At 64.0% G+C, this 57098-nt stretch carries 50 protein-coding genes (2 of these 50 running past the window's edge); 24 read left to right on the top strand and 26 right to left on the bottom strand.

Annotation, left to right across the window (positions count from 1 at the left end):
* The 3 genes from ACZ9GA_RS15430 to ACZ9GA_RS15420 form a co-directional block, all read right to left on the bottom strand.
* Positions 1–323, bottom strand: the 5' end (the start) of a protein-coding gene (locus tag ACZ9GA_RS15430; RefSeq protein ID WP_457361852.1) for an FAD-dependent oxidoreductase. 1207 nt of this gene lie to the left of the window's left edge; only the first 323 of its 1530 coding nucleotides appear in the window; its start codon is at positions 321–323; its stop codon lies off the left edge, out of view.
* A gap of 91 nt (positions 324–414) precedes the next feature.
* Positions 415–672: a hypothetical protein gene (locus ACZ9GA_RS15425; RefSeq protein WP_457361853.1), complete on the bottom strand. Its 258-nt coding sequence runs from the start codon at positions 670–672 to the stop codon at positions 415–417.
* Positions 673–1219: 547 nt separating this feature from the next.
* Positions 1220–2962: a cytochrome c biogenesis protein DipZ gene (locus tag ACZ9GA_RS15420; protein WP_457361854.1), complete on the bottom strand. Its 1743-nt coding sequence runs from the start codon at positions 2960–2962 to the stop codon at positions 1220–1222.
* Positions 2963–3209: 247 nt separating this feature from the next.
* Here ACZ9GA_RS15420 and ACZ9GA_RS15415 point away from each other — a divergent pair, with 247 nt between their 5' ends.
* Complete coding sequence (locus ACZ9GA_RS15415) at positions 3210–3869, top strand: M24 family metallopeptidase (protein ID WP_457361855.1); 660 nt, start codon at positions 3210–3212, stop codon at positions 3867–3869.
* A gap of 62 nt (positions 3870–3931) precedes the next feature.
* Here the strand turns inward: ACZ9GA_RS15415 and ACZ9GA_RS15410 are convergent, their stop codons facing one another.
* A complete protein-coding gene (locus tag ACZ9GA_RS15410) occupies positions 3932–4849 on the bottom strand; it encodes a bestrophin family protein (protein ID WP_457361856.1) in 918 nt (305 codons plus the stop codon).
* A gap of 122 nt (positions 4850–4971) precedes the next feature.
* Here ACZ9GA_RS15410 and ACZ9GA_RS15405 point away from each other — a divergent pair, with 122 nt between their 5' ends.
* From ACZ9GA_RS15405 to ACZ9GA_RS15385, 5 genes are all read left to right on the top strand, one after another.
* On the top strand, positions 4972–5238 hold the full coding sequence (locus ACZ9GA_RS15405; protein ID WP_457361857.1) for a hypothetical protein: 267 nt from the start codon (positions 4972–4974) through the stop codon (positions 5236–5238).
* A 613-nt stretch (positions 5239–5851) separates the two neighbouring features.
* Positions 5852–6364: a Csu type fimbrial protein gene (locus ACZ9GA_RS15400; protein ID WP_457361858.1), complete on the top strand. Its 513-nt coding sequence runs from the start codon at positions 5852–5854 to the stop codon at positions 6362–6364.
* A gap of 18 nt (positions 6365–6382) precedes the next feature.
* On the top strand, positions 6383–7105 hold the full coding sequence (locus tag ACZ9GA_RS15395) for a fimbrial biogenesis chaperone (RefSeq protein WP_457361859.1): 723 nt from the start codon (positions 6383–6385) through the stop codon (positions 7103–7105).
* Positions 7106–7115: 10 nt separating this feature from the next.
* Complete coding sequence (locus tag ACZ9GA_RS15390) at positions 7116–9419, top strand: fimbria/pilus outer membrane usher protein (protein WP_457361860.1); 2304 nt, start codon at positions 7116–7118, stop codon at positions 9417–9419.
* The gene (locus tag ACZ9GA_RS15385; protein ID WP_457361861.1) at positions 9416–10405 is read left to right on the top strand and encodes a Csu type fimbrial protein; all 990 of its coding nucleotides are present in this window, start codon (positions 9416–9418) and stop codon (positions 10403–10405) included. Before ACZ9GA_RS15390 ends, ACZ9GA_RS15385 begins: the two co-directional genes overlap by 4 nt.
* A gap of 99 nt (positions 10406–10504) precedes the next feature.
* Here ACZ9GA_RS15385 and arnT read toward each other — a convergent pair whose 3' ends face one another.
* A complete protein-coding gene (gene arnT, locus ACZ9GA_RS15380) occupies positions 10505–12211 on the bottom strand; it encodes a lipid IV(A) 4-amino-4-deoxy-L-arabinosyltransferase (protein WP_457361862.1) in 1707 nt (568 codons plus the stop codon).
* Between the two features lie 118 nt (positions 12212–12329).
* Positions 12330–12929 carry a lipopolysaccharide core heptose(II)-phosphate phosphatase PmrG gene (gene pmrG, locus ACZ9GA_RS15375; RefSeq protein ID WP_457361863.1) on the bottom strand — a complete coding sequence of 200 codons (600 nt, stop codon included), beginning with the start codon at positions 12927–12929 and terminating at the stop codon, positions 12330–12332.
* A 487-nt stretch (positions 12930–13416) separates the two neighbouring features.
* Here pmrG and ACZ9GA_RS15370 point away from each other — a divergent pair, with 487 nt between their 5' ends.
* From ACZ9GA_RS15370 to ACZ9GA_RS15360, 3 genes are all read left to right on the top strand, one after another.
* A complete protein-coding gene (locus ACZ9GA_RS15370) occupies positions 13417–14172 on the top strand; it encodes a class II aldolase/adducin family protein (protein ID WP_457361864.1) in 756 nt (251 codons plus the stop codon).
* A 996-nt stretch (positions 14173–15168) separates the two neighbouring features.
* A complete protein-coding gene (locus tag ACZ9GA_RS15365; protein ID WP_457363717.1) occupies positions 15169–16314 on the top strand; it encodes a glycoside hydrolase family 5 protein in 1146 nt (381 codons plus the stop codon).
* Between the two features lie 115 nt (positions 16315–16429).
* Entirely contained in the window at positions 16430–17449 is a 1020-nt protein-coding gene (locus ACZ9GA_RS15360; RefSeq protein ID WP_457361865.1) for a branched-chain amino acid aminotransferase, read from the top strand.
* Between the two features lie 122 nt (positions 17450–17571).
* On the opposite strand, the gene ACZ9GA_RS15355 is transcribed toward ACZ9GA_RS15360, so the two are convergent.
* Together ACZ9GA_RS15355 and ACZ9GA_RS15350 are read right to left on the bottom strand one after the other, a co-directional pair.
* Positions 17572–18576: an aldo/keto reductase gene (locus tag ACZ9GA_RS15355; RefSeq protein ID WP_457361866.1), complete on the bottom strand. Its 1005-nt coding sequence runs from the start codon at positions 18574–18576 to the stop codon at positions 17572–17574.
* A 101-nt stretch (positions 18577–18677) separates the two neighbouring features.
* Positions 18678–19982 (bottom strand): MFS transporter, encoded by a 1305-nt coding sequence (locus ACZ9GA_RS15350; protein WP_457361867.1) that lies wholly within the window; start codon positions 19980–19982, stop codon positions 18678–18680.
* A gap of 169 nt (positions 19983–20151) precedes the next feature.
* On the opposite strand from ACZ9GA_RS15350, the gene ACZ9GA_RS15345 reads away from it, so the two are divergent.
* Entirely contained in the window at positions 20152–21258 is a 1107-nt protein-coding gene (locus ACZ9GA_RS15345) for a sugar diacid recognition domain-containing protein (RefSeq protein ID WP_457361868.1), read from the top strand.
* Positions 21259–21352: 94 nt separating this feature from the next.
* Complete coding sequence (locus ACZ9GA_RS15340) at positions 21353–22489, top strand: glycerate kinase (RefSeq protein ID WP_457361869.1); 1137 nt, start codon at positions 21353–21355, stop codon at positions 22487–22489.
* 264 nt (positions 22490–22753) lie between these two features.
* Here ACZ9GA_RS15340 and ACZ9GA_RS15335 read toward each other — a convergent pair whose 3' ends face one another.
* From ACZ9GA_RS15335 to ACZ9GA_RS15320, 4 genes are all read right to left on the bottom strand, one after another.
* Positions 22754–23950, bottom strand: a complete 1197-nt coding sequence (locus tag ACZ9GA_RS15335; protein ID WP_457361870.1) for a hypothetical protein — start codon at positions 23948–23950, stop codon at positions 22754–22756.
* Between the two features lie 73 nt (positions 23951–24023).
* On the bottom strand, positions 24024–24680 hold the full coding sequence (gene alkB / locus ACZ9GA_RS15330) for a DNA oxidative demethylase AlkB (protein ID WP_457361871.1): 657 nt from the start codon (positions 24678–24680) through the stop codon (positions 24024–24026).
* 14 nt (positions 24681–24694) lie between these two features.
* Positions 24695–24856 carry a hypothetical protein gene (locus ACZ9GA_RS15325; protein WP_457361872.1) on the bottom strand — a complete coding sequence of 54 codons (162 nt, stop codon included), beginning with the start codon at positions 24854–24856 and terminating at the stop codon, positions 24695–24697.
* Between the two features lie 21 nt (positions 24857–24877).
* Positions 24878–25180, bottom strand: a complete 303-nt coding sequence (locus tag ACZ9GA_RS15320) for a DUF1883 domain-containing protein (protein ID WP_027977603.1) — start codon at positions 25178–25180, stop codon at positions 24878–24880.
* A gap of 154 nt (positions 25181–25334) precedes the next feature.
* On the opposite strand from ACZ9GA_RS15320, the gene ACZ9GA_RS15315 reads away from it, so the two are divergent.
* Positions 25335–25691, top strand: coding sequence for a hypothetical protein (locus ACZ9GA_RS15315; RefSeq protein WP_457361873.1), 357 nt, complete (start codon positions 25335–25337; stop codon positions 25689–25691).
* 149 nt (positions 25692–25840) lie between these two features.
* Here the strand turns inward: ACZ9GA_RS15315 and ACZ9GA_RS15310 are convergent, their stop codons facing one another.
* Positions 25841–26122, bottom strand: a complete 282-nt coding sequence (locus tag ACZ9GA_RS15310) for a hypothetical protein (protein ID WP_457361874.1) — start codon at positions 26120–26122, stop codon at positions 25841–25843.
* Between the two features lie 328 nt (positions 26123–26450).
* Between ACZ9GA_RS15310 and galU the strand changes: the two genes are divergently transcribed.
* From galU to ahpF, 8 genes are all read left to right on the top strand, one after another.
* Positions 26451–27290 (top strand): UTP--glucose-1-phosphate uridylyltransferase GalU, encoded by an 840-nt coding sequence (gene galU, locus ACZ9GA_RS15305; protein WP_457361875.1) that lies wholly within the window; start codon positions 26451–26453, stop codon positions 27288–27290.
* Positions 27291–27754: 464 nt separating this feature from the next.
* Entirely contained in the window at positions 27755–29110 is a 1356-nt protein-coding gene (gene gorA / locus ACZ9GA_RS15300) for a glutathione-disulfide reductase (RefSeq protein WP_457361876.1), read from the top strand.
* 305 nt (positions 29111–29415) lie between these two features.
* The gene (locus tag ACZ9GA_RS15295; RefSeq protein WP_457361877.1) at positions 29416–29952 is read left to right on the top strand and encodes a fimbrial protein; all 537 of its coding nucleotides are present in this window, start codon (positions 29416–29418) and stop codon (positions 29950–29952) included.
* A gap of 64 nt (positions 29953–30016) precedes the next feature.
* Positions 30017–30736: a fimbria/pilus periplasmic chaperone gene (locus tag ACZ9GA_RS15290; protein WP_457361878.1), complete on the top strand. Its 720-nt coding sequence runs from the start codon at positions 30017–30019 to the stop codon at positions 30734–30736.
* Entirely contained in the window at positions 30733–33138 is a 2406-nt protein-coding gene (locus ACZ9GA_RS15285; RefSeq protein WP_457361879.1) for a fimbria/pilus outer membrane usher protein, read from the top strand. Before ACZ9GA_RS15290 ends, ACZ9GA_RS15285 begins: the two co-directional genes overlap by 4 nt.
* Positions 33138–34127, top strand: coding sequence for a fimbrial protein (locus ACZ9GA_RS15280; protein ID WP_457361880.1), 990 nt, complete (start codon positions 33138–33140; stop codon positions 34125–34127). The genes ACZ9GA_RS15285 and ACZ9GA_RS15280 overlap by 1 nt, the downstream gene beginning before the upstream one ends.
* A 151-nt stretch (positions 34128–34278) precedes the next feature.
* The gene (ahpC, locus tag ACZ9GA_RS15275; RefSeq protein WP_027977611.1) at positions 34279–34842 is read left to right on the top strand and encodes an alkyl hydroperoxide reductase subunit C; all 564 of its coding nucleotides are present in this window, start codon (positions 34279–34281) and stop codon (positions 34840–34842) included.
* A gap of 223 nt (positions 34843–35065) precedes the next feature.
* Entirely contained in the window at positions 35066–36628 is a 1563-nt protein-coding gene (gene ahpF / locus ACZ9GA_RS15270) for an alkyl hydroperoxide reductase subunit F (RefSeq protein ID WP_457361881.1), read from the top strand.
* Between the two features lie 169 nt (positions 36629–36797).
* Here ahpF and gloA read toward each other — a convergent pair whose 3' ends face one another.
* From gloA to ACZ9GA_RS15205, 13 genes are all read right to left on the bottom strand, one after another.
* A complete protein-coding gene (gene gloA, locus ACZ9GA_RS15265; RefSeq protein ID WP_457361882.1) occupies positions 36798–37316 on the bottom strand; it encodes a lactoylglutathione lyase in 519 nt (172 codons plus the stop codon).
* A 258-nt stretch (positions 37317–37574) separates the two neighbouring features.
* Complete coding sequence (locus ACZ9GA_RS15260) at positions 37575–37940, bottom strand: histone-like nucleoid-structuring protein, MvaT/MvaU family (protein ID WP_457361883.1); 366 nt, start codon at positions 37938–37940, stop codon at positions 37575–37577.
* A 431-nt stretch (positions 37941–38371) separates the two neighbouring features.
* Positions 38372–39310, bottom strand: coding sequence for a carbohydrate kinase family protein (locus tag ACZ9GA_RS15255; RefSeq protein WP_457361884.1), 939 nt, complete (start codon positions 39308–39310; stop codon positions 38372–38374).
* A gap of 9 nt (positions 39311–39319) precedes the next feature.
* Positions 39320–40810, bottom strand: coding sequence for a xylulokinase (gene xylB / locus ACZ9GA_RS15250; RefSeq protein WP_457361885.1), 1491 nt, complete (start codon positions 40808–40810; stop codon positions 39320–39322).
* Positions 40800–42281 (bottom strand): mannitol dehydrogenase family protein, encoded by a 1482-nt coding sequence (locus ACZ9GA_RS15245; RefSeq protein WP_457361886.1) that lies wholly within the window; start codon positions 42279–42281, stop codon positions 40800–40802. Before ACZ9GA_RS15245 ends, xylB begins: the two co-directional genes overlap by 11 nt.
* A gap of 15 nt (positions 42282–42296) precedes the next feature.
* A complete protein-coding gene (locus tag ACZ9GA_RS15240; RefSeq protein ID WP_457361887.1) occupies positions 42297–43400 on the bottom strand; it encodes an ABC transporter ATP-binding protein in 1104 nt (367 codons plus the stop codon).
* A 150-nt stretch (positions 43401–43550) separates the two neighbouring features.
* Complete coding sequence (locus ACZ9GA_RS15235) at positions 43551–44387, bottom strand: carbohydrate ABC transporter permease (RefSeq protein WP_457361888.1); 837 nt, start codon at positions 44385–44387, stop codon at positions 43551–43553.
* Between the two features lie 10 nt (positions 44388–44397).
* A complete protein-coding gene (locus ACZ9GA_RS15230; RefSeq protein WP_457361889.1) occupies positions 44398–45324 on the bottom strand; it encodes a carbohydrate ABC transporter permease in 927 nt (308 codons plus the stop codon).
* A 70-nt stretch (positions 45325–45394) separates the two neighbouring features.
* Complete coding sequence (locus ACZ9GA_RS15225; RefSeq protein WP_457361890.1) at positions 45395–46717, bottom strand: ABC transporter substrate-binding protein; 1323 nt, start codon at positions 46715–46717, stop codon at positions 45395–45397.
* Between the two features lie 427 nt (positions 46718–47144).
* A complete protein-coding gene (locus ACZ9GA_RS15220; protein ID WP_457361891.1) occupies positions 47145–48053 on the bottom strand; it encodes an AraC family transcriptional regulator in 909 nt (302 codons plus the stop codon).
* Positions 48054–48128: 75 nt separating this feature from the next.
* Positions 48129–49067: a MurR/RpiR family transcriptional regulator gene (locus ACZ9GA_RS15215; protein WP_457361892.1), complete on the bottom strand. Its 939-nt coding sequence runs from the start codon at positions 49065–49067 to the stop codon at positions 48129–48131.
* 84 nt (positions 49068–49151) lie between these two features.
* Entirely contained in the window at positions 49152–50444 is a 1293-nt protein-coding gene (locus ACZ9GA_RS15210; RefSeq protein WP_457361893.1) for a glycosyltransferase, read from the bottom strand.
* 63 nt (positions 50445–50507) lie between these two features.
* Positions 50508–50873, bottom strand: a complete 366-nt coding sequence (locus ACZ9GA_RS15205) for a response regulator (RefSeq protein WP_457361894.1) — start codon at positions 50871–50873, stop codon at positions 50508–50510.
* A 608-nt stretch (positions 50874–51481) separates the two neighbouring features.
* Between ACZ9GA_RS15205 and ACZ9GA_RS15200 the strand changes: the two genes are divergently transcribed.
* The 4 genes in view from ACZ9GA_RS15200 to ACZ9GA_RS15185 are tightly spaced (at most 31 nt apart) and all read left to right on the top strand, a layout consistent with a single transcriptional unit that may run on beyond the window.
* On the top strand, positions 51482–54970 hold the full coding sequence (locus tag ACZ9GA_RS15200) for a response regulator (RefSeq protein WP_457361895.1): 3489 nt from the start codon (positions 51482–51484) through the stop codon (positions 54968–54970).
* A gap of 31 nt (positions 54971–55001) precedes the next feature.
* Positions 55002–55823 carry a CheR family methyltransferase gene (locus ACZ9GA_RS15195; protein WP_457361896.1) on the top strand — a complete coding sequence of 274 codons (822 nt, stop codon included), beginning with the start codon at positions 55002–55004 and terminating at the stop codon, positions 55821–55823.
* Positions 55820–56413, top strand: a complete 594-nt coding sequence (locus ACZ9GA_RS15190; protein WP_457361897.1) for a chemotaxis protein CheB — start codon at positions 55820–55822, stop codon at positions 56411–56413. The genes ACZ9GA_RS15195 and ACZ9GA_RS15190 overlap by 4 nt, the downstream gene beginning before the upstream one ends.
* Positions 56398–57098, top strand: partial view of a hybrid sensor histidine kinase/response regulator gene (locus ACZ9GA_RS15185; protein WP_457361898.1) — the 5' portion only. 484 nt of this gene lie beyond the right edge of the window; 701 of the gene's 1185 nt are visible here — the first part of the coding sequence; it begins with the start codon at positions 56398–56400; the stop codon falls past the right edge of the window. The genes ACZ9GA_RS15190 and ACZ9GA_RS15185 overlap by 16 nt, the downstream gene beginning before the upstream one ends.

The following is a 57098-nucleotide window of genomic DNA, read 5'->3' as shown; positions in this document are numbered from 1 at the left end:
TCATCCTGGGGGAATATCTCGAGAAAGCTGTAGCGCGTCAGGCCTTCACCGATATGGGCAAACGGCAGGTGCGCCACCGCATCCCCCTTGACCCACAGATTGATGGCCGCCACGGTATGGCCGCGGTCGAGCACGGCCTGGGCCAGGTCCAGTTGCTGGTACAGCTCCAGCGTACGCGCCTGCACGGCCAGCGCGCGGGAGGTGGTGCCCGGCTCCAGGGCCTGGTCGATGATGCGCACCTGGATGCCCTGGGCGGTCAGCCACAGGGCCAGCACCAGCCCGGTGGGCCCGGCGCCGACGATCAGTACGTCGCAGCGTTGCATGGCGGATACCTCGTGCAGGGGGTATCAGCAGTATGGGCCAGAAATGAAAAAGCCCGGTTCAATGAACCGGGCTTTCGCGGTGGCCTGCATCTTAGTAACGCTGATATTGCGAACCGAATTCCTTGCGCACTTCAGCGACGTAGAGGGGCGCCTGGTGGTCATCGTGCTGGTGGGGCAGCACGTGTTCGCTGCCGTTCTCGGCCATGCGCAGGTTGCGGTCCCGGGCGTGTTCGGCGCCGTCCTGGGCCACGGTGGCCTGGGGGTGGCTGGTGACGGTCTGCGGGGTGGCAAAGACAGTGCCGCTGGCCAGCAGGGATAAGGCGAGGCTGAAAGTCAGTACAGGTTTCATGGTTAAGCTCCAGAGGGGGTAGGGGAGAACATGGAGCCAACTTTACGACTGGCCGGCGCGCAGGAGAAACCAAGCGGGGGCATAGTGACTATTGACGGGGGTGATTGATGGCAGGCGCCAAGGTCTGATGCCTGGTAAACAAGGCGGACGAGGCAATCTCACAGACATAACTGGCCCGAAACAGATGTGGGACCGAGCAAAGCTCGGGAAGCGCCGCGCGGGCGGCGCGCGGTCTCATGAACGCCACATCCCCCAAGACATGCACCTCTTGCAGACGCCACCAGCCCTGTAGCCGCTGCCGCCAGGCTGCGCTGGCCCTGTCCCTCGCTGGAGATCCTGAGGGTTCATGAGGGCCAGCGCAGCCTGCGGCAGCGGCTACGGGATTGCGTTAGGGCCTCCAAGCGCATGTCTTGGGAGGTGTGGCGGTCATGAGATCGAGCGCCGCCCGCGCGGCGCTTCGCGGGTAGAACCCGCTCCCACAGTCTGTTTCGGGCCAGTTATGTCTGTGGGATCACCTGGTCCGCCTTGGTGGCATGGCTTCAGGTCTTCATCCGAAGGTAAACGCGTACGCCGCCACCCCCGAATCCAGAAACTCAATGCTGAAGGTATGTTCAGCAATATCCCCCGACTGCCGCACCAGCTGGTACAAGCGCTGCTCGGTCACCTGGCCGCTGCCGTCCGGCGCCACGTCGGTGCCGTGGGCGTCGCCTGGGGCCTTGCCGTCGATCATCACCTTGAAACGCACTGGCTTGCCGTCGGCGCCAGGGCCTAGCACCAGATGCAGGTCGCGGGCCTGGAAGCGGTAGGCGATGCGGCCGTTGGCCTGGTTCAGGGTGGCCTGCTCAGGGCCGATGTTCCATTGGCCTTCCACGCCCCACTGGTTTAACTGCGGCGTTGACGGCAACTGGTAACGGGCGGCGTGGTCGGGGTTCAGCGCCGGGGTGGAGGCAAAGTTTTCCGAGCGGCGGTAGCCCACGTAGGTTTCCGGCGAGCGCATGTCGCTGTTGTCGGCAGCTTGCTGCACGCCCTGTGCGTTGATGTCGACCAGGTCGTTGCTGACCTGATGCTGCCCGGCCTCGCGCAGCAGTTGCTGAATGACGCGTTCGGACTGTTCGTACTCGCCCTCGCCGAAATGGTGGAAACGGATCTTGCCCTGGGCGTCGACGAAGTAGTGGGCCGGCCAGTATTCGTTGTCGAAGGCGCGCCAGATCGTGTAATTATTGTCGATGGCCACAGGGTAGGTGATGCCCAGCTTTTTCATGGCGGCGGTGACGTTGCCCACGTCGCGTTCAAAAGCAAACTCGGGGGCGTGCACGCCGATCACCACCAGGCCCTGGTCATGGTATTTGGCGGCCCAGGCCTTGAGGTAGGGCTGGGTGCGCAGGCAGTTGATGCACGAGTAGGTCCAGAAATCCACTAGCACGACCTTGCCTTTCAGGGCCTCGGCGGTCAGCGGCGGGGAGTTGAGCCACTGCACGGCGCCGTTCAGGGACGGCAGGTCGCCTTCCACGGGCAGGGGCTGGTTATCGCCTACTTTCATCGCCGAGGCTTGGTTGGGACGATTCTTTTCGCCCAGCACGCGGTCCACCAGGTGCTGCTCCAGGCCGCCCGTGGAGGCCGTGGACAGCTGCGCCAGCACGCCGGTGTCCAGGCCCAGGGCGATGGCGGCCACGCCGGCCAGCATCAAGGCACCCAGGCCCCGGCGAATCCACTCGCCCACGCCCAGCGCACGTTTCATGGCGGCGAATAGCTTGCCGCCCACCAGCAACGCGGCGGCCAGCGAAGTAGCGGCGCCGGCGGCGTAGGCCAGCAGCAACAGTGTGGTGCCCACGCTGGCACCCTGCAGGGCCGCGCCGGTCAGCACCAGGCCCAGGATGGGGCCGGCGCAGGGCGCCCACAGCAGGCCGGTGGCCACGCCGATCAGGAACGAGGCGCCGGGGCGCGGCTGGCTGTCGGTGCCCGCCGCCTCGGACAGGCGGCTGCCCGCGGCCACCAGCGGCCGGGTCAGGCGCTCGGCCAGTTGCGGCAGCAGCAGGGTCAAGCCAAACAAGGCCACGAACACCAGGGCCAGCCAGCGTCCATACTGGTTCAACTGCACCACCCAGGCACCGCCTACCGCGGCCAGCGAGGCCACCAGCGCGAAGGTCACGGCCATGCCGGCCAGCAGCGGCAGGCCGCTTTTGACGAAGGGCTGGCCGGTGCGGGCGAAGACGAAAGGCAGCACGGGCAGGATGCAGGGGCTGACGATGGTCAGCACACCCCCCAGGTAGACGATCAGTAGCAGCAGCATGGATGTGTCCTTTCTTGAATGGCGATGTAGCCGCTGCCGCCAGGCGGCGCTGGCCCTGTGCGCCACTGGGGATCTTCAGGGTTCACCCCGGCCAGCGCAGCCTGGCGGCAGCGGCTACGCAATGGTAGGCAGCCTGCGCTCGTGGAATCCTCACGGACAGTTAAACAATTTGTGATATTCGGGACGAGCTTTCACGCTATATAGTGAGCCATATAGCGACACCGGAACGATAAAGGAAATCACCGTGATGAATGCATTCTCCAAAGAGGCCGTCGGCCCATCCTATAACCTGTCCTCCATGCAATACGCCCAGGCCATGACCTGGCAGGCCATCGAGCGCCTGTCCCAGCGCATTGTGCCCGGCATGCTCGAATCCCAGGCCCGCGAGCTGGGCAAGCAGGTGCTGGCCGAGCTGGACATGCAGCGCATCTGGCACCCGCTGCTGGTGCGCTTCGGCGCCAACACCCTGAAGACTTTCAAGGAGCGCTCCGAGGGCGATCCGCAACTGGGCGAGCACGATATCTACTTCATCGACATGGGCGCTGTGTGGCAGGGCCACGAGGGTGATGCCGGCGCCACCTTCACCACCGGCAACGACCCGCAGCAGGTGGCCTGCGCGGCGGCGGCCAAAACCCTATTCGATCGCGTGGAAGCCTTCTGGCGCAGCGAGAAGGTCAATGGCCTTGCGCTGTACCAATATGCCGAGGCACAAGCCCGTGACATGGGCTGGGTATTGAACCTGAACATCAAGGGCCACCGCGTCAGCGACTTCCCCCACGCCATTTACCGCGGCGGCGACCTGGGCGACTTCGAGCAGGCGCCCGGCGCGGGGCTGTGGATTCTGGAAATCCAGATCGCCCACCCCACGCTGCCGTACGGCGCGTTTTACGAAGACCTGCTGGTGTAGCGCTGGGGGCTGCCACGCCTTTGATCAAGGCCTCGCACATCATCCTGGGCGTGGCCGACTGATCACATCAGCACGCCGTCCACCGGCTCCTCGGGCTGCGCCGCCGGTTCATCCAGCAACTCCTGCACGGCAATCTCGATGCCGCGGCACATGGCATTGAGGGGCAGGTCGTTGGGCTGCAGGTCGAACGGGTCGGCGATCTGGTCACCCAGGGCGTCCAGGCCGAAGAAGGTGTAGGCCAGGATGCACACCGCCACTGGGGTGAACCAGCCGATGCTGTCGATCAGGCAGAACGGCAGCAGGAAGCAATAGATGTGCACGGTGCGGTGCAACAGCAGAATGTACGGGTAGGGGATGGGCGTGTTCTTGATGCGCTCGCAGCCGCCCAGCACGTAGGACAGGCGTGTGAATTGCTGGTCGATGGCCACCTGCACCTGTTCGCCTGCGCCGGCCTGGCGCGCGGCGTCCTGATAGCGCTTGCCCAGCAGGCCCAGCAACGCGCTGGGCGGGTTCTGGTGCCCCAGCACGGTGTGGCGGGCGTGCTCGTCAAGGCGGGCCAGGCTCTCGGGCGCCATGGCCTCGCGGCGCAGGGTGTGCTTGAGCACATAGGCAAAGGCGGTCAAGCCATGCCCCAGCGTGGCACGCTGGGCTGGCGCCAGGTTGGGCAGCAGGCTCAGGGTCTGGCGAGTCAGGTTGCGGCTGACGATCAACAACTCCCCCCACAAGGTGCGCGCTTCCCAGAAGCGCTGGTAGGCCACCGTGTTGCGAAACCCCAGGAAAATCGCCAGCGTCAGGCCCCACAACGTGAAGGGCGTGGCCGTGAGCACCACTTTGAAATGAAACAGCGTGCCGTGGATGGCCACCACGGCCGAACTGATCAGCACCGTGAACAGCACCTTGCGCCAGATGGCCGGGATGATCGAACCCTTGAGGGAAAACAGCAGCGTCAGGGCGGAGGGGTTGTGGGGGCGGATGATCATGCGTGCATCGGGCTCCAGTGGACGGGGAATTTGCGGTGGGCAGGCCAAGCGCTATATCATTTGCTATATAGCGAAGGTTGCTGTGCATCCTACCCGTTCATTCTGGCCCCTGGAACGCTGCAATGCGCGAAAGAATCTATCCCTACACCGCCTGGCTGCTGACCCGCAGCTTCCAGCCCCTGCAAATCGAGCTGATTGGCCCGGGCTATGCGGCCAGTGGTTACGACCGCACCGAGTCGGGGCGCAACTACCATGTGGATGAGTTGTACCCCAGCCTTGCGGCGGCGATTGCCTGTGGGGAGGACAAGTTGGCGGAGTTGGCGGCGGATATTGCCAAGCGCCAGGCGAGCCTGGACAAGCGGCGCGATGCGCTGGCGCGGTTTAAATAGCGCCGCCCACTGGCATCACCTCCCTTTGAAGCCAGGCACACAGGGCTGACAACTGGTTGGCACAGGCCATGGTACGGTGCAACAAACTGTGGGAGCGGGCTTGCGCGTGGGGCGGCGAAGCGCCGCGCGGGCGGCGCGCGATCTCAAGAGCACCAGAAAAACATCGACTAGCACCTAGCGGCTTCACTCTACGGCTGTGGGACCGGGCGAAGCTCGGGAAGGGTACGGCGCGATAGTCAGGCTGACCCTTTCCCGAGCTTCGCCCGGTCCCACAGCAGAAAGGGGCGGGGTGCTTTCGAGGTGCATGGCTTGGGGCCTTGTGGCGATCTTGAGCCCGTGCGCCGCCCGCGCGGCGCTTCGCGGGTAGAACCCGCTCCCACAGTTTGTTGCACCGTACCATGGCCTGACGCACCGAGTTGCAAGCCTAGTGTGCTCGTCAAGCCTCTAGTGTTGCCTGCTTGGTGTTTCTACAGATACCTTTTGCATTGCCCCGTTTCTGAAATCGTGTATCGCCGTACCCCGCCATCCCCTACAAAGTCGAAATACTCCCACGCCCCCCGCAGGCGCATAGTTTTTCCCGTGAAGGGAAGACACACCACGCGCCGGAGGCTCCATGAAAGGATTGGCCGCTGCAATCGGACTGCTGTTGAGCGTCACCGTGCTGCCAGGGCAGGCAGCAACCTATTCCAATGGCACGGCCACCTCGTCGTTCCTGGTGTCATTGACCATCACCGCCAGTTGCACCGTGTCGGCCAATGCCCTGGCCTTTGGCAGCACCGGGCTGCTGAGCACGGCGGTCACCGGCAGTACCACGCTGTCGGTCACGTGCAGCAACAGCACGCCGTACAACATCGGCCTCAACGCCGGCGCCGTTACCAGTTCCACCACCACCACGCGGCTGATGGCCGGTACCGCCACGGGCAACACCACTAGCACGGTGTCGTTCAAGCTGATGCAGGATTCGGCGCTGAGCACCAACTGGGGCAACACCCAAGGCACCGACACCGTGGCCGGCACCGGTACCGGCAGCGCCCAGAGCCTGACCGTCTACGGCCAGGTGCCCACCCAGACCACCCCCACCCCCGACACCTATAACGCCACCGTCACGGCCACCGTCTACTTCTGACCCACGGAGTACCTGGGCATGACCTCGTTCCACCACACGTTGTGGGGCCTGCTGCTGGCCTCGTTGGCGCTGCCGTGCGCGCAGGCGGCAACCCTGCAGGTATCGCCGGTCAAGATCGACTTCGCCCCGGGCCAGAACGCCGCCGGCCTGGCCCTGAACAACCCCGGCGACACGCCGGTGTACGGCCAGGTGCGGGTGTTCCGCTGGGACCAGGACACCCAGGGCGATGTGCTCAGCCCCAGCCCCGAGGTGGTGGCCAGCCCGCCGATCATTCAACTGGCCGGCCGTGGCCAGCAACTGATCCGCCTGGTGCGGGTGCAGCCCGGCAACCCGGCGGTGGAGCAGAGCTACCGCCTGCTGATCGACGAGATCCCGCCGCCGGGCACCGACAAGCACGTGGGCGTGGCGATTCGCATGCGCTACTCGGTGCCGGTGTTCGTTGCCCCGGCCACGTCTGCGGCGACTGCCCTGAGCTGGCAGGTGTTGCGCCAGGACGGCCAGTGGCTGCTGCGCCTGGACAATCACGGCCAGCGCCACACCCAGGTCGGCGCCCTGACCTTGCAGGACGCCGCCGGCAAGACCCTGCAGGTCAGCAAGGGCCTGCTGGGCTATGCCCTGGCCGGGCACATACGGCAATGGCCGTTGCCCGCCAATGGCGCCGCAAGGCTCGAAGGCCCCTTGCTGATCAAGGTCAACCTGGACGGCGAGCCCACCACCTTCAAGGTGGCGGGCGAGGGTTGAGACAGGGTGAGTGAGCCTGGATGATCGGCGCTACCGTGCGCTCGCCCTGCTGGTGTGCCTGATGATGGGCCGGGCAGCGGCCGCCAGCGACCTGTACCTGGAGGTGGACCTCAACGGCGAGCCCACCCAGACGGTGGCGCACTTTCAGGACGACGGCGGGCGCCTGAGCACCGACGGGCAATCCCTTGACGACCTGGGCCTGGACCTGGCCGCGCTGGGGGTAGGGGCCCGCCAGCAAGTGCGCCTGGACGATCTGCCGGGCGTGACCTGGCACTACGACGCCGCCCAGCAGACGGTGGACCTGCGCGTCAGTGACAACCTGCGCAAGGCCCAGCGCCTCAACCAGGCCCGCACCGGGCGCGCCACGCCCAGCGCCGTGGGCCGCGGCCTGGTGCTGAACTACGACGCCTACGCCTCCCACGACGACAGCGGCAACCGCCTGGCTTTCTGGAGCGAAGAGCGGCTGTTCGACCCCCATGGCGTGTTCAGCAACACCGGCACCGCGTATTCGTACCCGACCAGCACCCAACAGCACTATGTGCGCTACGACACCAACTGGAGCCATTCGAACCCCGACACCCTCAACACCTGGGCGCTGGGCGACACCATCAGTGGCTCGCTGGACTGGACCCGTTCCGTGCGCCTGGGCGGCGTGCAGTACAAGAGCGACTTCGCCCTGCGCCCGGACCTGGTGACTTTCCCCTTGCCCGCCTACAGCGGCTCGGCGGTGGTGCCGTCGGCGGTCAGCCTGTACGTCAACGGTATTCAGCAGTACAGCGGTTCGGTCAGCAGCGGGCCGTACATCATCGACCAGATGGTGCCGGGCATCAGCGGCGCTGGCGAGGCCACGGTGGTCAGCCGCGACGCCCTGGGGCGCTCGGTGACCACCTCGGTGCCGCTGTACGTGGACACCCGGTTGATGGCGCCGGGGCTGTCCAGTTACTCGCTGGAACTGGGCTACCTGCGGCATGACTACAGCGTGGCCTCATTCGACTATTCGCCGCGCACGGCGAGTAGTGCGTCGGTGCGCTACGGCCTCAGCGATGCCTTGACCGTGGAGGGGCATGGCGAGGTGACCGGCGGGGTGTACAACGCCGGCGTCGGCGCGTTGTATCGCCTGGGGCAACGCGGTGTGGTCAATGCCTCCCTGGCCAGCAGCGCCGGCATGGCCGGGCAGCAATGGGCGCTGGGGTATCAATACATCACGCCGCGCTTCAGCCTGTCGGCCCAGACCCAGCGTACGCTGGGCAACTACGGCGACCTGGCCGCCCGCGACGGCTCCCCGGTGCCCAGTATCAGCGACCGCGTGACCCTGACCTTGCCCGTGGCCAGCAACCAGAGCCTGTCGCTCAGTTACGTGGGCTACAAGGTGCCGAGCAGTGGCGCCTCCCATCTGGTCAGCGTGGGCCATTCACTGAGCCTGTCCCATCGCCTGTCGATCAACCTGAGCCTGTACCAGGACGTGCGCGCCCCCACCTCGCGTGGCGCTTCGGTAAGCCTGAGCTACGCCTTGGGCGAGCGCACCTCGGTCAGCAGCAGCGTGAGCCTGCAGAACAAGCAGGCCAGCTACACCACCAGCGCCGCCCAGGCACCGGACTACGCCGGTGGCTGGGGCTGGGGGGCGCAGGGCAGTGGCGGCGGGGGCAGCGATTATCAGCTGGCCCAGGTGCAGTACCTGGGCAACCACGCGCAGGTCACCGCCAGCGCCCAACAGGTGGACGGCAGCACCTTGTGGGCGGTGGACACCACCGGCGCGATGGTATGGATGGACGGCACGGTCGCCACCGCGCGGCGCATCGGCGACGGTTTCGCGCTGGTGTCCACCGACGGCGTGGCCGGCATCCCGGTGATCCACGAGAACCGCGAGATCGGCACCACCGACAGCAGTGGTCATTTTCTGGTGCCGGACCTGGATGCCTACCGCAACAACCGGGTGTCCATCGACAGCCTGGGCTTGCCCGCCAATGTGCAGATCGCCGCCACCGACCGGGCCGTGGTGCCACAGTCGCGTTCCGGGGTGCTGGTGAAGTTCGGCATTACGCCGTACCTGGCCGCCTCGATCATCCTCCAGGACGGCAAGGGCGTGCTGCTGCCGGCGGGCCTGCGGGTGCGGCATGTGGAAAGCGGGGCCAGCACGGTGGTGGGCTATGACGGCCTGACATTTGTGGCCGGGCTTGCGCCGCTCAATCATTTGCAGGTCGATGGCGATCACGTGCATTGCCGTGTGACCTTCCCATTCAAACCGCCGACCGGCACCACGCTGCCCACCCTGGGGCCGCTGCAGTGCCTGCCGCTTGCCGAGGGTGTGCCATGAAAACGCTGTTATTGGGGCTGCTGTTGCTGTTGGCCGCACTGAGTACCCAGGCCCAGGCCAGCAGCTGCACCGCCAGCGGCTCGACGATTGCCTTTGGCAGCATCAGCCCGATCGCCAACGTCGCCACCACCGCTACCGGAACCATCACGGTGACCTGCACCTGGGACGCCGCCACGCTGTTGCGCAACGTGCTGGTGTGCGCCAACGTGGGCACCGGCGATGGCTCCAGCACTTCGGCGCCGCGCAGCCTGCTCAACGGCAGCAACCTGCTCAACTACAACCTGTACACCGATTCGGCCTACTCGACCATCTTGGGGGACACGGCCACCAGCAGCGCCAGCACGCCCTTGTCGATGACCCTGAGCAGCAGCTTGGCGCTGGTCAGCGTCAGCGCCTCGAGCAGCGCCACGATTTACGGCAAGGTGCCGGCCGGGCAGACCACGGTGCCCACGGTGAGCAACAGCAGCACGGTGTACACCGAGAACTTCACCGGCGCCTACACCCGGCTGGACTATCAGTTCTATCAACTGATCACCCCCACCTGCGCGTCGATGACCGCGCAGACCGTGCGCTTTCCCTTTGCGATCACCGCCACCGTGGTCAACAACTGCAACATCACCACCACGCCCCTGAGTTTTGGCAGCAACACCTTGCTCAAGACCGCTGTGACCTCCACCGCCACCATCAGCGTGCAATGCACCAACGGCGACGCTTATGAGGTGGCGCTGGACGGCGGGACCACGGCCGGCAGCGTCGGTGCCCGGCAGATGGTGGGGGCCACCAGCGGCGGCAAGGTCAGTTACCAACTGTACACGGACAATGCCTATGCCACGCCCTGGGGGGATGGCACGGCCAGCACCAGCATGGCCACCGGTACCGGCAGCGGGGTGGCGCAGTCGCTGACGGTGTACGGGCGGGTGCCGGTACAGGCCGTGCCGGTGCCTGATACCTACAGCGATACGGTCAAGGCAACGGTGTATTTCTAGCCCCGGACTCGGTAGCCGCTGCCGTCAGGCTGCGCTGGCCAGTGTGAACCCCGCAGAGCTTCAGCGAGGCTCGTGGCCCGCGCAGCCTGACGGCAGCGGCTACGGGGCGGGCGCAGCCGGTTTGGCCGGGTAAAACAGCAAGGTCATCTCGCCCCGGTCGTAGCGCGTGTAGTCGGTAGGCAGTATCGCCAGTTCGCGCTTCTCGGTGTCGGAGCGTACCCGCAGCAGCATCGCCACCGAGCCGTGTTCGCGCTGGCGGGCCAGCCAGGGGTTGATCGTGTCCATGTCCAGTGCGCGGCCCTGGGCATCCGGGTACTCCAGCCCGTATTGCGCCTCGCCGATCACGTTGTACAACACCACGTGAGGGCGCGCGGTGTGCCAGGCCATGCCGGAGGCAGCGCCCAGTTCGTTGCTGACCAGGGTGTCGGCCTTGCGCAGTGCATCCAGGTGCTGGGCGGTGAAGGTGTCGGGCGTTTCGCTGTCGCTGATACTGTTGGGCACGGCGGCGGGCAACGCGGCCACCAGCACCAGCATGGCCAGCGCCGGGGCCAGGTAGCAGCGCAGCGGGCGCGCCGCCGCCACGGCGTTGGCCAGCACGAAGGTACCCAGGGCCAGGGTGATCAGCGTCAGGTGCAGCGGCTCATCGATGTACAGCGGGCGCTTGATCTGCAGGCCCGCCAGCACCACCAGGGCCACGCTGCCCACTATCAGGTTGAACAGCGCATTGGCCCGCAGCCAGCGGCCTGCGCCTTGTTGCACGCAGTCGATCAGCGCATGGCCGATCAACAAGGCCAGGGGCAGCAGGCACGGCATGATGTAGGTCGGCAGCTTGCCGCGGCTCAGGCTGAAGAACACCAGGGGCAAAGTGAACCACAGCAGCAGGAAAGCGATGCCTGGGGTGCCTCGCTGCTTCCAGCCCTGGGCGAACGCTTTGGGCAGCAACACCGCCCAGGGCAGGCTGCTGACCACGATGATCGGCAGGAAGAACCAGAAGGGGCGGGCATGCTGGGCGTTGGCGCCGGCGAAGCGTTGCACGTGCTCGTGCCAGAAGAAGAATCGCCAGAAATCAGGTTCCTGTTGGTGGATGGCCAGCGCCCAGGGCAGGGTCAGCAGGGTAGCCACCACGACCGCGATCAGCCCGTAGCCGATCAATTCGCCCAGGCGACGCTGCCAGGCCATGTACGGCACCGCCACCAATACCGGCAGCAGCAATGCCAGGAAGCCCTTGGTCATCAGGCCCATGGCACAGGCCAGGCCCACCGCCGCCCAGCCTAATGCCCGACCCCGTCTGCCGGTGCAGCCCAGGGCATACCACAGGGCCACCAGGCTCAGGTTCACCCAGAGGGTAAACAGCGGGTCCAGGTTGGCGTAGCCGGCTTGACCTGCAATCAGGCCAAAACTCATGTACACCAGCGCGCAGGCCAGGCTTTTGCCTGGCACCTGCCACAGGCGCCCAGCCATCAGGTAGCCCAGCACGCCGCTCACGCCAAGCGCCAGGGCCGAGGCGATGCGCACACCAAACAGGTTCTGCCCGAACATGGCCTGGCCCAGGGCGATGAACCAGTAGCCACCGGCGGGTTTTTCGAAATAGCGCAGCCCCATGAAGTGGGGGGAAGCCCAGTGCCCGCTCAGCAGCATTTCCTGGCTGATCTGGGCATAGCGGGTTTCATCGGGTATCCACAACCCATGAAAAGGCAGGGGCAGGACGTACGCCAGCACAAACGCCGCGAACATGATCACAAACGCATGGCGCGCAATGGCAGCCTGGGGGTGTGTAACCCGCAGGTGAGGGAGTGATATATCCATCTTCAACGATCCAGGAAAGTATCAGGGGGCATTGGAAGTGCGCGCCCTTGTTGCCGTGTTATTTACGAGTTCAATTGCAGAGTAAGCAGTTTGTAGATCATCATCATGAAATGTTGTATTACAAATTACTCTGGGTTGGGGCTTTGTTCAGCTCTTTCAGTGCATGGGCCCAGCCATTCACGTTCATGACCCCGACAATGCGTGCCTTGCCATGTTCGTCCAGCGCCAGAAACAGCGCGCTGCTGTACTGCGCGCCCGCGGCATGGGGGTAGCCCAACTGCTTCTCGACATGAGCGATGCAACCGCTGTGGGTCACGGCGACCAGATTGCGCTGGGGTACCTTGCGGGCGGTGGCGTCCTGCAACAGTGAAGTGTCGCACTCGCCCAGCCAGGCGGGCGCCGGCACGCTGTGATCCACCATGAATTGCGAGGTCTGGGCGGTGCGAGTGCTGGGGCTGGTGAGCACGTCGGTGTGCTCCATGCCCAAGGATTTCAAGGCCTGCCCCACAGTGACGGCGGTTTCGCTGCCCAGTCGAGTGATGCCGTCGGCGGGGCCCAGGCAGGGGTTGCTGGAGCGATCGCAGCGCTCGGCATGGCGCACCAGCACCACCAGGTCGCCGGCTTGCCAATGTTGCAGCAGCCCGACACTGGTAGCGTTGTTGCCGCTGCCCAGGTCGGCGGGCGAGCGCGGCCACAGGTCGAAGGCGCTTATGATCATGGCGGCAATGCTTGTCACGGCAGCGGCGGCGAACGCGGTCCGTACCCATGCCGGGCGGCGCGAGGAAACGCTTGCCGTGGAAACCTGTCCGCTGAGGCCTTGGCCCATGTTGAAGCTCCTGGTTAGATAAATAAAAATTTATTAAACAAGTTAGTAAGCGAATATTACAATTCGCCCTTGTGTGTCAGGGTGCGGACGTTAAAAGGGTGGCCGTTGGAATGCGATGAAAAAGATGTAAAAAAATCGGAATGAAATGCTTCCGGCATAGGGCTGATTCGAATGCGTTAAGCGTTTGTTTGGGTTGATTGAGTCAGAAGTGTGATAGTGCGAAACTTTTTGTATGAATAAAAAGTGCCTAGTTGTGAGTGTCTCGCCAATGCGTGCATGCTTGCCTGCGCCTATAGCTATCCAATTACGACATCAATGGTTGTGGCGGCAGCCCGAATCAAAGGTAGGCTCTGGGTAAATAACCCAGGAGCAACCGCCCATGAACAAGCCCGCAACCTTCAGCGACGTGGAATGGCAGGCCCGCTGCGACCTGGCTGCGCTGTACCGCCTGATTGCCCATTTGCGCATGACCGACCTGATCGACACCCACCTGACGCTGCGGGTGCCGGGGCCTGAGCATCATTTTTTGATTAATCGCTACGGCGTGCTGTTCGATCACATGCGCGCCAGTGACCTGGTGTTGATCGACCAGTACGGCAAAGCCGTTGACCCGGCCTGTGCCCAGGTGCCGGTGAATGCGGCGGGGTTCGTGATCCATTCGGCCATTCACATGGCGCGGCCGGACCTGGCGTGCGTGATCCATACCCATACGGCGGCGGGCATTGCGGTGTCGGCGCAGGAGCAGGGGCTGCTGCCCATCAGTCAGCATGCGTTGAAGTTCTATGGCAAGTTGGCCTATCACACCTATGAAGGCATTGCCTTGTCGCTGGACGAGCGCGAGCGCCTGATTGCCGACCTTGGGCCGCATCGGGCGATGATTTTGCGTAACCATGGGTTGCTGGTGGGGGGCGGCAACGTGGCGGAGGCGTTTCACGAGATTCATTTTCTGGAGCGGGCTTGTCAGGCGCAGGTTCAGGCGTTGGCGGGGGGGAGCAAGCTGGTGTTTCCGTCGCCGCAGGTGTGTGAGCATACGGCGCGGCAGTTTGAGAGTGATGGGGTGGAGCAGATCATTGACATGGCGTGGGGGGCGGCGTTGACGTTGATTGAAGGGCAGCGGGATTCGTATTGTTCTTGAAGGATGGGGTTACAAGATGGGGGGTGGATAGGGTGGGGGAGTGGGGTAGGCTGGGGGTGTTTTTCCAGGGCTGTTTCACCGCGTGAGGTCGAGGCGCCCAAAGCTTTTGATGTGTCGTTGTAGTTGCCCAGCGCTCAAGTACACCACAAACCGCTTTTGCTTCCGTGAGGCTTTTGATCTTGATTGTATGCCCCGTTAGAGCCCAGGGCCGACCGGAGACGTCGATCAAGCGGCCTTCAGCGTAGCTGAAGGAGACGGAACCGGAGGCGCTTCTATTCCGGGCCGTCGTCCGCTTGATCGACGTCGGAGGGAGGGGACCCGGAGCGGAGCGTAGGGACCGGGCTCGGGGCTGAGAATTTTTGGTTACTTTTTTTTCGACTGAAAAAAGTGACCCGCCGTAAGGGCGGAAAGGTGATTCAGCATCATCCTCGATAATGGATATGTTCACGATCTGCGGATCCCGCTTTTTCGTTCGCGGGCATATCCATTGCTACGGGTGCGACCACCGGCGGTTCCGGCCTTACGCCGGGTCACTTTTTTCAGTCGAAAAAAAAGTAACCAAAAATTCTCGCCCCAGCTCGGCCCCTACGCTGCGCTTCGGGTCCCCTCCTTCCGGCGTCGCCCACGCGGCTAAACGGCACCCGCTATAGAAGCGGGCGGGCTGCCGTTTCCTTCGGCTGCGCCGAAGGGCCCTGCGGGCAGCCGCGTGGGCAACGCCTCCAGTCGGGCCTGAGCTTAACGGGGCCAAGATCAAGATCAAAAGCAACAGCAAAAGCAAAAGCAAAAGCAAAAGCAAAAGCAAGATCAAAAGCAAAAGCAAAAGCAAAAGCAAAATCAAAAGCCTCGGCAAAAGCAGGCGCTACCGCTGCTCTCGCACCTCACGCCCCAAACCAGCCACCCCTTGCCCCTTTTGATCGAGGTCCCCCCGTGAGGCACATCACCCTAACCGCAGCCCTGCTGGCCTGCGTCTCCCTGCCAGCACCCGCCGCCAACCTGATCGACTTCTGGAACACCCCCCGCCACGGCGGCAACAGCTTCAACCGCCTGCCCCCCACCCCCAGCTACTACCAGGCCCTGAACAACTACGGGGCCACCTGGGTGCGCCTGTCCTGGGACAAATGGCAACCCGCCCAACGCGACTTCCTGCTAGGCAACGCCGACCACTACCAGGGCCTGGACGACACCGACCTGCGCACCCTCATCCAAAACCTCGACCACGCCCACGCCGCCGGCCTGAAAGTGGTCATTACGCCCCTGTCCCTGCCCGGCATGCGCTGGTCGCAGAACAACAACGACCAGTTCGACGACCGCCTCTGGCAGGACAAAGCCTGGTGGACCCAGTCGGCCAGTTACTGGCGCGACCTGGCCCGCGCCCTCAAGGACCATCCCGCCGTGGCGGCCTACAACCTGATCAACGAACCCGCCCCGGAAAAACACGGCGGCCTGCCCGAACACGCCGATGCCCAGGCCATGCAGGCCTGGTACGCCAAACACCGCGGCACACCCCGCGACCTGCCAGCCCTGTACGAGCACCTGGTGGCCGCCGTGCGCGAGGTCGACCCGCACACGCCCATCATGCTGGACGCCGGCTGGTACGCCGCAGCCGACAGCTTCAGCTACTGGCCCACCGCGCTGAGCGATTCGCGGCTGCTGTACAGCGTGCACATGTACGAACCCTACGAGGCCACCAGCGCCCCCAACATCAAGCGCGCCAAGCCCCATGGCTATCCAGGCCCGGTGCCGTTCGCCGGGCAGACGCAAACCTGGGGTGCCCAGCGGGTTGCCGATTATTTGCACAAGCCCCTGGCCTGGGCCGAGCGGGCAGGGGTGCCGCCAGCGCGCCTGGTGGTGGGGGAGTTTGGTTGCATGCGGCAACTGCCCGGCTGTCGCCAGTACCTGGAGGATGTGCTGACCGTATTGGACAAGGCGCAGCTGCACTGGGCGTTCTACAGCTTCCGCGAAGACAGCTGGGACGGCATGGACTACGAACTGGGCAGTGCCAAGGTGCCGTGGCGTTACTGGCAGGCCATCGACAAGGGCGAACCTGACCCGCTGCCGCGCCAGCCCACGCCTGAATTCGAACCGATACTGCGACGCCTGGCCGCAGAGCTATTGTCCGGCGCAGAGCCTTCGCGCAGCTAATTGCAGCCCCAGGGGCGCCAACCGGCCAAGACGCGCTTGCCGCAGGCCAGCTGGCGCCGTATCTTTGTCGCCTGATCAACGAATTGCATCCTTGCGATCATCTGTAGAGGGCATCATGAGCGGCGCTGGCATAAATTGGGACAACCTGGGTTTCGATTACATCAAGACAGATTTGCGCTTTCTGTCGGTCTGGCGCGACGGCGCCTGGCAGGAAGGCACGCTGACCGAGGACAATGTCCTGCACATCGCTGAAGGCTCGACAGCGATTCACTACGGCCAGCAATGCTTCGAGGGCCTGAAGGCCTACCGCTGCAAGGACGGTTCGATCAACCTGTTCCGCCCTGACCAGAATGCCGCGCGCATGCAGCGCAGCTGCTCGCGCCTGCTGATGCCGCACGTGCCGACCGAGATGTTCATCGAGGCCTGCAAGCAGGTGGTGCGCGCCAACGAGAAGTTCATTCCGCCCTACGGCACCGGCGGCGCGCTGTACCTGCGTCCGTTCGTGATCGGCGTGGGTGACAACATCGGCGTGCGCACCGCGCCCGAGTTCATCTTCTCGGTATTCGCCGTGCCGGTGGGCGCCTACTTCAAGGGTGGCCTCAAGCCGCACAACTTCTCCATCTCCACCTACGACCGCGCCGCCCCACAAGGCACCGGTGCCGCCAAGGTGGGTGGCAACTACGCTGCCAGCCTGCTGCCGGGCGCCGATGCCAAGAAGCACAACTTCGCCGACTGCATCTACCTGGACCCGCTGACCCACTCCAAGATCGAAGAGGTGGGCTCGGCCAACTTCTTCGCCATCACCGAGAACAACGAGTTCGTCACGCCTAAATCGCCCTCGGTACTGCCAGGCATCACCCGCCTGTCGCTGATGGAATTGGCTGAAACCCGTCTGGGCCTGAAAGTGGTGGAAGGCGACGTGTTCGTCGACCAGCTGGACCAGTTCAAGGAAGCCGGCGCCTGTGGCACCGCTGCCGTGATCTCGCCGATTGGCGGCATCCAGCACAACGACAAGCTGCACGTGTTCCACAGCCTGGAAAGCGTGGGCCCGGTGACTGTCAAGCTCTACAACGAGCTGACCGGCATCCAGTTCGGCGACGTCGAAGCGCCAGCCGGCTGGATCGTCAAGGCCTGATGCCCTGGCAGTAACCCCCTGTGGGACCGGGCGAAGCTCGGGAACCCGGCGACGCGGATAACCTGATCCACCGCGCTGCCGGCTTCCCGAGCTTCGCCCGGTCCCACAACAGAGGGTGGGGTTTACACCACCCGGCCGCTGACGAAATGCCCCGGGTCGTTGTACCCCGGTGTCGACGGATGCCCCGGCGTCACCAGCCCATCGATGAACGCTTCATCCTCCGCTGTGATCTTCACCTCCAGCGCGCCGCTGTAGGTATCCCACTGCGCCTCTGTGCGCGGGCCGACAATGGCCGAACTCACCACCTGATTGTTCAACACCCAGGCGATGGCAAACTCGACGATGCCCACGCCCTTGGCGGCCGTGTACGCCTGAATCTGGCGGGCGATGTGCAGGGACTCGTCGCGCCATTCGGTTTCCAGAATGCGCTTGTCCTGGCGCGCGGCCCGGCTGCCGGCCTCGGGGGCTGCGCCTGGGGTGTACTTGCCGCTGAGCACGCCACGGGCCAGCGGGCTGAAGGGCACCACGCCCAGGCCGTGGTAGGCGGCCGCGGTGAGTTGTTCGGTTTCCACCTGGCGGTTGACGATGTTGTACAGCGGCTGGCTGGCCACCGGTTTGTCCACGCCCAGGCGCTGGGCCACGTTGACGATTTCGGCCAGGCGCCAGCCACGGAAGTTGGACACGCCCCAATGCCGGATCTTGCCTTGGCGCAGCAGGTCGCCGATGGCGCTGACGGTCACTTCCAGCGGGGTGTTGAGGTCATCGCGGTGCAGGTAGTACAGGTCGATGTAATCGGTGCCCAGGCGGGTCAGGCTGGCTTCCACGCCGTTGAAGATATGCTTGCGGCTCAGGCCGCTGCGGTTGGGCACGCCGTCGGCGGGGCCGAAGCCCACCTTGGTGGCCAGAATCCAGTCCTGGCGGTTGCGGGCGATGGCCTCACCGACGATCTCCTCGCTGCGCCCGCCGTTGTACACGTCAGCGGTGTCGATGAAGTTGATGCCCTGGTCCCAGGCCTTGTCGATGATGTGCAAGGCCTCTTCGGTGGGCGTCTGCTCACCGAACATCATGCTGCCCAGGGTCAGGGCGGAGACTTTCAGGCCACTGTGGCCCAGTGCGCGGTAGATCATCGGTGACATCCCTTTGCGGTAGTGTTCAGCAAAGGTACTGCACGCTGCCACATGGCGCACCTAAAACGTGACCTGTAGCCGCTGCTGCCAGGCTGCAGGGGTCAGCGTTTGCTGGCGACTTTGTAGGCCACGGCGCTACCCACCACGATCAGCCCCGCCAGCGCATACAGCGCCGCATCGGTCGACCCGGTCTGGTCCTTGATGAACCCGACAATGTAGGGGCTGAGGAACCCGGCCATCTGCCCCACCGAGTTGATGATCGCCAGCCCACCCGCCGCCACGCCCGCGCTGAGAAACGCCGTAGGCAAGGGCCAGAACATTGGCAGCCCCGTCAGCGCGCCCATGGTGGCGATGCTCAAACCGAGGATGGCGATGGCCGGGGTGGCAGCGAAGTTGACCGCGATCACCAAGCCAATGGCGCCCATCAGCATCGGCACCACCAGGTGCCAGCGACGCTCGTTGCGCAGGTCCGCCGAGCGGCCCACCAGCAGCATGAAGATTCCGGCCAGCAGGTACGGAATCGCGCTCAGCCACCCAATCACCAGCGCATCGCTGAAGCCCAGGTTCTTGATGATCGACGGCAGCCAGAAGTTGATGGCGTACACGCCGCTCTGGATGCAGAAGTAGATGAAGCCCAGCACCCAGATCAGCGGCGTGGCGAATACCGCACCGATCGATTCGTGGGTGTGTGCAGGCTTGTTGCGCGCATCGTCGGCCAGGTCCGCTTCGACCACGGCGCGTTGCTCGGCCGTCAGCCAGGTGGCCTTGGCAAAGCTGTCGCTGAGCAGGAAGTAGGCCAGCGCACCCAGCACCATGGTCGGGATGCCCTGGATCAGGAACATCCACTGCCAGGCAGCCAGGCCCTGCTGGCCTACGGCGAAGTGGTTGAGAATCCAGCCGGAGAACGGGCTGCCCAACAGGCCCGAGACCGGGATGGCGGACATGAACAGCGCCATGATGCGGCCACGGCGGGCATCGGGGAACCACTGCGAGAGGTACAGCACGATACCGGGGAAGAACCCGGCTTCGGCGGCGCCGGTGAACAGGCGCAGCGTGTAGAACTCCATGGGCGTGGTGACGAACAGCAGGCACGTGGACAACCCGCCCCAGGCCAGCATCATCAGCGCGATCCAGCGCCGCGGGCCGAAGCGGGTCAGCGCCAGGTTGCTGGGCAGGCCGCACAGCACGTAGCCGATGAAGAAGATGCCGGCGCCCAGGCCGTACACGGTTTCGCTGAACTTCAGGGCGTCGAGCATCTGCAACTTGGCAAAGCCGACGTTGACGCGGTCCAGGTAGTTGAACAGGTAGCAGATGAAAATGAAGGGGATCAGCCGCAGGGTGATGCGCCGGTACACAGCGTCCCTGACGCCGTGGGTGCCGTGGTCAAGGGCGGTGGTTGTAGACATGGGTATCTCTCTGTTTTTTATGTTATTTGCGGCTATCTTGAGCCACGCTTGAGTGTCAGCGACGGGGCAGAGGCTGTCTTTGTGCGTTTGCACAGCGACGCAGTCGCAAAGCTGTGCGACTCTACAGAAGGCCGACGCGATTGGCCCGTTTACCAGGAAGAGTGACCCTATGTTTGAACTCGATCATGACCTTGCCCAAGACATCGTCGACCGCGCGATGGCCATCCTGCCGTGCAACGTCAACGTCATGGACAGCCAGGGGCTGATCCTGGGCAGTGGCGAGCCGGAGCGCATCAATACCCGCCATGAAGGCGCCCAACTGGTGCTGGCCAATGGGCGGGTGGTGGAGCTCGATGCCCAGGCGGCGCAGTGCCTGAAGGGCGTGCAGCCGGGGGTCAACCTGCCGTTGATGCTCGATGGCCGACTGATCGGCGTGCTCGGCCTGACCGGTGAGCCCTCGCAGTTGCGCACCTTCGCCGAGCTGGTGCGCATGACCGCCGAGATGCTGCTGGGCCAGCGCCGCCTGCAGGTGGAGCAGCATTGGCGCCGTCAGCGCAGTGATGATCTGTTGGCGCTGCTGTTGGGGGGCAGCGATGATTCCCCGCGTCTGCTTGATGAAGCACGGCAGATGGGGCTCAAGCCACAGTTGTCGCGTACCCCGTGCCTGTTCGAACTCAAGGCGGGGCAAAGCACCGAGGCGCTGGCGACGTGGCTGCAGGGGCGTTACCCGGACAGCTGGTGTGTCAGCCCGGCGGCGGGTTCGCTGTTGTGGTGCCGGCCGGCGGGCAGCAGCTTTGATGAAGTACGCCTGCTGGACAAGCTGGAGGCGCAAGGCTGGCCGGTGCAGCGCGTAGCCCTGGGCGAGGCGGCGGACGATCTGGCGGGCCTGCGCCGTGGCTACCGCTGGGTGCGTGACCTGCTGGCCTACGGTCGCGACATCGTCCCGGGCGTACGCTGCCTGACGCTGGCGCGCTACCGCTTGCCGGCCATGCTGTGGCGCCATCGCAGTGACGACAGCCTGGACGAGTGGCTGGGGCCGTTGCACAAGGTCATCGCCAAGGACGGCAACGGCCAACTGCTGACCACCCTGCGCGCCTGGTGCGAGCACGATGGGCAAAGCCAGGCCTGCGCCGACGCCCTGGGCATCCACCGCAACAGCCTGCGCTACCGCATGGAGCGCATCGCCGAGCTGAGCGGCATCGACCCCAACCGCCTGGAGGGCATGTTGACGCTTTACCTGGGCGTGCACCTGCTGCCCGAGCCTTTGTCGAAATGAACAACAAAACCATCGGCGCGCTTGTGCAGGGGCCCGGCGCAGGCGCGGCGGGCAACTGGCAGCATGGGTGGTACAAGAAACCGGAGTAGCCTGCATGAAAATCGTCATCGCCCCCGACTCGTTCAAGGACAGCCTGAGTGCTGCCGGTGTCGCCGCCGCCATCGCCGAAGGCCTGGCCCAGGCACTGCCTGATGCACACTTGGTGCAATGCCCCATGGCCGATGGCGGCGAGGGCACCATGGAAGCCATCCTGGCCGCCTGCGACGGTGAACTGCGCAGCCTGAGCGTGGAAGGCCCGCTGGGCACGCCCGTGCAGGCGCGCTGGGGCTGGCTGGCCGACAGCGCCACGGCGATCATCGAAATGGCCGAGGCCAGCGGCCTGCAATTGGTGCCGGTGGACCAGCGTGACGCCTGCACCAGCAGCACCTACGGCACCGGCGAGCTGATCGGGGCGGCGCTGGATGCGGGTGCGCAGCGGGTGATCCTGGCCATCGGTGGCAGCGCCACCAACGATGCCGGCACCGGCATGCTGCGGGCGCTGGGCCTGCAGGTGCTGGGGGCGGATGAGCAGCCGCTGGCCAAGGGTGGGTTGGCGCTGGCCCAGCTGGCGCACTTGTCGGTGGACGGCCTGGACCCGCGTCTGGCCCAGGTGCGCTTCGAGGTCGCCGCTGACGTCGACAATCCCCTTTGCGGTCCGCACGGGGCGTCTCATGTATTCGGTCCACAGAAGGGCGCAAGCCCCGAGCAAGTGTTGCAACTGGACGCCGCCTTGGGCCATTTCGCTGAGCACAGCGCGCAGGTGCTGGGCCAGGACCTGAGCGAGTCGCCGGGCGCCGGTGCGGCTGGCGGCATGGGGTTCGCGGCCAAGGCGTTCCTGGGCGCCACCTTCCGTCCGGGCGTAGACGTGGTGGCCGAGCTTGTCGGCCTGGACAAGGCGGTGGCCGGCGCCGATCTGGTGATCACCGGGGAAGGGCGCTTCGACGCCCAGACCCTGCGCGGCAAGACGCCCTTTGGCGTGGCCCGCGTGGCGCAGGCGCACAACGTGCCGGTGCTGGTGATCGCCGGCACCCTGGGTGAAGGTTACGAGCAGATGTACGCCCATGGCGTCACGGCGGCCTTTGCCGTTACCAGTGGCCCCATGACCCTGGACCACGCCTGCCGTCACGCAGCACCCTTGCTGCGCGATCGCGCCCGCGACATCGCCCGGGTGTGGGCGTTGCACAACCTGTAGCAGCGGCCGCCAGGCCGCGTCACGGACGCCGCGTACTGGCTGACACACCGCGCCGCTTGTGACGCAGCCTCCGGCAGCTGCTACAGAGGCGCGGCGTACACTCTGGGACATTCTAGGGTGCTGGGCACCCTGTGGGAGCGGGTTCTACCCGCGAAAAGAACACCGCGAAGCATCTGAAGCACCATGGCGTCCTGTTCGCGGGCAGAGCCCGCTCCCACAGTGTGTAGCTCCACAAGACAGTTGTTGCTACAAAGGCCGTTTGCTTCAATCACGCTCGCGCATGAAAAAACCCGCCACGTACTTGCGGAAGGTGTCCAGGCTCTTGAAATCGGCCAGGCGCTTGAAGGTATCGCTGCTGGGCTCCGGCCCCAGCGGTTGGTTCATCAGCGACACCGACAGCACCCGGTCCAGGTCCGAGCTCAGCACCAGCTCATCCATCACGTCGCCACCAATCACCGGCCGGCGCATCACCACGTTGACGCCCTTGCTGGCCATCCAGTCGATCAGCCCCACCAGCATTTTCAACGGCTCGCGCTCTTCCTCGCGCAGCACCGGGAACAGGTGCCCCTTGGACAGCACCGGCACGGTGGCCACGTGGATCATTTCGTAGTACTGACTGCCTGCCGTGGTCGGTGAATACAGCGCCAGCGCCAGCAGTGGCCCGCTGCTGCGCGCGCCGCCCCACAGCCAGTGATAGCCCTGGAAGTCGAAGCCGTTTTCGCTGCGGCCGTTGAACACCTTGCGCGTGCGCACCTCGTCCACGCAGTCCAGCAACAGCCCGTAGCGACGCTGGTTGCCGAACGCGGTGGAGTCCTTGAGTCGCGCCTTGAGCATCATCATGTGCTTAATGTCGATGCGCGTTTCCAGGTAGTTGCTGGCCGGCACCCGCTCGATCAGCGGGTAGCGGGTGGCCACGCCGCGCAATTCGGCGAATTGCCGGGTCAGGTCTTTTTTTAGGTGCGTGGCGTAGACGTTCAGGCCCGAGGCCTCGATCAGGGTCACCAGCAGCGACAGCAGGCGGTGCTGCTCCTTACGGGTGCTGGCGCCGCCAGCGCCGGTGCCCTCGTGGCCGGTGGCAGCGGGGCGGAACTCGCCGATCAGCCGCAGTGGCACATCCGGTGCCAGCCAGGCGGCGGGCGGTTCATCCTGCTCGCTGGCGCTGCCCGGCTCGCGTTCATCCTTGATGAAGGGGCACGCGGGCGCATGGTCTGCCGTGCCCGGGTTGTTCTTCAAAAACAGCGTGCCGGTGCTGCTGTTGAGGGTCACGTTCATCACTGGCATAGCGTCGGTGCGGCAGTCGCAGGCCAGCCACTGGCCCTGGCCGCGCACTTTCATCAACCACTGGTTGGCCTGCAGCAAGCGGTGGCCGTCGAGGCTGCCTTGCACGAAACCTTCGACCAGCACCTGTTCGGCGGGGGTGAGCGTGCGCACCAGTGCGCCGTTCTTTTCAATGATACGCATGACGGGTCAGACAGGTCCCTGGCCATACATGGCCGCTGCTCGTTGATTTCCAGGCAGTGTACCCCAGGATGTATCAGCCAGCCTTGCGCAGGGTGAAATTGATGCGCTGCGCGCCCATCACCGGGTGCGTGCCTTCCTTGAGCGGCAGCACGCCGTGGAAACGCAGCCGGTCGACGCCGCCCCAGACCATCACATCACCGTGCAGCAAGGGCACCCGCAGGGGGCGATCGCTGCGTTGCAGCCCGCCCATCTGGAACATCGCCGGCAGGCCCAGGGACACCGAGACGATCGGCGCGTCGTAATCGCGCTCGTTGCGGTCCTGGTGCAGCGACATGCGCGCGCCGGGCACATAACGGTTGACCAGGCAGGCATCGGGGATGAAGTCGGTGAACCCGGCCAGGGCGGCGGCTTCGGTGGCCAGGCGGCGGAAGGCTGCCGGCAAGGCTGGCCAGGGCTGGCCGGTGCGCGGGTCCAGCGGGGTGTAGCGATAGCCATGGGCATCGGTGGTCCAGCCCAGCGCGCCACAGTTGCTCAGCGCCACCGACATGGTTTGCCCGCCCGGTGTCACCATGCGCCTGAAGGGCGCGGCCTTGAGCACGGCGCGCAAGGGCGGCAACAGTTCGTCGATGAAGGGCAGGGCGAAGGCGCGCAGCACGAAGGTCTGCGGGCCGATCTGCTCGACCCGCGGCGGCTGGTGCAGGGCCGCCTCGTCGAACAGGTCCAGGCTCATGACACGGCGGCGCCTTACAGCGCCTTGCTGATGCGGATGTCGGTGATCGGCTCGTCGCTGTCACCGTGGATGGCGGCCAACGCTGCCTGGGCCTCTTCCAGCGAGCCGGTCTCCAGGTGGGCAAAGTCCCACCGGCGCTCACCGTTGATCTTGTAGTGGATGACGTACTTGGTCACGAAAGTTACCTGCGAAAGGGATCAGCTGAACTTGGACGCCGAGCGGCGCACGATCTTGATCTTGTGGGTGAACGCCTTGCGGTGCGCGCCCATGGCCAGCTTGGCGCCGGTGGTGTCGATGGTGATGTTCCAGAAACCGGTGCTGGGGGCAGTGATCTTGGCCGGGAAGGTGTCGAACTGACCGCCGTGATAGGTGTGACGCCCGCCGTTCTTGAAGCTGCGGAAGTTGGCGTCGCTCATCAGGCGGATGTTGCAGCGCTGGGAACACTCGATGACGACCAGGTCGTCTTCGTTGAGGTGCTCGCGCTGGTGTACGAATTTCATGTAAATCTCCGGGATGCATCTTTTGGCAAACCAAAACGATACCATGGCAGGCTGCGCGTTGCCGTGTTTCATGCGTCAGCCAGGAAAATTTGCGACCGGGTGGAGCAAAATGCCACTTGTGCGGTCACACAGTCTTTTGCAAGGGAGTTCGTTTATGAAATGGGCGTGGGTGGCGGTGATGGCGTTGCTGGGCGGATGTGCCAGTGTCTCGGACATCGAGAAAAGCCCGGAAACCATGGGCGTGATCTCCGGCAAGTCGCCCAAGGCGTTCAGCGAGTGCGTGGTCAAGCACCTGGCCGACACGCGCAAGCCTTCCACCGTGGAGCCCTGGCGCGAAGGCTATCGGGTGATCGTGCCGCAGAAGCTGTCGTCCAGCCCGGCGGCGATCATCGATATCGACAAGCGTTCCAACGACGGCAGCAGCATCAAGCTGCATGAGCGCATCTCCAACGTACCGATTCGTCCTCACGACGTGCAGCGCGCCGTAACGGCGTGCATCTCCGGGGAGTAACCCCGACTCACTGCAGCGCCTTTGGCAACAACTGCCTCTGTGGGAGTGGGCTCTGCCCACGAAAAGAACACTGCATGACGCCAGGTGTTACGCGGCGTTCTTTTCGCGGGTAGAACCCGCTCCCACCTCTGTCGCTGCCGAACACTGCGTCATTTGCACAAAATCGTAAGGTTGCGGCTGGCATAGTTGCCCAGATCGGCGCCCAGGGTCTTGTCGCTGTCCTTGGGCGCCGGCGTGCCCGCAGTGCCGACGATGTCGTAGCGCCCGCTGGTGCAGGCATCGGCTGCTTTCTGGTAACAGGCGTCCCAGTTGGCGGCGGCGCCCGAGCAGTCGATGCTCAGGCCCTGCTTGCCGTTTTTCAGAATGGTGGGCGTGGCCGACGCGCACCCACCCAGGGCCAGGACCGCGAAAAGTGCCAGGAATCTGCTCATCGAATGTTTCATCATCACAAAAATGTGGAAGGGCGGCGGCCGCTACGGCGGCCATCCTGCCGGGCGCAGGGGGCGCCAACGGGGGACGTCTGATGCTATACAAGGCGCCACGTGGCGCATAGCCCCATCGTGAAATTCTGCCTTGCGTCCGGCCCGATTGCTGCTAAAACCAGTACGGTGGGGTAAATTTGTGTCAGGTATGGAACTATATCCGTGCACTTTTCTCTATTTCAGCACTGGTCGGCCAGGGGCGGGGGCATTGTAAGCAAGCCGCCGCCTGATTAGACTGCGCCGAATCTCGTAAGCACAGCCCTTTGTAAGGACTCATATGATCAAGAAATGCTTGTTCCCAGCAGCCGGTTACGGCACTCGCTTCCTGCCAGCGACCAAAGCCATGCCCAAGGAAATGCTGCCGGTGGTCAACAAGCCACTGATCCAATACGGTGTCGAAGAAGCATTGGAAGCCGGTCTGAACCAGATTTCCATCGTGACCGGCCGCGGCAAGCGCGCCCTGGAAGACCACTTCGACATCAGCTATGAGCTGGAAAACCAGATCAAGGGCACCGACAAGGAAAAGTACCTGGTCGGTATCCGCAAACTGCTGGACGAGTGCACCTTCTCGTATACCCGCCAGACCGAAATGAAAGGCCTGGGCCACGCCATCCTCACCGGCCGCCCGCTGATCGGCGACGAACCCTTCGCCGTGGTACTGGCGGACGACCTGTGCGTGAACCTGGACGGCGACGGCGTACTGGCCCAGATGGTCAAGCTGTACAACCAGTTCCGTTGCTCGATCGTGGCCATCCAGGAAGTTGATCCTTCGGAAACCAACAAGTACGGCATTATCTCCGGCGAAATGATTCGCGACGATATCTATCGCGTCAACAGCATGGTCGAGAAGCCAAAGCCTGAAGATGCACCGTCGACTCTGGCCATCATCGGCCGCTACATCCTGACCCCGGACATCTTCGACCTGATCGAACAGACCGAGCCAGGCAAGGGCGGCGAAATCCAGATCACCGACGCCCTGATGAAACAGGCCCAGGCCGGTTGCGTACTGGCGTACAAGTTCAAGGGCCAGCGTTTCGACTGCGGCGGCGCTGAAGGCTACATCGACGCCACCAACTTCTGCTTCGAGAACTTCTACAAGACTGGCAAGGCGTTCTAAAGCCTGCTGATGCATCCAGCGCCGCGGCCCACAAAGCCGCGGCGTTTTTGTTTATGTCGCCCACAAATCCCGCGCCGAACAACCAGAGCGGACCAGGTGATGCCACAGGCATAACTGGCCCGAAACAAACTGTAGGAGCGGCGGGGCGGCCCTCCGCCTGTGGCCGGGAAGCGCCGCGCGGGCGGCGCGCGATCTCATGAACGCCTCAATAATCCCGGCAAGCCCCTCCAACAAACGCCGCCGATCCTGCAGCGGCTGCCGCCAGGGACAAGATCGTGGTGGATTACAGAGGTGCATGTCTGGCGGTTTTCAGGGTTCTTGAGATCGCGCGCCGCCCGCGCGGCGCTTCCCGAGCTTCGCTCGGTCCCACATCTGTTTCGGGCCAGTTTTGTCTGTGCCATTACCTGGGCCGCCTTGTTTGTTCGGCTTGAGGTAGTATTAACCCCTGCCAAGGAGACCTAGCAATGGCCCACGATTTTGATCTTTTTGTAATAGGCGCCGGTTCCGGCGGTGTTCGCGCAGCGCGCTTTGCCGCAGGCTTTGGCGCCAAGGTGGCCGTGGCCGAGAGCCGCTACCTGGGGGGCACCTGCGTCAACGTCGGCTGCGTGCCGAAAAAACTGCTGGTGTACGGCGCCCATTTCGCCGACGACTTCGAGCAAGCCCAAGGCTTTGGCTGGACCCTGGGGGAGGCCGACTTCAACTGGCAGACCCTGATCGCCAACAAGAACCGCGAAATCCAGCGCCTGAACGGCATTTACCGCAACCTGCTGGTCAACAGCGGCGTGACCCTGCTCGAAGGCCATGCACGTATCGTCGATGCGCACCACGTGGAAGTCGACGGCCAGCGTTTCAGCACCGAGCGCATTCTGATCGCCACCGGCGGCTGGCCGCAGATCCCGGACTTCCCGGGCCGCGAACACGCCATCACCTCCAACGAGGCGTTCTTCCTGCCGCAGTTGCCCAAGCGCGTGCTGGTGGTGGGCGGCGGTTATATCGCCGTGGAGTTCGCCGGTATTTTCCACGGCCTGGGCGCGGACACTACGCTGCTGTACCGCAAGGATCTGTTCCTGCGTGGCTTCGACCGCTCGGTGCGTGAACACCTGAGCGAGGAGCTGACCAAACGTGGTCTCAACCTGCAGTTCAACAGCGATATCCAGCGCATCGACAAGCACGCCGATGGCAGCCTGTCGGCCACCCTCAAGGACGGCCGCGTGCTGGAGGCCGATTGCATCTTCTACGCCACGGGCCGCCGCCCGATGCTGGACAACCTGGGCCTGGAAAACGTCTCGGTCAAGCTCGACGACAAAGGCTTCATCGCCGTGGACGAGCAGTTCCAGACCAGCGAGCCGTCGATCCTGGCGCTGGGTGATGTGATCGGTCGCGTACAGCTCACGCCGGTGGCCCTGGCCGAAGGCATGGCGGTGGCGCGTCGACTGTTCAAGCCTGAGCAATACCGTCCCGTGGACTACGCGCACATCCCGACGGCGGTGTTCAGCCTGCCCAACATCGGCACCGTGGGCCTGACCGAGGAGCAGGCCCGCGAGCAGGGCCATGAGGTCACGGTGTTTGAAAGCCGTTTCCGGCCGATGAAACTGACCCTCACCGAATGCCAGGAACGCACCCTGATGAAGCTGGTGGTTGATGCCCGCACGGATCGTGTCCTGGGTTGCCATATGGTGGGCCCGGACGCTGGGGAAATCGTTCAGGGGTTGGCGGTGGCCTTGAAGGCGGGTGCTACCAAGCAGGTGTTTGATGAAACCATCGGGGTGCACCCAACGGCCGCCGAGGAGTTTGTGACAATGCGGTCACCGGTCAAATAATTACGTATTAAGATGTACTAGCTGTTATTTCCAACAGGTGCGGTGGGATCCGTTCAAGGGTATCCCGCCGTCATCCATTATTGCCGATACTCTTCTGGTTACAACTGCAAAATCAAGGCGTTAACGCCTTCTTTCATTGGCTTTGACCTGTTTTCCTATCTCGCCGTTCACTGCGTCCTACACGCTGGGCAAATTCGTCCGACGTTTCATTTGAGTGGACCAATTACATACTTTTGGTCGCGCACTTCTGCGCCCGGCAGCGACTGACCGTTGCCATCACACTCAACTGGACGAGGACCTCTTCCATGAACATCAAACACGCCGCGCTGATTTCCGGCATCTGTGCCTTCCTGACCTTGCCGACGGCCATGGCGGCCGACGGCCAGATCGACTTCAAAGGGGAAATCACTGGCACCACCTGCAACATCAACGGCGGTAATCCTGACTTCGACGTGCTGATGCCGCCCGTAGGTGTCCAGGCATTGTCGCAGGCCGGCCAAACTGCAGGCCGCACGCCGTTTACCATCCAGCTCACCGACTGCCTTCCCGAAACCGGGGATGTGATGACTTACTTCGAGCCAGGGCCTACCGTGAACCCGCTCACCGGCCGCTTGACGGTCGATGGCGGCCAGGGCCAGGTGCGCAACCTTGAAGTGGGCCTGCTCAATGACACCCATCAGCCGATGGATGTCAGCAAAGGGTTAGGCAGCCAGAACTCGCAAGTGGTTGCACTGGTCGGTGGCGCGGCAGACCTGAACTACTTCGCCGAATACGTGGCCACCGGCACGGTGAGTCCCGGCAAGGTCAACACCCGCATCCTGTACTCCATCGCGTACCCGTAATTGCCTCGCGTGGCCTGCCATCAGGCAGGCCACGCGTTGCCTGTGTCTGAATGGAAAACCATCCATGTTCAAGTGTTTTTCTGCCCTGCTCGCAGCACTGCTGCTGGCAGCGCCTGCCCATGCCAGTGTGGTGATCGGCGGTACACGGGTGATCTACCCCGCCCAAGCCCCCGAAGTCACCGTGCAACTGCTCAACCGCGATCCGCAGCCTGCATTGCTGCAAGTGTGGATTGATGACGGGGATGCGCAGGCCGACCCCAATACCCTCAAAGTACCCTTCATTGTCAGCCCGGTGATGGTGCGCATCGAGGCCGAGAAGGGCCAGGCCCTGCGTGTCATGCACACCGGCGAGTCGATGCCGGCCGACCGTGAAAGCCTGTTTTGGCTCAATGTATTGCAAGTGCCGCCGCGGGCGGACGCGGCGGGCAACAGCCTGCAGATGGCCATCCGCACGCGCATCAAACTGTTGTATCGGCCCCAGGGCCTAGCGGGGCAGGCCAGTGAAGCGCCTGCGACCGTGATATGGAGCACCGGCCGCAGCGACGGCCAGTGGTTTGTGCAGGCTCGCAACCCCGGGCCTTATTTTGTCAACCTGGGCGCCGTGCGCCTGCTTGCCGGTGGGCGGCAGCTGGAAGCGGGCGCAGGCCATGTACCGCCCTTCGGGCAGGCGCGCTTCCCCATCAACGATGCGCCCGGTCAGGATGCCGCCGCCCGCGTCAACTTCATCGCCCTGGACGACTATGGCGCAGGCCGCCCTGGCGAGGCGCAGGTGGCCGTGCCGTGAGCTGTTTCAACAAGGCGATGACAGGCACGCTGGCCGGCGCCTGGCTACAGGCTGCCACGGCGGTGGAGGCGCCCATTGAGTTCGAATCGCGTTTCCTGCGCCCAGGCCAGGCGGGGGAGGTTGATGTGCGTGCGTTCGCCTTGCCCAGCCAGGTGCTGCCGGGCGACTACTGGTTGCAGGTGCAGGTGAATGGGCAATCGCGCGGGCGCTTGCTGGTCACCTATCAACACGCCGATCAGGCGGGCAAGGTCATCGCCTGCTTTGATCGTGCTTTGCTGCAACGCCTGGGCGTGGCGGTCGACAGGCTGTTGGCCGCAGGCCCCGGGTGCCAGGGCATCAGCCAATGGATGCCGGAAGCGGCCGAGCACCTGGACTTTGCCGAACAGCGGCTGGCCCTGGACATTCCCCAGGCCTGGCTTGCGCGTACGGCGCGCGACCAGGTGGATGCCGACCTGTGGGACGCGGGTGTGAACGCTGCCTTCAGTGGCTACGACCTGGCGCTGTTCAACGTGGCCAGTGATCTGGACACCACGCGCACCCGCGCCTATGCAGGCTTCGCCAACGGCGCCAACCTGGGCGCCTGGCAATGGCGTCAGCAGGGCAACCTGTCCAGTGACGGCGGCTACCAGACCCTCAGCCATTATCTGCAACGCGAGGTGGCGCCTTGGGGCGCGCAGTTACGTCTGGGCCAGCTCGGCACCCCGGGTGATCTGCTCGAAGCGGTGCAGATGCGTGGGGTGCACGTGTTCAGCGATGATCGCATGCTGCCCGCCTCGCAACGCGGCTTCGCCCCGGTGGTGCGTGGCGTGGCGCGGGGCAATGCGCGGGTTGCGGTGCGCCAGGGTGCGCGCTTGCTGCGCGAAGTGGTGGTGCCCCCCGGGCCGTACGTGATTGACGATCTCTATGCCGCCAGCCTGGGCGGTGACCTGCAGGTGACCGTCAGCGAAGCCGACGGCAGTGAACAGCACTACACCGTCACCAATGCTGCCGCACCGCTGGCGTTGCGCGCGGGGCAGTCGCGCTTCGGCCTGGCGGCCGGGCAGTTGCATGACCGGCAGTTGCCGGACCGTCCCGGTTTCGTTCAAGGCACCTGGCAGCATGGCCTCAATGACACCGTCACGGCCTATGGCGGCGGTACGTTGGCGGCCGATTATCGTCAGCTGATGCTGGGTGCGGCGCTCAATACCGCCGTGGGTGCGGTGGGCCTGGACCTGTCCCGTGGCGGCGAAGGTGGGCGCTGGCGCTTGTCCTATGGCACCTTGTTGGCCGACAGCGACACGCGCCTGAGCCTGAGCTATCAACAGGCCACGGGCATTGGCTATCGCTCGTTGCACGATGCCTACCGGGAAACGAACCTGCCGCACCTGGACACCTGGCGTGAACGATCGCGTGGCAGCATCAGCCTTAGTCAACCGCTGGGCACTGGCTGGGGGCAGCTCAACGCCAGTGCCTGGCAGGCGTCTGGCTGGGGCCAGGACGATCGGCGCCAGGGCTACTCGCTCAACTACTCTCACCACTACGGTGCCTTGGGCTATGGGCTCAGCGCCACCCGCGAGCGTGACCGCCAGGGGCTTGAGCAGACACAGTGGCTGCTCAACCTCACGTTACCGCTGGGCGGGCGTCGCGGCAGCCTGACGGGCGCCATGCTGCACAGCGACCAGGGTAGTCAGTTGCAAGCCGGTTATCGCAATGGCACCGAGCGGCTGGATTACGGGGTCAGCGCCGCCGTTGCCGATCGCTCCAGGCGGGTCAACGCCTACGCCGGCTGGCGCGAGCCCTTCGGGCATTTCAATGCCTCGGTGGGGCAGGGCGACCATAGTCGGCAGCTATCGACCAGCGCCCGCGGGGCGGTAGTCGCCCACCCGGGCGGCGTGACCTGGGCGCCGCCGCTGGGGGAGACCTTTGCCGTGGTGCAGGTGCCCGACGCGGCCGGGGCGCGCGTGACTCATGGCGCCCCGGTGCAGGTCAATCGGCAAGGCCATGCCATTGTCCCCAACCTGTCGCCCTACCAGCTCAATCGCATCGATATCGACCCGCACGGCTTGCCACTGCATGTGGAGCTGGCCACCAACAGCCAGCAAGTGGTGCCCCGTGCCGGTGCCGTGCCGCTACTGCGTTACCCCACCCGCTCGGGGCGCACCGCGCTGATCGAACTGCGCTTGCCGGACGACGGCGTCTTGCCCTTTGGTGCCCGGGTCATGGGGCCGGAGGGGCAGCCGCTGGGCGTGGTGGGGCAAGCCAGCCGGGTGCTTGCCCGGGGGCTTCAGCCCCAGGGGCAGTTGCACGTGCAATGGGGCGAGCAGGGCGAGCTGCACTGCACCGCCCACTACGCGTTATCTGAAACCGGCACTGCGTTGCATACCCTGCAGGCCGTATGCCTGCCCTCACCCGGAGAACCCTGATGAACCTCGCCACATCCCTGAGCCTGTGCTGCCTGATGCTGCTAGCCGGGCCTGCCCAGGCAGCCTGCCGGTTTTATGACGGCCTGGGGCCGGCTATCACCCAGGCGCGCCTGGACAGCCGCATCGTGGTCTCCACCCTGGCCTTGCCGGGCGAGCCGCTGTACACCCGAACCTTCACCGGCCCGTCCACTGCGCTCGAATGCACCCAGCCGGATGTGCTCGACCTGGGCTGGACGGCAGACCCGGGCGCGGCGTCCGGTCAGGATGGCGTCTACGCCACCAACCTGAGCGGCGTGGGGCTGCGCATCAGCGAGCAGACGCCTCAGCAGACCCTGTACTGGCCGCGCCGTCGCACCCCCTTGCCGGTTGGCCATTACACCCCCGTGGCTTCTTACATCGTTGAGTTGATCAAGACCGGCCCGCTGCAAGAGGGGCGTCTGCAACTGCCGACGGACGCCGCGTCGCGCCGTTACGGCGGGGTGCAGGCGACCGAGTTGCGGTTCGCCAACGATGTCCAGATTGTGCTCAACAAACCGACCTGCAGTGTGGCGCCGGGCAGTCATCAGGTCACGGTCGAGCTGGGCAAGCCCAGTGTGCGCGATTTTCATGGCCCCGGCAGCGGGACAGCGCTGCAGGATTTCAGCCTGCATCTGACCTGCCACAGCGGCGCAGGCGGGGACCCCTTGTTCGTCTGGGTCACGCTCAGCGACGCCACCCAGCCGGGTAACCGCAGCACCGTGCTGAGCTTGCGCAACGACGCCACGGCGCGTGGCATCGGCGTGCAGGTGCTGCGCAGCAACGGCGACGCGGTGCGTTTTGGCGCCGATTCCAACCAGGTAGGCAACCCCGGCCAATGGCTGGCCGGCACCGTCACGCATGGAGAGGCGAGCTTTGAGGTGCCCCTGCAGGCCCGCTACATCCAGACGCAAACCCACGTGCTACCGGGCACGGCGGGGGCACTGGCCACATTCACGTTCGCCTACAACTGATCTTGAAGCATTTCTTCTATATATTAGGCGCCCTGATAGGCAGAATTAATCATGCACATCAGCTTTGCCAATGAGCGCTCACGTGCTCACTTGGCTAGGATGAGCCCTACAAAGTTTTCACCCCTTTCGACAAACCCATGGAGAGTTACCGATGCCGATCATCAACAGCCAAGTCAAACCTTTTAAAGCCCAGGCTTACCACGGCGGCAAGTTCGTTGAAGTCACCGAAGCCGACCTGAAAGGCAAATGGTCTGTCGTATTCTTCTACCCAGCCGACTTCACCTTCGTCTGCCCAACCGAACTGGGCGACCTGGCTGACAACTACGCTCAATTCAAAGACCTGGGCGTCGAGATCTACGGCGTGTCGACCGACACCCACTTCACCCACAAAGCCTGGCACGACACCTCGGAAACCATCGCCAAGATCCAGTACCCACTGATCGGCGACCCGACCCACGTGATCTCCCGCAACTTCGACGTGCTGATCGAAGAAGCTGGCATCGCTGACCGTGGCACCTTCGTGATCAACCCTGAAGGCCAGATCAAAATCGTTGAACTGAACGACGGTGGCGTAGGCCGTGACGCTTCCGAGCTGCTGCGCAAGGTCAAGGCTGCTCAATACGTAGCTGCCCACCCAGGCGAAGTCTGCCCAGCCAAGTGGAAAGAAGGCGAGGCTACCCTGGCTCCATCGCTGGACCTGGTCGGCAAGATCTAAGACCTCATGTCGATGATCACCTGGCGTTTTGGGTTGTGGGAGCGGGCTCTGCCCGCGAAAGCCACGCCGCGCAGTGTCAGTGATACCGAGGTGTCGGCTTCGCGGGTAGAACCCGCTCCCACGGCTGTCCATCTCGCCACGTAATACATCATCGCCCTGAAAGCGCCCGGGCGAATTCGCCCGGGCGTTGTTTTTTATACGTATCGAAAATGGAATCGCCCGCATGTTGGACGCCAATCTTAAAGCCCAGTTGAAGTCGTACCTGGAACGGGTCACCCAACCGATCGAGATCGTCGCCTCCCTCGATGACGGCGCGAAGTCCCAGGAATTGCTCAACCTGCTGCGTGACATCCAGACCCTGTCGGACAAAATCACGCTGCTGGACAACGGGAACGATCAACGCAAGCCATCGTTCTCCATCAATCGCCCTGGCGCGGATATCAGCCTGCGTTTCGCCGGTATCCCCATGGGCCACGAATTCACCTCGCTGGTGCTGGCCCTGCTGCAAGTCGGTGGCCACCCTTCGAAAGCGAGCACCGAGGTGATCGAACAGATCATCGGGCTCAAGGGTGAATTCACTTTCGAGACTTACTTCTCGCTGTCGTGCCAGAACTGCCCGGACGTGGTGCAGGCGCTGAACCTGATGGCTGTGCTCAACCCCAACGTGCGCCACGTGGCCATCGACGGTGCGCTGTTCCAGGCTGAAGTCGACGCCCGCCAGGTGATGGCCGTGCCGAGTGTGTACCTCAATGGCCAGGTGTTCGGCCAGGGCCGCATGGGCCTTGAGGAGATCCTCGCCAAGATCGACACCAGCGCTGGCGACAAGGCCGCCGAGAAGCTCAACGCCAAAGAGGCGTTCGACGTACTGGTAGTTGGCGGTGGCCCGGCCGGTTCGGCGGCGGCAATCTACGCGGCCCGTAAAGGCATCCGTACCGGTGTGGCAGCCGAGCGTTTTGGCGGCCAGGTGCTGGACACCATGGCCATCGAGAACTTCATCTCGGTGCAGCACACTGAAGGCCCGAAACTGGCCACGGCGCTGGAAGAACACGTCAAGCAATACGATGTGGACATCATGAACCTGCAGCGCGCCGAAGCCCTGATTCCTGGCAAGGACGGGCAACTGCACGAAGTGCGTTTCGCCAGCGGTGCGAGCCTGAAGGCCAAGACCGTGATCCTGGCCACCGGTGCGCGCTGGCGCGAAATGAACGTGCCCGGCGAGCAGGAGTACCGCAACCGTGGCGTGGCCTACTGCCCGCACTGCGACGGCCCGCTGTTCAAGGGCAAGCGCGTGGCGGTGATTGGCGGCGGCAACTCGGGCGTGGAAGCGGCCATTGACCTGGCCGGTATCGTGTCCCACGTCACCCTGCTGGAGTTCGACAGCCAACTGCGTGCCGACGCCGTGCTGCAACGCAAGCTGCACAGCCTGCCCAATGTCACCGTGATCACCAGCGCGCTGACCACCGAAGTGACCGGTGATGGCCAGAAGGTCAACGGCCTGCGCTATAAGGATCGTCAGACCAGCGAAGTGCACAACGTGGAGCTTGAAGGCATCTTCGTGCAGATCGGCCTGCTGCCCAACACCGATTGGCTCAAGGGCACCATCGAGCTGTCGCCACGTGGCGAGATCATGGTCGATGCCCGTGGCGAAACCGACCTGCCGGGCATCTTTGCCGCAGGCGACGTGACCACGGTGCCGTTCAAGCAGATCGTCATTGCCTTGGGCGAGGGCGCCAAGGCCTCGCTGGCGGCGTTCGACCACCTGATCCGCACCTCTGCACCGGCCTGATTGCACCGGCCACAAAAAAGCCCGCTGGCGCAAAAGGCCAGCGGGCTTTTTTATGCCCGAACCTGCGTAGCCGCTGCCGAAGGCTGCGCTGGCCCTGTGCCCCGCTGAAAAGCTCCAGGGTTCACACCGGCCAGCGCAGCCTGGCGGCAGCGGCTACAGGTAGGGGCGATCAGAAGTTAGGCTGGATGATCTCGACCCAGTACGCATCCGGGTCCTTGATGAAGGCGATGTTCTGCATGCGGCCATCGGTCAGGCGCTTCTGGAAGTCCACGCCCAGCGCTTCGAAACGCTCGCACGCCGCCTTGATATCCGGCACCGACACGCAGATGTGGCCGAAGCCGCGTGGGTCGGTGTTGCCGTTGTGGTAGGCGAAGTCGGCGTCGTTTTCAGTGCCGTGGTTGTGGGTCAGTTCCAGGATGCCTGGCATGGACTTCATCCAGGTATGACGCTGGGCATCATCGGCCGGGATAACAGCCTTGTCGACCAGGGCCAGGAAGTACAGGCTGAACTGGGCTTCGGGGAAGTCGCGCTTTTCAACCAGGCTGAAACCCAGTACGCGGGTATAGAAGTCCAGTGACTTCTCAATGTTCTTCACCCGCAGCATGGTGTGGTTGAAGACGAACTTGGCAGTGGCGGCGTCCGGTTGTGCGGTGACGCCGGGGAAGGTATTGAGATCGTGCAGGCTCATGGGAACTCCATAACAGGCAATATAGTTCGGCACCGCGTTGGACGCGCAATGCCACAGGGGATTCAAGAGTTCTTGTAAGACCTGCCATGATACGCAACTACAGCCACCAGGCCAAATGCCCTGGGCCGCCAATGCCAAATCGCAGGCAATAAGAAGCCCGCCGAAGCGGGCATTGGGGCGCTAGTCCATTAGCAGATTCCATCCTGAAAGATCAGGTGTGAAAATCCTGTGAAAAAAAATGCCCGCGCCTACCTTTGATCAGCCACGCAGCCAGCTGTCCACGGTGGCCGCGCCGTATTGCAGCTTCCAGGCCTTGAGGCCGCGGTGGTTGCCGCCCTTGGTTTCGATCAGCTCGCCGGTGTGCGGGTTCTCGTAGACTTTCAGTACCCGCGGCCGGCGCGTCTGGCGCGGGGTGTGCACGGCCAGGCGCGGCACGCCATGGCTGGGGTCCAGGATGGCGATGACGTCACGCAGGCCCTTGCCGTACTGTTTCATCAGCTCCTGCAATTTATGCTCGAATTCGATCTCCTTTTTCAAACCGGCATCGTTCTTCAGCGACTCCAGCTGGGCCAGCTGTTGCTGAAGGGCTTTCTCTGCGGCGCGAAATTCGGCGAGTCTGGACAATGTCGTTCTCCAATCATGTATTCATTATCTACCCGGCCACGACAGAACGTCACGGCCTGGGCAGTGGCAGCGCGTGGCTGGCTTTCAATATCGCGGAACACTACTTCGATGGCCTTGCGATAAGGGAGAATAGTGGCAGTTATTGCTTTAGTAAATGCACGGAGTGAATGTTTTACCCCGGACGTGCTAGTTGGTGGCGCGCCACTCACTGGGGCGGGGTGTCATTTTGGTGCGTTATGTAGGACGTCAAGTTTGGCAATTTCCGATAAGTATGTAAGAACTTTCCTGCGGTTTAAGAAGTTTCTGCCAAAGTATTAATCAGTTGGTTCAACTTTGTATTAGCGGCTGTTTCGCTACAGCCCTTGAATTACGGGGCTTTGCGACGCAAAGGGCGGGGAACGGGCAGGGGGCGGGCGCCCCCTGCGACAGGCTCAGGGTAGCTGGCGGCGATACGGCAGGTCGGGGCCGACTTTGGCGCACGTCAGCGCGGCGGCGGCCGTGGCAAAATTCAGCAACTGGCCCAGGTGTTCAGGGCTCAGACTGGCCAGGCCTGCCGGTGAATCCAGGTCTTGTTCGTGCAACCAGGTCAGCAAGGCGGCCTGGAAGGTGTCGCCAGCGCCCACGGTATCGGCCATGTCCACGGCCTGGGCGGGCACATGCAATTGGCCATGCTGGCGACTGTAGACACTGGCGCCTTCGCCGCCGCGGGTGACGAACACCAGCTGGCATCGCTCATTGAGCCAAGGCCCCACCACCTCGGCCACGGGCTGGCCGGGGTAGAGCAGCGCCAGGTCTTCGTCACTGACCTTGATCAGGTGCGCAAGGCTTGCGAACTCACCGATACGGCGTCGCCACAAGCCGATGTCCGGCGCCGGGTTGAGGCGCACATTGGGGTCCAGGCTGATCAGGCGCCGGTCATGCTCACGGCGCGCCAACGCCAGCAAGGTAGCCCCCACCGGCTCCACCACCAGCGAAAACGAACCGAAATGCAGGCCGTGTACCGCGTCGTCCAGCACCGGCAGGTGCGCCAGGGTCAGCAAGCGGTCGGCGCAGCCTTGCCCGCGAAAGCTGTACTGCGGCGTGCCGTCGGCGCCCACGGCCACCATGGCCAGGGTGGTCGGGGCATCGAAGTCGTGCAAATACTGGTCGCTCACGCTTTCGCCGGTCAGCACCGTGCGCAGGCGTTGGCCCAGGAAGTCCTCGGATACCCCGGCCAGCAACGCCGCCGGCACTCCCAGCCTGGCCAGGCCCACCGCCACGTTGAAGGGCGAGCCACCGGCCACCGCTTCATAGCCCAGGCGCGAGGCCTGGGCGAAACGCCCCGGCTCGCAGAAAAAGTCGAACAACGCTTCGCCACAGACCAGATACATGATGACTCCCTATGAATTCACAGCAGCCGCAAGGTGCTGACGATAGTGTCGGTAAACCTGCTCGTAGGCCTGCACATGGGCCGCCACCGGCTGCGCGCCATGGCTGGCGTCCAAGTGCACGCAGCGCTGGCACAGGCGGGCCAGCTCGCCTGCGCCGTCGCACCAGGCCGCCTGGATGGCTGCGCCCAGGGCCGCGGCTTCGGTCTGCTGCGGGCAGGTGACCTCGGTGTTCATGATATCGGCCACCATCTGCCGCCAAGCCGGGCTGCGTGCGCCGCCGCCGATCAGGCGGATACTGTGGCTGGCAAGGCCCGCCGTGCGCAAGAGGTCCAGGCCATAGCGCAGGCCGAAGGTGGTGCCCTCCACGGCGGCGCGGCACAGGTTGGCGGCGTTGAAGTTGCCCGGTGTCAGCCCCAGCAGGCTGCCGGTGGCCTGGGGCAGGGCGGGTACCCGCTCGCCATTGAGGAAGGGCAGCATCAGCACGCCGTCGGCGCCGATGGGCGCGCTTTCGATGTGCTGGTTGAAACTGGCCACGTCCAGCGTGAACAGCTCGCGCACGGCGCTGGTGACGTTGGTCAGGTTCATGGTGCAGATCAGCGGCAGCCAGCCGCCGCTGGAGGAACAGAAGGTCGCCACTTCCGGTTCGCTGCTGACCGCAGCCGTGGCGCTGTAGGCGTAGACGGTGCCCGAGGAGCCCAGGCTCATGGTGATCACCCCCGGTTCGATATTGCCGGTGCCGATGGCGCCCATCATGTTGTCGCCGCCGCCGCTGGACACCTTGGCCAGCGGGTTGAGGCCCAGCAGGCTGGCGATCTGGGGCAGCAGCTGGCCCACCGGCTCGCGCGCGCCGATCAGCGTGGGCAAGGCCCTGTGCAAACGGCCGCTGGGGTCGATGTGCGCCAGGATGTCCAGGTCCCACTGGCGCTGGCGCACGTCGAAATAACCGGTGCCCGAGGCATCGCCGTACTCGGCGCAGGCCCGTCCGGTCAGCCAGAAGTTGAGGTAGTCATGGGGCAGCAGCACGTGGGCGATCTGCTCGAACACCTGGGGGTGGTGCTCGCGCGTCCACAGCAGCTTGGACACCGTGTAGCCTGGCGCGATGGCCACGCCCAGCCGCTCCAGTGCGCCTTGCGGGCCGCCCAGGTAATCCAGCAGGCGCTGGTTCTGCGGGGTGGATTCAGTGTCGCACCACAGTTTGGCGGGGCGCAGTACCTGGCCCTTTTCGTCCAGCAGCACCAGGCCATGCTGCTGCCCCGACACGCCAATGCCGCGCACGTGCTGGCCGTCCACGCCGGCTTCGGCCAGGGCCTGGGCGGTGGCCGTGCGCAGTGCGTGCAGCCATTGCGCCGGGTCCTGCTCGCGGCGCCCGTTGGCACCGCTGATCATGTCGTGGGGCGCCGAGCCCTGGCCCAGCACCCGGCCGCTGGCGGCGTCCAGCAGCAGGGCCTTGGTGCCTTGGGTACCGCAGTCGATGCCTAGGTACATGGCGTTATTCCCCATAGCTGAGCAGCCGTTCCAAAGTGCCTTCCACGCCCAATTGGCGCAGGTGCTTGAGCTGGTTTTCAAACGCGGCGATGAAGGCCGCCGACTGCGGAATGCGCGTGCCGAATATCTCCTCCACGCCCAGCAGGCGCTGGGTCAGCATCACATCATCGGCCACCAGCGCCTGGCAGAACTCGGCGCGCGGATCGGGGATGCTGTAGTGGGTGCCTTTTTCGTCCACGCCCTTGAGGTACAGGGCCCAGGCGGCCACCACCAAAGCGGCGCGGTCCAGTGATGCCCCCGCCTCGATCAGCTTGTTGATCGTGGGCACGGTGAACTTGGGGAATTTCGATGAGCCGTCCGAACACACCCGTTCCAGCTGATCGGCGATGGCCTGGTTGCTGAAGCGTTCGATCAGGGTGTCCTTGTAACCTTCCAGGTCAATGCCTGGCACCGAGGCCAGTTGTGGGGTCACGTCGCGGTCCATGTAGGTGCGGATGTAGCGCACGAATAGCGGATCGTTCATGGTCTCGTGCACAAAGCGGTAGCCCTTGAGGAAGCCAAGATAGGTCAGGGCCAGGTGGCTGCCGTTGAGCAGCTTGATCTTCATCTCCTCGTAAGGGGTGACGTCATCGGTGAACTGCACGCCGACCTTTTCCCAGGCCGGGCGGCCGTTGCCGAACTTGTCCTCCAGCACCCACTGCACGAAGGGTTCGCACACCACCGGCCAGGCGTCCTCCACGCCATGCTGCATCAGCAGGTCGCGCTTGTGGGCGGCGCTGGTCATGGGCGTGATGCGGTCGACCATGGCGTTGGGAAAGCTGACGTGCTCGGCGATCCAGTCGTGCAATGCCGCTTCGCGCAGCTGGGCGAAAGCCAGCAGCGTCTTGCGCGCCACGGCGCCGTTGTGTGGCAGGTTATCGCAGGACATCACCGTGAACGCCGGGGTGCCCGCCGCGCGGCGCTTGGCCAGGGCCGCGCAGAGGAAGCCGAACACCGTGCGCGGCGCGTCGGGCTGGGCCAGGTCGTGCTGGATGGCCGGCAGGTGCGCCATGAACTCGCCGGTGCTGTCATCGATGCAGTAGCCGCCCTCGGTGATGGTCAGCGAGACGATGCGAATCGCCGGGTCGGCCAGTTTGTCGATCAATGCCTGGGGGCTGTCTTCGCCCAGCAGCATGCCGCTGATGGCGGCGATCACCCGCACTTCGTGGCCGCTGCCATCGCCCAGTTCCACCAGGGTGTACAGCGAGTCCTGGGCCGCCAGCGCGTCGCGCATCACACGGTCATCGCTGCGCAGGCCGGCGCCGCAGATGGCCCAGTCCAGGCCTTCGCCGGTGTTCATCAGGGCGTCGGTGTAATACGCCTGATGGGCGCGGTGGAAGCCGCCCACGCCGATGTGCACGATGCCTTGGCGGGTGTCGGCCTGGGCATAGGCGGGGCGCTTGATGTGCGCCGCCAGTTTGTCGAGGTTGTCGCGGGTCAGTTTCATGGGTGAAGGTCCTCTTCAGGCGGCGGCCAGCAGCGGTTTGGCCACGGCGATGCCCTGGGCATCGAACAGGTGGCAGTGCTGGGCGTCCAGGTGCAGGTTCAGGCGTTCGCCGTACTGGCTGGCCAGGTCGCCACGGATACGCAGGGTCAGCGGCTCGCCGGAGTCGGTGACCACGTGGCAGAAGGTGTCACTGCCCAGGCGCTCGCCCACATCGGCGGTCACCGCCAGGCCGGGCTGGCCCGGCTGCGCCAATTCCAGATGCTCGGGGCGGATGCCCAGGGTCATCTCGCTGCCCACGCTCAAGCCGGCGTTGCTGCGCGGCAGGGTGATGCGTAGGCCGGCGGCCAGGTCCACGTCGCAGCTTTGATTATCCACGCGGCTGATGCGGCCCTTGAGAAAGCCCATCTTCGGCGTGCCCAAAAAGCCGGCCACGAACAGGTTGGCCGGGTGGTGGTACAGCTCCAGCGGCGAGCCCACCTGCTCGATGCGGCCGGCGCTGAGCACCACCACCTTGTCGGCCAGGGTCATGGCCTCCACCTGGTCGTGGGTGACGTAGATCATCGTGGCCTGCAGTTCCTTGTGCAGGCGCGCCAGCTCCAGGCGCATCTGCACGCGCAGGGCGGCGTCGAGGTTGGACAGCGGCTCGTCGAACAGGAAGATGCGCGGGTTGCGCACAATGGCGCGGCCGATGGCCACGCGCTGGCGCTGGCCGCCCGACAGCTGGCGCGGCTTGCGTTCCAGCAAGGGCTCCAGCTCCAGGATGCGCGCCGCCTCGCCAACCTTGCGCTGCACCTCGGCCTTGTCGGCGCCGGCCAGGTCCAGGGCGAAGGACATGTTCTTGCGCACGCTCATGTGCGGGTAGAGGGCGTAGGTCTGAAACACCATTGCCAAGTCGCGCTTGGCCGGGCTGACCTGGGTGATGTCGCGGCCGTCCAGTTCGATGGTGCCGCTGGTGACCTCTTCAAGGCCGGCGATCAGCCGCAGCAGGGTCGACTTGCCGCAGCCCGAGGGGCCGACGAACACCACGAATTCCTTGTCGTTCACCTGCAGGTCGATGCCCTTGATGATGGACAGGCCTTCAAAGCCCTTTTTCAGGTTTTTTATTTTCAATGTGGCCATGACATTACTCCTGGCGTATAGCTGAACTGCCACTGTGGGAGCGGGCTCTGCCCGCGAAAAGCACACCCTGGTGTATCTGCAGGAATGCAGCGCCTGCTTCGCGGGCAGAGCCCGCTCCTACAAGGATTGAGGTCATGCAGGTAATAGAGGTCATTTCACGGCACCGAAGGACAGGCCGCGCACCAGCTGCTTCTGGCTGATCCAGCCAAAGATCAGGATCGGCGCACACGCCAGCGTCGACACCGCCGACAACTTGGCCCAGAACAACCCTTCAGGGCTTGAGTAGGAGGCAATCAACGCCGTCAGCGGCGCCGCATTGGAGCTGGTCAGGTTCAACGACCAAAACGCCTCGTTCCAGCACAAAATCAACGACAGCAACAGCGTCGACGCCAGCCCGCCCTTGCTGATGGGCAGCAGCACCCGCACCATTTCCTGCAACAGCGTGGCACCGTCCAGGCGTGCCGCTTCAAGGATGTCGCGGGGGATGTCCTTGAAGTAGGTGTACACCATCCACACCACGATCGGCAGGTTGATCAGGGTGTAGATCACGATCAGCGCCAGCTTGCTGTCCAGCAGGCCAAAGCCCTTGGCCAGCAGGTAGATGGGCATCAGCACGCCCACCGGTGGCAGCATCTTGGTGGACAGCATCCACAGCAGCGTCTGCTTGGTGCGCTTGGTCTCGTAGAAGGCCATGGAGTAGGCCGCCGGCACGGCAATCAGCATGCACAGCAAGGTGGCGCTGAACGAAATCAGCACCGAGTTCCAGGCAAAGTGGATGTAGTCGCTGCGCTCCTGGATGTGCAGGTAATTTTCCAGCGTCGGCGTGAAGATGAACTGCGGCGGCGTGGCGAAGGCATCGATTTCGGTCTTGAAGCTGGTCAGCACCATCCAGAAAATGGGGAAGAACAGCAGCAGGGCGATGGCCCAGGCCAGAATGCCCAGCAGCAGGCTTTGCAGGCGCCGGTGTTGCTTGAGTGTCAGGGTCATGGCGCGGGCCTCATGGCTGGTCAGTGAGGTTTTTGCCGATCATCCGTACCAGGATGATGGCGGCGATGTTGGCGATCACCACGGCGATCAGGCCACCGGCCGAAGCCATGCCCACGTCGAACTGCACCAGCGCCTGGTTGTAGATCAGGTAGGCCAGGTTGGTGGACGCAAAGCCCGGGCCGCCGTTGGTGGTGGTGAAGATCTCGGCGAACACCGACAGCAAAAAGATCGTCTCGATCATCACCACCACGGCAATCGGCCGGGCCAGGTGCGGCAGGGTCAGGTGCCAGAAGATCGCGATGGGCCCGGCGCCGTCCAGGCGTGCGGCTTCCTTCTGTTCCTGGTCCAGCGACTGCATGGCGGTCATCAGCAGCAGGATGGCGAACGGCAGCCATTGCCAGCTGACAATGATGATGATCGACAGCAGCGGGTAGTTGGCCAGCCAGTCCACGGGCTGTGCGCCGAACAGCCGCCACAGCGCGGCGAGGATGCCCGACACGGGGTGGAAGATCAGGTTCTTGAATATCAGCGCACCCACGGTGGGCATGATGAAAAACGGCGAGATCAACAGCACCCGCACAATACCGCGGCCCAGAAACTCGCTGGCCTCCAGCAAGGCGGCGATCAGCACGCCCAGCACCACGCTGATCAGCAGCACACTGCCCACCAGCAACAGGGTGTTGGTCATGCCGGGGATAAAGCCGGCGTCGGTGAAGAAGAACTGGAAGTTGCCCAGCCCGGTGAACGTCTTCTCGCCGCCGTCCAGCAGGTTGTAGCGCATCAGCGAGAAGTACACGGTCATGGCCAGCGGCACGATCATCCACAGCAGCAACAGCGCTACCGACGGGGTGACCAGAAACCAGCCAGGGTTGTTCAGGCGGCGCTTGCCCGGGTCCGGCTGGACCTGTGGCTGCGCCTTGGCAGTAGAGGTGCTCATGATGATTACCTTGAAAGGCTGGCCGACCCCAGGACAGGGCCGGCCATCGCGGGCCGATTACCCGGGGACGCTACTTGGGATAGCCGGCGCGTTTCATTTCGCGTTCGGTCGTCGCCTGCGCATCCGCCAGGGCTTTCTCCACCGTGCTGGTGCCCACCAGGGCGCCGGAGAACAGCTTGCCCACCTGGGTGCCGATGCCCTGGAACTCGGGGATGGTCACCAGCTGGATGCCCACGTAGGGCACAGGTTTGGCCGAAGGGTTTTTCGGGTCGACGGTCTTCAGCGATTCCAGGGTGATTTTCGCGAAGGGCGCCGCCTTCATGTACGCATCGCTGTAGGTGGAGGCGCGGGTGCCTGGCGGCACGTTGGCGATGCCGTCCTTGTCGGCCACAAGCTTCGCGTACGCCTGGGAGGTGGCCCATTGGGTGAAGGTGCCGGCAGCGTCCTTGGCCTTGGAGCTGGTGGGGATGGCCAGGGCCCAGGAGTACAGCCACGCCGAACCCTTGTCGGTTTTCTCGTGCGGGGCGTAGGTGAAGCCGACGCTGTCGGCCACCTTGCTCTGGCTCTTGTCGGTGACGAACGAGCCGGCCACGCTGGCGTCGACCCACATGGCGCACTTGCCGCTGTTGAACAGCGCCAGGTTTTCGTTGAAGCCGTTGCTGGAGGCGCCGGGCGGGCCGTATTTTTTCATGGTGTCGACATAGAAGGTCAGCGCGCCGGTCCACTCGGGGCCGGTGAATTCAGGCTGCCATTTTTCGTCGAACCAGCGTCCGCCCCAGGCGTTGGCCACGGTGGTGATCAGCGCCATGTTCTCGCCCCAGCCGGCCTTGCCGCGCAGGCAGATGCCGTACTGGCCCTGGTCGGGCTTGTTGAGCTTGGCGGCGAACTCGGCCATCTGCGTCCAGGTGGGCCGCTCGGGCATGGTCAGGCCGGCTGCCTTGAACAGGTCGGTGCGGTAGTAGGTCATCGAGCTTTCGGCGTAGAAGGGCAGGGCGTACAGCGTGCCCTTCACCGACAGGCCGTCGCGCACCGAGGGGAACACGTCATCCAGCTGGTAGTCGGCGGGCAGGTCCTTCATTGGTTCCAGCCAGCCTTTGGCGCCCCACAGTGCCGCTTCGTACATGCCAATGGTCAGCACGTCGAACTGCCCGCCCTGGGTGGCGATGTCGGTGGTCAGGCGCTGACGCAGCACGTTTTCTTCCAGCACCACCCATTTGAGCTTGATGTCGGGGTGCTGTTCTTCGAAGGTTTTCGACAGTCGCTGCATGCGGATCATGTCGCTGTTGTTGACCGTGGCGATGGTCAGGGTCTGGTCGGCCTGCGCCGTGAGGCAGAGCCCCAGCAGGGCGGCAAGGCTGGTGCGGGCAAACAGGGTTTTGACGGGCATCGACATCACACACTCCTCTTCGGTGCCCGGTGGGCACGAAGCCTGGTTATTGTTGTTGTGTCTTCCTGAAGTGGGGAAGCAGCTAGGGATGATTACAGACCCTAAATGGCGATGGGACAAATCCTTGGAGGTAGGCGGGGTGATACTATTTTGCACTTTCTGAGGTTTTCGGTGCTCTTGAGATCGCGCGCCGCCCGCGCGGCGCTTCCCGGGCAGAGCCCGGTCCTACATTTGTTGCAACGTGCCATTGCCTGTGAGATCACCTGGTCCGCCTTGTGTGTTCACTGCGTATTTGTGTCGAGCCAACAAAGCGATCGAGGTGATCTCACAGGCAAAATTGGCCCGAAACAAACGTAGGACCGGGCTCTGCCCGGGAAGCGCCGCGCGGGCGGCGCTCGATCTCATGAACACAACAACCCTCAAGACATGCCCCTCAACCCCCCACATTCTGCTCCGTCAACCGCTGCACCACCAACCGCCGATAATGACTAGGCGTCATCCCCTTCAACTGCTGAAACCTGCGGTTGAAATTGGAAATATTGTTAAACCCCGACTCAAAGCACACATCCGTCACCGCTTTATCCCCATCCGCCAACAACTCGCAGGACTTACTGATACGCAGCCGATTGACGAACTCCACAAAACAACGCCCCGTGGCCTGTTTGAACACCCGGGAAAAATACGTGGGCTTCATCCCCAGGTAAGCCGCCACCTCTTCCAGCGGCAAATCACGCCCGTAGTGGCTGAAGATGTAATCCACCGCCCGGTTGGTGCGGTCGATACTGTGCTCGTCAGCCAGTTGCGGCGAGTTGCTGTCGGACAGCAATTGATAGTCCTCACACCCCGCCAGCAGCTCCATCAAAATCAGGAAATGCCCCAGCCGGCTCACCCCACGGCTGTCGGCGATGCGCTGCATCAGTTCGGCCGCCTGGGCCAGGGTGTGCGGGCAGCGGAACTCGATGCCGTGGCGGGCGCGTTCCAGCAGCGGCGTCAGGCTTTTGAGCTCGCTGAACACCGGCAGGGCGCTGTCGAACAGCTCATCGGTGAAGTTGACCAGCATGTCGCGCTTGTCCACCACCTGGTCGGGGTCGATCTGGCTGATCCAGTTGTGGGGCAGGTTGGGGCCGGTCAGGAACAGGCTATTGGGGTGGAAGTTGCCGATGTAGTCGCCGATGAACACCTTGCCGGCGCTGGCCACGATCAGGTGCAGTTCGTATTCCTTGTGGAAATGCCAGCGCACCAGCGGGCAGGGGAAGCCGTGCTGGCGGTAGATGATCGACAAGCCTTCGTGATCGTCCATCAGTTCATAGGACGGATCGGTGATTCTGCTGGGTCTGGTCATGCGGTGGCCGCTTCTTGTTGTGTGCCAGATGCCTTGCAGGGTAATCAATGCGCGCAGGCGCGCGCAATGTCTGCCTCAGTCTGCCGGGTCGCTGCCGGTGCGCAGGTAGTGCAAGGCATCCTCGGCCAGGCGGATGGACTCGTTCACCGGCTCCAGGTTGCGCAGCCACACAGCGCTGATCAGCGCTTCGATCACGGCCAGCAAACCCACCTTGGAGGTGCGCAGCACGGGGTGGGCGGGCGGTGTGAACAGGCAGTGGTCGGCGATCTCGGCCAGCGGCGAAGCAGGCGAATCGGTCACTGCCAACACCGTGGCGCCGCGGCCGTGCGCGTACTGGGCCATGCGCAGGGTGTCGCGGGTATAAGGCGGCAGGGCCAGCGCCAGTAGGGTATCGCCGGTGCTGATGGTGGCCAGCCGGCGCGCCGCGTTCTCGCTACCGCCTTCCATGTTCAGGGCCACCACGTGGGGGCAGTGGGGTACCAGGGCATTGGCGGCCAGGCCGGCCAAGTAGTGGCTGCTGCCAAACCCCAGGATGTACAAGTGCTGGGCCTGGCTGACGGCGCGGACCATGGCCTCGAACTGCTCGTCGTCATTGCCGTTGAGCAGGCCCTCCAGGTTGCCGTTGCTCAGGCGCACCTGCTGGCTGAGGGCAAAGCCGTTCTCGGGGTGATCGTTGAGCTCATTGAGCACCCGGTCCGCCGGCGACACCAACTCCAGCAGGTGCTGCACCAGGGCTTCGCGCAAGCCGGTGAAGCCGTTCATGCCCATGTGGTTGGCCAGCCGGTTGACCGCCGCGGTGGAGGTGCGGGCGCCCTCGGCCAGGTGCTCGATGTTCAGCGTGGGTGCTCGCCAGGGGTTCTGCAGGATGAAATACGCGACCTTGAACAGTGCGGTCTGTTTGTCGCCGCTGGCATCGGTCTTGTGGCGCAGTTCGTCCACCACTTTGATCATGCGCTGCATCAATGGCGTCTTGTAGACCTTGTGCGATAAATCAGGGAATGCGGAATTGTTCATGACTACACCCACCTCGACACTGAATGACGGAATGCTCCCTGCGCCTCATTCAGTGTATCCGCTATTCCACAAAACAGGATCCAATCATCCGGAAATTTTGCTTTTCGCCTCGATCCACTGGGCCATGTATTGGGTGCTCTTGTGATGGTGATGGCGCAGCATGGTGCCGGTGAAATTGGCCAGGCGATGCTCGGCCAGCCGTGGCCGCAGGGCCTGGATGCGCTGCACCAGTGCCTGGGCGTGGGTGGCGTAGGCGTAGTGCTGTTGCAGCAACGGCGCGGCATGGGTTTGGGCCTGCTGCCAGGTGTCTTGTTGCTGATACAAATCGACGGCGGCGTCCACCAGGCCGTCGACGTCGTCGGCGATGCGCCCCGGCCACGGCAGGTCGCCATGCATGCCTTCGCTGCCGATGGCGGTGGTGACGCTGGGCGTGCCGCAGCACATGGCGTCGATCAACTTGCCCTTGATGCCGGCACCAAAGCGCAGCGGCGCCAGGTTGACGCGGGCATCGCCCATCACCTGCAGGGCATCCTCGGCCCAATTCAATACCCGGAAGCCCTGGGCCGGGTTGTTCAGCGCCATGGCCTTGGGCGGGGTATAGGCGCCGTAGATGTGCAGTTCGGCCTGGGGCAGGCGCTGGCGGATGCGCGGCCACAGCACGGTCTTGAGCCACAGCACGGCGTCCCAGTTGGGCGCGTGGCGGAAATTGCCGATGCTGAGGAAGTGCGCGCGCTGCTCGAAGGGCTTGCTGGCGCGTGGTGCGGCGTCGACCATCAGCGGGCATAAGTGCAGCAGGTCCGCCGGCACCTTGAAGTGTTCGGTCAGCAGGGTGATTTCGGCGTCCGACACCATCAGGCTCAGGTCCGAGCGGTAGATGGACGCCACCTCGCGCTGGCTGACGTCGGCGGCCGCCATGTGCCGGTACAGGTCCGGTTGGTGGAGCTTGAACAGCGGGCCGAAATCCTCGCCCTCGGGATCGTCCTTCAAGCGCTGCTTGAGTAACACCTGGCGGGCGTCGCGCAGGCCCTGCAAGTCACAGGTTTCCAGCACGCGCAGGGCGTTGGGGCAGTGCTTCTCCACCCGCCAGCCGAACTGCTCTTCCATCAGGAACCGCTCGAACAGCACTACGTCCGGCGCCAGGGCGGCGACGAAGCGGTCGAAGCTTTCATTGTTGAGTTCGATGGGCTGGCGCTGGATGCCAATGGCCTCAAGGTCGGCCATGTGCTCGCCGTCGCCTGCGGCGCTGGCGAAGGTCACCTGCCAGCCCTGATCGAGGAAGGCCTGCAGGATCTGCATCACGTGCCCGCTGGCGGCCGAGGATTGCGGCTCCGGCCAGACGTAACCGATGACGAGCACGTGGGTGCGGGGGTGTGACATGGGGCAGGCTTCCGGGCAGGCGAAAAAGCCGACTATTAGACCACAGTGCCCGGGTGCCGTGGGTCAGGGCTGCGTCAGTACTGCCTTGACCTTGTCGCGCAACTGGTCGATGGAGAAGGGTTTGCCGATCATGTGCATGCCGGCCGGCACGTCGATGTTTTCGGCATAGCCGCTGGCGAACAGCACGGGCAGGCCGGGGCGTTGCTCGCGGGCCTTCTGCGCCAGTTCCGTACCCGGCATGTCGGGCAGCCCCTGGTCGGTCATCATCAGGTGGATCACGTTATCGCTGCCCAGCAGCTTCAGGGCCTCGCCGCCATCGGCAGCCTCCAGCACCTGGTAGTCCAACTCCTCCAGCACATCGACGATCAACATGCGCACGATGTTGTCGTCCTCGACGACAAGAATGGTTGGGGCGGTGGCGTCTGGCATCGGAGCGGTCCTGAAGAATGACGGGGCAGGGCGCGGATGCGCCGCCGGTCTTTAATGAGTAAGCGGCCGCGCGGGCAAGTTCCGTGCGGGGCTGATCAAAAAAGCAAAAAAAGAGGCGGCAAGGATACCGGGGTGGCGGGGATATGCAAAATGGGCGGGTGTACACCCAGGCGGACCAGGTGATACCCCAGACAAAACTGGCCCGAAACAAATGTGGGACCGAGGGGACCTCGGGAAGCGCCGCGCGGGCGGCGCGCGATCTCAAGAACCCCACAAACCCCAAGACATGCCCCCGTAGCCGCTGCCGCCAGGCTGCGCTGGCCCGCGTGAACCCTGAAGATCTCCAGCGAGGCACAGGGCCAGCGCAGCCTGGCGGCAGCGGCTACGGGACGGTGGTGGGTTTGAGAGCCCACATTTGTTTCGGGCCGGTTTTGTCTGTGGCATCACCTATGCCCACCCAAAATAAACCCGCAAACACTGGCCAAAACCCCTCCCGCCTTCTAGAAAGGGTAAGAGCTATCAAGCTTGATGCGCGAATATTTGGATCTTTTACGTGGTTTTGCGGCAAACTCTGCCATTTTGACCACCTGACCAGGGACGCAAGGGACATGAGCAAACCCTCCAGCATCGACGAGCAAAGCTTCCGCAAGCTGCTGACGCGCAACGTCAGCCTGCCTTTGGGCGTGGGGCTGCTGAGCGGTGTGGTGTTCGTCGGCATCATCGCCTACCTGATGAACACCATCGACTGGGTCGAGCACACCGACCGGGTGATCAACAACGCCAACGAAGTCGCCAAGCTGTCCATCGACATGGAAACCGGCATGCGCGGCTACCTGTTGACCGGCAAGGAAGACTACCTGGACCCCTTCGAGCTGGCCAAGCCGCGCCTGGCCGCCGAAGTGCCGGCGCTCAAGGAGCTGGTGGGCGACAACACCGTGCAGATCGACCGCCTGACCCGCATCATGGCCTTGCAGAAGGAGTGGATGGCCTATTCGCAGTCCATGATCGACCTCAAGCGCAGCACCGGCGATTACTCCTCGGTGGTACAGACCGGGCGCGGCAAGCGCCTGACCGATGCGGTGCGCGGCGAGTTCGATGACTTCCTGGCCATGGAGCACCAGTTGCGCGTGCAGCGCAGCGAGGATGTCACCTTCACCATCAAGTTGTCGGTAACCCTGTACATCCTGTTCCTGGTGCTGATCAGCGCGGCACTGGCCTATTTCGGCCGTCGCGACATGGTCAGCCTGTCCACCACCTACGGCGACAACCTCGACGCCCAGCGCCGCAGCGCCGAGCGCCTGGAAGCCCAGGCCTGGCTGCGCACCGGGCAGACGCAACTGGCCGAGCAGGTGCTGGGCCAGTTGACCCTGCAAATGGTGGGGCGCAACGTGCTGCAGTTTTTCGCCGGCTACCTGGGCAGCGTGGTATCGGCGGTCTACGTGCGCGAAGAGCACGGCAACCTGCGCCGCGTGGCCACCTATGGCTTCTCCCGCGAGCAGGAAAACCTGGGCCAGGTCATCATCAACGGCGAAGGCGTGATCGGCCAGGCGGCGCAAAACGGTCGCCTGGTGCGCCTGGACGATGTGCCGCAGGATTTCTTCAAGTTCGCCTCCGGCCTGGGTGAAGGCCTGCCGCACAGCGTGCTGATCGTGCCCACCAGCAATGACGACGGCGTCAACGGCGTGGTGGAGCTGGGCTTCCTGCGCCCGCTCAGCGACCGCGATGTCGAACTGCTGCAACTGCTCGCCGGCAACATGGGCACCTCCATCGAAGCCGCCCGTTACCGCCAGCGCCTGCAGGAAGTGCTGGCTGAAACCCAGCAGCTCAATGAAGAGCTGCAAGTGCAACAGGAAGAACTCAAGACCGCCAACGAAGAGCTCGAAGAGCAATCGCGGGTGCTCAAGGAGTCCCAGGCGCACCTGGAAACCCAGCAGGCGGAACTGGAGCAAACCAACGAACAGCTGGCCGAGCGCACCGACGCCCTGGCCGAGCAACGCGATGCCCTGGACGCGAAAAACCTGGAGCTCAACCGCGCCCAGGTCGAGCTGGAAGAGCGCGCCGAAGAGCTGCAGCGCTCCAGCAAATACAAGTCCGAATTCCTCGCCAACATGTCCCACGAGCTGCGCACCCCGCTCAACAGCTCGCTGATCCTGGCCAAGCTGCTGGCCGAGAACGCCGAGGACAACCTCACCGGCGAACAGGTCAAGTTCGCCGAGTCCATCTACTCGGCCGGCAATGACCTGCTCAACCTGATCAACGACATCCTCGACATCTCCAAGGTGGAGGCCGGCAAGCTCGACGTGCGTCCGGAAACCATTGGCACTGCGCGGGTGGTCGACGGTCTGCGTACCCTGTTCGAACCGCTGGCCGCCGACAAGCAATTGGACTTCTCGGTCGAACTGCTGGACGGCGTGCCGGCCAGCCTGTTCACCGACCGCCAGCGCGTGGAGCAGATCCTCAAGAACCTGCTGTCCAACGCCTTGAAGTTCACCGAAAAGGGCAAGGTCACCCTGATCGTGGCGCCGCAGCCGGACAACGGCGTGGCCTTCCACGTGCGCGACACCGGCATTGGTGTGGCCACCGACCAGCAGCAGGCCATTTTCGAGGCCTTCCGCCAGGCCGACGGCACCACCAACCGCCGCTACGGCGGCACCGGCCTGGGGCTGTCGATTTCCCGCGACCTGGCCAACCTGCTGGGCGGCTACATCAGCGTCAGCAGCACCCTGGGCAAAGGCAGCGAGTTCACCCTGGTGTTGCCACAGCGCTACGAGGCCATCGAGCGGGAAGAAGTGCACCCGGCGCCCACCGTCATTCCCGCGCCTTACAACGCCACCCCCGAGCCGCCCGCGCCGGTGGAGCCCGAAGTGGTCATCGCGCGCTTCCCCGACGACCGCGACCGCGGTCCGTTCGACCGCCGCTGCATCCTGGTGATCGAGGATGAGCCCAACTTTGCGCGCATCCTTTTCGACCTGGCCCACGAGCTCAATTACCACTGCCTGGTGGCCCATGGCGCCGACGAAGGCTTCAACCTGGCCGCGCAGTTCGTGCCCGACGCCATCCTGCTGGACATGCGCCTGCCCGACCATTCCGGCCTGACTGTGCTGCAGCGCCTCAAGGAACTGCCCGCCACCCGCCACATCCCGGTGCACGTGATTTCCGTGGAAGACCGCGTCGAGGCCGCCATGCACATGGGCGCGGTGGGCTATGCGGTCAAACCCACCACCCGCGACGAGCTCAAGGACGTGTTCGCCCGCCTGGAAGCCAAGCTGACCCAGAAGCTCAAGCGCATCCTGCTGGTGGAAGACGACGACCTGCAACGCGAAAGCATTGCCCGCCTGATCGGCGACGAAGACATCGAGATCACCGCCGTAGGCTTTGCCCAGGAAGCCCTGGACCTGCTGCGCGACAACGTCTACGACTGCATGATCATCGACCTCAAGCTGCCCGACATGCTGGGTAACGACCTGCTCAAGCGCATGTCCACCGAAGAGATCTGCGCCTTCCCGCCGGTGATCGTCTACACCGGCCGCAACATGACCCGCGACGAAGAGGCCGAGCTGCTCAAGTATTCGCGTTCCATCATCATCAAGGGCGCTCGCTCGCCAGAGCGGCTGTTGGATGAAGTGACGCTGTTTCTGCACAAAGTCGAATCCCAGCTGTCACAGGAAAGACAGAAGATGCTCAAGACCGCGCGCAGCCGCGACAAGGTCTTCGAGGGGCGCAAAATCCTGGTGGTGGACGACGATGTGCGCAACATCTTCGCCCTCACCAGTGCGCTGGAGCACAAGGGCGCGATCGTCGAAATCGGTCGCAATGGCCGCGAGGCCATCGACAAACTCAATGAAGTGGAAGACATCGACCTGGTACTGATGGACGTGATGATGCCGGAGATGGACGGCTACGAAGCCACCCGCGAGATCCGCAAGGACACGCGCTGGCGCAAGCTGCCGATCATCGCTGTCACCGCCAAGGCCATGAAGGACGATCAGGAGCGCTGCCTGCAGGCCGGCGCCAATGACTACCTGGCCAAGCCCATCGACCTGGACCGGCTGTTTTCCCTGATACGCGTGTGGTTGCCACAGCTGGAGCGCATTTAGTGCAGGACCGTGTTAAACGAGGCCACCGCTTATGACGGTGGAACGCAATACCGACATCGAGATTCGCTTGCTGATCGAGGCCATCTACCTCAAGTACAGCTACGATTTTCGCGATTACTCCGGCGCTTCCATCAAGCGCCGGATACACCACGCCCTGCGTCAGCTGGACTGCAACACCATCTCGGCGTTACAGGAGCGGGTGCTGCACGACCCCACCGCGTTCATGCAGTTGCTGCAGTACCTGACGATCCCGGTCAGCGAGATGTTTCGCGACCCCGAGCACTTCCTGGCGATCCGTCGCGAAGTGGTGCCGCTGCTCAAGACCTACCCGTCGATCAAGATCTGGATCGCCGGTTGCAGCACGGGCGAGGAGGTGTATTCCATGGCCATCCTGCTGCGCGAGGAAGGCTTGCTGGAACGCACCATCATCTACGCCACCGACATCAACCCGCAGTCCCTGGAGAAGGCCAAGCAAGGCATCTACTCCATGGACAGCGTGCGCACCTACACCGAGAACTACCAGCGTGCGGGCGGCCAGCAGGCGTTTTCCACCTACTACACGGCGGCCTACGGCAACGCGATCTTCGACAGCAGCCTGCGCGACAACGTGACCTTCGCCGACCACAGCCTGGCCACCGACAGCGTGTTTTCCGAAACCCAGCTGGTGTCGTGCCGCAATGTGCTGATCTACTTCAACAAGAAGCTGCAGGACCGCGCCTTCGGCCTGTTCCACGAATCGCTGTGCCACCGCGGCTTCCTGGTGCTGGGCAGCAAGGAAACCCTGGACTTCTCCGGCTACAGCGACAGGTTCGAGGCGCTGGCCAAACCTGAACGGATCTACCGCAAGACATGATTGCCAAAGGCAGGTACGAAGCGGTGGTGGTAGGCGCATCGGCCGGCGGGGTCGAGGCGCTGCTGCGCGTCTATGGCCTGCTGCCGGCCAGCTTCGCGCTGCCGGTGCTGACCGTGCTGCACCTGCCCGACAACCGTCACAGCCAGCTGGCCGAGGTGTTCGCCCGGCGCATGCAACGCGCTGCCAAGGAGGCAGTGGACAAGGAAGACATACAACCAGGGATGTTCTACTTCGCCGGGCCCGGCTATCACCTGTCGGTGGAGCAGGACCGCAGCCTGTCGCTGAGCCAGGAGGAGCGGGTGCATTTCTCCCGTCCCTCCATCGATCTGTTGTTCGAATCGGCGGCCGATGCCTACGGCTCAAGCCTGATCGGCATCCTGCTGACCGGCGCCAATGAAGATGGCGCCAAAGGTTTGGCAACGATTGGCGAACGCGGCGGTCTGACCATTGTCCAGGACCCGGCCGAGGCCCGCGTTGCGATCATGCCCGAAGCGGCGATCAAGCTGCGCCGGCCCGACCACATACTCCCATTGAACGGCATAGGCTCATTGCTCGCCGAGCTGGAACCCAGTGCATGCCAACCCCGATAACAAAAGCCAAACTGCTGATCGTCGACGACCTGCCGGAAAACCTGCTGGCCCTCGAAGCGTTGATCAAGGCCGACGACCGTGAAGTGCACAAGGCACTGTCGGCCGACGAAGCCTTGTCCCTGCTGCTGCAACATGAATTCGCCCTGGCCATCCTTGATGTGCAGATGCCGGGCATGAACGGCTTTGAACTCGCGGAGCTGATGCGCAGCACCGAGAAAACCAAAAGCATCCCCATTGTGTTCGTCAGCGCCGCCGGCCGTGAACTCAACTACGCCTTCAAGGGCTACGAGAGCGGCGCGGTGGACTTTTTGCACAAGCCGCTGGAAATCCATGCGGTGAAGAGCAAGGTCAACGTGTTCGTCGACCTGTACTGCCAGCGCAAGGCGCTCAAGGAGCAGCTCGATGCCCTGGAGCGCAGCCGCCAGGAGCAGGAAGTACTGCTGAAGAAACTGCAGGCCACCCAGAACGAGCTGGAACATGCGGTGCGCATGCGCGACGACTTCATGTCCATCGTCTCCCACGAGGTGCGCACGCCCCTCAACGGGCTGATCCTGGAAACCCAGCTGCGCAAGTTGCACCTGGCCCGCGACAACGCCGACGCCTTCAGCCTGGACAAGATGCGCGGCATGGTGGAGCGCGACGAGCGCCAGATCCAAAGCCTGATCCGCCTGATCGAAGACATGCT

It is taken from the genome of Pseudomonas sp. TE3644 (assembly GCF_056278815.1).
The sequence above is the reverse complement of the archived record's forward strand: the minus strand, read 5'-3'. Positions and strand labels throughout refer to the sequence as shown.

What these genes read in the sequence shown, in the direction of transcription:
- ACZ9GA_RS15235 (WP_457361888.1), bottom strand. Translation starts at nt 44,387, where the DNA reads ATGACCCTGACACTCAAGCAACACCGGCGCCTGCAAAGCCTGCTGCTG.
- ACZ9GA_RS15205 (WP_457361894.1), bottom strand. Translation starts at nt 50,873, where the DNA reads ATGCCAGACGCCACCGCCCCAACCATTCTTGTCGTCGAGGACGACAAC.
- ACZ9GA_RS15315 (WP_457361873.1), top strand. Translation starts at nt 25,335, where the DNA reads ATGAAATGGGCGTGGGTGGCGGTGATGGCGTTGCTGGGCGGATGTGCC.
- galU (WP_457361875.1), top strand. Translation starts at nt 26,451, where the DNA reads ATGATCAAGAAATGCTTGTTCCCAGCAGCCGGTTACGGCACTCGCTTC.
- gloA (WP_457361882.1), bottom strand. Translation starts at nt 37,316, where the DNA reads ATGAGCCTGCACGATCTCAATACCTTCCCCGGCGTCACCGCACAACCG.
- ACZ9GA_RS15280 (WP_457361880.1), top strand. Translation starts at nt 33,138, where the DNA reads ATGAACCTCGCCACATCCCTGAGCCTGTGCTGCCTGATGCTGCTAGCC.
- ACZ9GA_RS15395 (WP_457361859.1), top strand. Translation starts at nt 6,383, where the DNA reads ATGACCTCGTTCCACCACACGTTGTGGGGCCTGCTGCTGGCCTCGTTG.
- gorA (WP_457361876.1), top strand. Translation starts at nt 27,755, where the DNA reads ATGGCCCACGATTTTGATCTTTTTGTAATAGGCGCCGGTTCCGGCGGT.
- ACZ9GA_RS15220 (WP_457361891.1), bottom strand. Translation starts at nt 48,053, where the DNA reads ATGACCAGACCCAGCAGAATCACCGATCCGTCCTATGAACTGATGGAC.
- ACZ9GA_RS15385 (WP_457361861.1), top strand. Translation starts at nt 9,416, where the DNA reads ATGAAAACGCTGTTATTGGGGCTGCTGTTGCTGTTGGCCGCACTGAGT.
- ACZ9GA_RS15355 (WP_457361866.1), bottom strand. Translation starts at nt 18,576, where the DNA reads ATGATCTACCGCGCACTGGGCCACAGTGGCCTGAAAGTCTCCGCCCTG.
- ACZ9GA_RS15230 (WP_457361889.1), bottom strand. Translation starts at nt 45,324, where the DNA reads ATGAGCACCTCTACTGCCAAGGCGCAGCCACAGGTCCAGCCGGACCCG.
- ACZ9GA_RS15295 (WP_457361877.1), top strand. Translation starts at nt 29,416, where the DNA reads ATGAACATCAAACACGCCGCGCTGATTTCCGGCATCTGTGCCTTCCTG.
- pmrG (WP_457361863.1), bottom strand. Translation starts at nt 12,929, where the DNA reads ATGATCATAAGCGCCTTCGACCTGTGGCCGCGCTCGCCCGCCGACCTG.
- ACZ9GA_RS15335 (WP_457361870.1), bottom strand. Translation starts at nt 23,950, where the DNA reads ATGCGTATCATTGAAAAGAACGGCGCACTGGTGCGCACGCTCACCCCC.
- arnT (WP_457361862.1), bottom strand. Translation starts at nt 12,211, where the DNA reads ATGGATATATCACTCCCTCACCTGCGGGTTACACACCCCCAGGCTGCC.
- ACZ9GA_RS15345 (WP_457361868.1), top strand. Translation starts at nt 20,152, where the DNA reads ATGTTTGAACTCGATCATGACCTTGCCCAAGACATCGTCGACCGCGCG.
- ACZ9GA_RS15245 (WP_457361886.1), bottom strand. Translation starts at nt 42,281, where the DNA reads ATGAAACTGACCCGCGACAACCTCGACAAACTGGCGGCGCACATCAAG.
- ACZ9GA_RS15425 (WP_457361853.1), bottom strand. Translation starts at nt 672, where the DNA reads ATGAAACCTGTACTGACTTTCAGCCTCGCCTTATCCCTGCTGGCCAGC.
- ACZ9GA_RS15320 (WP_027977603.1), bottom strand. Translation starts at nt 25,180, where the DNA reads ATGAAATTCGTACACCAGCGCGAGCACCTCAACGAAGACGACCTGGTC.
- ACZ9GA_RS15255 (WP_457361884.1), bottom strand. Translation starts at nt 39,310, where the DNA reads ATGTATCTGGTCTGTGGCGAAGCGTTGTTCGACTTTTTCTGCGAGCCG.
- ACZ9GA_RS15310 (WP_457361874.1), bottom strand. Translation starts at nt 26,122, where the DNA reads ATGAGCAGATTCCTGGCACTTTTCGCGGTCCTGGCCCTGGGTGGGTGC.
- alkB (WP_457361871.1), bottom strand. Translation starts at nt 24,680, where the DNA reads ATGAGCCTGGACCTGTTCGACGAGGCGGCCCTGCACCAGCCGCCGCGG.
- ACZ9GA_RS15350 (WP_457361867.1), bottom strand. Translation starts at nt 19,982, where the DNA reads ATGTCTACAACCACCGCCCTTGACCACGGCACCCACGGCGTCAGGGAC.
- ACZ9GA_RS15360 (WP_457361865.1), top strand. Translation starts at nt 16,430, where the DNA reads ATGAGCGGCGCTGGCATAAATTGGGACAACCTGGGTTTCGATTACATC.
- ACZ9GA_RS15415 (WP_457361855.1), top strand. Translation starts at nt 3,210, where the DNA reads ATGAATGCATTCTCCAAAGAGGCCGTCGGCCCATCCTATAACCTGTCC.
- ACZ9GA_RS15340 (WP_457361869.1), top strand. Translation starts at nt 21,353, where the DNA reads ATGAAAATCGTCATCGCCCCCGACTCGTTCAAGGACAGCCTGAGTGCT.
- ahpC (WP_027977611.1), top strand. Translation starts at nt 34,279, where the DNA reads ATGCCGATCATCAACAGCCAAGTCAAACCTTTTAAAGCCCAGGCTTAC.
- ACZ9GA_RS15420 (WP_457361854.1), bottom strand. Translation starts at nt 2,962, where the DNA reads ATGCTGCTGCTACTGATCGTCTACCTGGGGGGTGTGCTGACCATCGTC.
- ACZ9GA_RS15200 (WP_457361895.1), top strand. Translation starts at nt 51,482, where the DNA reads ATGAGCAAACCCTCCAGCATCGACGAGCAAAGCTTCCGCAAGCTGCTG.
- ACZ9GA_RS15410 (WP_457361856.1), bottom strand. Translation starts at nt 4,849, where the DNA reads ATGATCATCCGCCCCCACAACCCCTCCGCCCTGACGCTGCTGTTTTCC.
- ACZ9GA_RS15370 (WP_457361864.1), top strand. Translation starts at nt 13,417, where the DNA reads ATGAACAAGCCCGCAACCTTCAGCGACGTGGAATGGCAGGCCCGCTGC.
- xylB (WP_457361885.1), bottom strand. Translation starts at nt 40,810, where the DNA reads ATGGGGAATAACGCCATGTACCTAGGCATCGACTGCGGTACCCAAGGC.
- ACZ9GA_RS15400 (WP_457361858.1), top strand. Translation starts at nt 5,852, where the DNA reads ATGAAAGGATTGGCCGCTGCAATCGGACTGCTGTTGAGCGTCACCGTG.
- ACZ9GA_RS15190 (WP_457361897.1), top strand. Translation starts at nt 55,820, where the DNA reads ATGATTGCCAAAGGCAGGTACGAAGCGGTGGTGGTAGGCGCATCGGCC.
- ACZ9GA_RS15240 (WP_457361887.1), bottom strand. Translation starts at nt 43,400, where the DNA reads ATGGCCACATTGAAAATAAAAAACCTGAAAAAGGGCTTTGAAGGCCTG.
- ACZ9GA_RS15195 (WP_457361896.1), top strand. Translation starts at nt 55,002, where the DNA reads ATGACGGTGGAACGCAATACCGACATCGAGATTCGCTTGCTGATCGAG.
- ACZ9GA_RS15215 (WP_457361892.1), bottom strand. Translation starts at nt 49,067, where the DNA reads ATGAACAATTCCGCATTCCCTGATTTATCGCACAAGGTCTACAAGACG.
- ACZ9GA_RS15405 (WP_457361857.1), top strand. Translation starts at nt 4,972, where the DNA reads ATGCGCGAAAGAATCTATCCCTACACCGCCTGGCTGCTGACCCGCAGC.
- ahpF (WP_457361881.1), top strand. Translation starts at nt 35,066, where the DNA reads ATGTTGGACGCCAATCTTAAAGCCCAGTTGAAGTCGTACCTGGAACGG.
- ACZ9GA_RS15225 (WP_457361890.1), bottom strand. Translation starts at nt 46,717, where the DNA reads ATGTCGATGCCCGTCAAAACCCTGTTTGCCCGCACCAGCCTTGCCGCC.
- ACZ9GA_RS15290 (WP_457361878.1), top strand. Translation starts at nt 30,017, where the DNA reads ATGTTCAAGTGTTTTTCTGCCCTGCTCGCAGCACTGCTGCTGGCAGCG.
- ACZ9GA_RS15210 (WP_457361893.1), bottom strand. Translation starts at nt 50,444, where the DNA reads ATGTCACACCCCCGCACCCACGTGCTCGTCATCGGTTACGTCTGGCCG.